At 53.8% G+C, this 57,671-nt stretch carries 40 protein-coding genes (2 of these 40 running past the window's edge); 32 read left to right on the forward strand and 8 right to left on the reverse strand.

What is annotated here, in order from left to right:
• Together NST26_RS11500 and NST26_RS11505 are read left to right on the forward strand one after the other, a co-directional pair.
• Positions 1-1,090: the 3' portion of a family 43 glycosylhydrolase gene (locus tag NST26_RS11500; protein WP_340979157.1), read on the forward strand. 728 nt of this gene lie to the left of the window's left edge; only the last 1,090 of its 1,818 coding nucleotides appear in the window; the start codon falls outside the window, past its left edge; the stop codon is at positions 1,088-1,090.
• A gap of 71 nt (positions 1,091-1,161) precedes the next feature.
• Positions 1,162-2,589 carry a family 43 glycosylhydrolase gene (locus NST26_RS11505; RefSeq protein WP_340979158.1) on the forward strand — a complete coding sequence of 476 codons (1,428 nt, stop codon included), beginning with the start codon at positions 1,162-1,164 and terminating at the stop codon, positions 2,587-2,589.
• A 108-nt stretch (positions 2,590-2,697) separates the two neighbouring features.
• Here NST26_RS11505 and NST26_RS11510 read toward each other — a convergent pair whose 3' ends face one another.
• Positions 2,698-3,591, reverse strand: coding sequence for a helix-turn-helix transcriptional regulator (locus NST26_RS11510; protein WP_340979159.1), 894 nt, complete (start codon positions 3,589-3,591; stop codon positions 2,698-2,700).
• Between the two features lie 119 nt (positions 3,592-3,710).
• Here NST26_RS11510 and NST26_RS11515 point away from each other — a divergent pair, with 119 nt between their 5' ends.
• Positions 3,711-6,137: a glycoside hydrolase family 31 protein gene (locus tag NST26_RS11515; protein ID WP_340979160.1), complete on the forward strand. Its 2,427-nt coding sequence runs from the start codon at positions 3,711-3,713 to the stop codon at positions 6,135-6,137.
• Between the two features lie 48 nt (positions 6,138-6,185).
• On the opposite strand, the gene NST26_RS11520 is transcribed toward NST26_RS11515, so the two are convergent.
• Positions 6,186-7,052, reverse strand: a complete 867-nt coding sequence (locus NST26_RS11520) for an AraC family transcriptional regulator (protein WP_340979161.1) — start codon at positions 7,050-7,052, stop codon at positions 6,186-6,188.
• A 131-nt stretch (positions 7,053-7,183) separates the two neighbouring features.
• On the opposite strand from NST26_RS11520, the gene NST26_RS11525 reads away from it, so the two are divergent.
• From NST26_RS11525 to NST26_RS11585, 13 genes are all read left to right on the forward strand, one after another.
• Positions 7,184-8,035: an amidohydrolase family protein gene (locus NST26_RS11525; RefSeq protein ID WP_340979162.1), complete on the forward strand. Its 852-nt coding sequence runs from the start codon at positions 7,184-7,186 to the stop codon at positions 8,033-8,035.
• Between the two features lie 5 nt (positions 8,036-8,040).
• Positions 8,041-9,000 carry an aldo/keto reductase gene (locus NST26_RS11530; protein ID WP_340979163.1) on the forward strand — a complete coding sequence of 320 codons (960 nt, stop codon included), beginning with the start codon at positions 8,041-8,043 and terminating at the stop codon, positions 8,998-9,000.
• The gene (locus NST26_RS11535) at positions 9,000-10,019 is read left to right on the forward strand and encodes a zinc-binding alcohol dehydrogenase family protein (RefSeq protein ID WP_340979164.1); all 1,020 of its coding nucleotides are present in this window, start codon (positions 9,000-9,002) and stop codon (positions 10,017-10,019) included. Before NST26_RS11530 ends, NST26_RS11535 begins: the two co-directional genes overlap by 1 nt.
• An 18-nt stretch (positions 10,020-10,037) precedes the next feature.
• Positions 10,038-12,287, forward strand: coding sequence for a glycoside hydrolase family 95 protein (locus NST26_RS11540; RefSeq protein WP_340979165.1), 2,250 nt, complete (start codon positions 10,038-10,040; stop codon positions 12,285-12,287).
• Between the two features lie 447 nt (positions 12,288-12,734).
• On the forward strand, positions 12,735-14,417 hold the full coding sequence (locus NST26_RS11545) for an extracellular solute-binding protein (protein ID WP_036724956.1): 1,683 nt from the start codon (positions 12,735-12,737) through the stop codon (positions 14,415-14,417).
• A 111-nt stretch (positions 14,418-14,528) separates the two neighbouring features.
• Positions 14,529-15,515 (forward strand): ABC transporter permease, encoded by a 987-nt coding sequence (locus NST26_RS11550; RefSeq protein ID WP_036693453.1) that lies wholly within the window; start codon positions 14,529-14,531, stop codon positions 15,513-15,515.
• Between the two features lie 14 nt (positions 15,516-15,529).
• A complete protein-coding gene (locus NST26_RS11555; protein WP_036724944.1) occupies positions 15,530-16,441 on the forward strand; it encodes a carbohydrate ABC transporter permease in 912 nt (303 codons plus the stop codon).
• 131 nt (positions 16,442-16,572) lie between these two features.
• Positions 16,573-18,105 carry a response regulator transcription factor gene (locus NST26_RS11560; RefSeq protein WP_340979166.1) on the forward strand — a complete coding sequence of 511 codons (1,533 nt, stop codon included), beginning with the start codon at positions 16,573-16,575 and terminating at the stop codon, positions 18,103-18,105.
• A gap of 24 nt (positions 18,106-18,129) precedes the next feature.
• A complete protein-coding gene (locus tag NST26_RS11565; RefSeq protein WP_340979167.1) occupies positions 18,130-19,938 on the forward strand; it encodes a sensor histidine kinase in 1,809 nt (602 codons plus the stop codon).
• Positions 19,931-21,454: a response regulator transcription factor gene (locus tag NST26_RS11570; RefSeq protein ID WP_340979168.1), complete on the forward strand. Its 1,524-nt coding sequence runs from the start codon at positions 19,931-19,933 to the stop codon at positions 21,452-21,454. The genes NST26_RS11565 and NST26_RS11570 overlap by 8 nt, the downstream gene beginning before the upstream one ends.
• Before the next feature lie 116 nt (positions 21,455-21,570).
• Positions 21,571-22,590, forward strand: a complete 1,020-nt coding sequence (locus NST26_RS11575) for an endo-1,4-beta-xylanase (protein ID WP_209880078.1) — start codon at positions 21,571-21,573, stop codon at positions 22,588-22,590.
• A 45-nt stretch (positions 22,591-22,635) separates the two neighbouring features.
• A complete protein-coding gene (locus NST26_RS11580; RefSeq protein WP_340979169.1) occupies positions 22,636-24,069 on the forward strand; it encodes a glycoside hydrolase family 43 protein in 1,434 nt (477 codons plus the stop codon).
• An 18-nt stretch (positions 24,070-24,087) separates the two neighbouring features.
• Complete coding sequence (locus tag NST26_RS11585; protein WP_340979170.1) at positions 24,088-25,602, forward strand: glycoside hydrolase family 43 protein; 1,515 nt, start codon at positions 24,088-24,090, stop codon at positions 25,600-25,602.
• Here NST26_RS11585 and NST26_RS11590 read toward each other — a convergent pair.
• Positions 25,599-26,489, reverse strand: a complete 891-nt coding sequence (locus NST26_RS11590; RefSeq protein ID WP_036724938.1) for a helix-turn-helix transcriptional regulator — start codon at positions 26,487-26,489, stop codon at positions 25,599-25,601. The genes NST26_RS11585 and NST26_RS11590 overlap by 4 nt on opposite strands.
• Positions 26,490-26,614: 125 nt before the next feature.
• Here NST26_RS11590 and NST26_RS11595 point away from each other — a divergent pair, with 125 nt between their 5' ends.
• Positions 26,615-28,597 carry a glycoside hydrolase family 31 protein gene (locus NST26_RS11595; protein WP_340979171.1) on the forward strand — a complete coding sequence of 661 codons (1,983 nt, stop codon included), beginning with the start codon at positions 26,615-26,617 and terminating at the stop codon, positions 28,595-28,597.
• Positions 28,598-29,195: 598 nt separating this feature from the next.
• Here the strand turns inward: NST26_RS11595 and NST26_RS11600 are convergent.
• Positions 29,196-29,969 (reverse strand): helix-turn-helix transcriptional regulator, encoded by a 774-nt coding sequence (locus NST26_RS11600; protein ID WP_340979172.1) that lies wholly within the window; start codon positions 29,967-29,969, stop codon positions 29,196-29,198.
• Positions 29,970-30,140: 171 nt separating this feature from the next.
• Here NST26_RS11600 and NST26_RS11605 point away from each other — a divergent pair, with 171 nt between their 5' ends.
• From NST26_RS11605 to NST26_RS11645, 9 genes are all read left to right on the forward strand, one after another.
• Entirely contained in the window at positions 30,141-31,955 is a 1,815-nt protein-coding gene (locus NST26_RS11605; protein WP_340979173.1) for a family 43 glycosylhydrolase, read from the forward strand.
• Between the two features lie 78 nt (positions 31,956-32,033).
• Entirely contained in the window at positions 32,034-33,635 is a 1,602-nt protein-coding gene (locus NST26_RS11610) for a response regulator (protein WP_155991399.1), read from the forward strand.
• Between the two features lie 19 nt (positions 33,636-33,654).
• Complete coding sequence (locus tag NST26_RS11615; RefSeq protein ID WP_036724933.1) at positions 33,655-35,397, forward strand: sensor histidine kinase; 1,743 nt, start codon at positions 33,655-33,657, stop codon at positions 35,395-35,397.
• Between the two features lie 102 nt (positions 35,398-35,499).
• On the forward strand, positions 35,500-37,212 hold the full coding sequence (locus tag NST26_RS11620; protein WP_036724932.1) for an ABC transporter substrate-binding protein: 1,713 nt from the start codon (positions 35,500-35,502) through the stop codon (positions 37,210-37,212).
• 158 nt (positions 37,213-37,370) lie between these two features.
• A complete protein-coding gene (locus NST26_RS11625; RefSeq protein WP_235191873.1) occupies positions 37,371-38,285 on the forward strand; it encodes an ABC transporter permease in 915 nt (304 codons plus the stop codon).
• 16 nt (positions 38,286-38,301) lie between these two features.
• Positions 38,302-39,243, forward strand: a complete 942-nt coding sequence (locus tag NST26_RS11630; RefSeq protein ID WP_340979174.1) for a carbohydrate ABC transporter permease — start codon at positions 38,302-38,304, stop codon at positions 39,241-39,243.
• Positions 39,244-39,332: 89 nt separating this feature from the next.
• Complete coding sequence (locus tag NST26_RS11635; RefSeq protein WP_340979175.1) at positions 39,333-41,357, forward strand: right-handed parallel beta-helix repeat-containing protein; 2,025 nt, start codon at positions 39,333-39,335, stop codon at positions 41,355-41,357.
• Between the two features lie 328 nt (positions 41,358-41,685).
• Positions 41,686-42,585 carry a GNAT family N-acetyltransferase gene (locus NST26_RS11640; protein ID WP_340979176.1) on the forward strand — a complete coding sequence of 300 codons (900 nt, stop codon included), beginning with the start codon at positions 41,686-41,688 and terminating at the stop codon, positions 42,583-42,585.
• Positions 42,586-42,749: 164 nt separating this feature from the next.
• Positions 42,750-43,526, forward strand: a complete 777-nt coding sequence (locus tag NST26_RS11645) for an alpha/beta hydrolase (protein WP_340979177.1) — start codon at positions 42,750-42,752, stop codon at positions 43,524-43,526.
• Between the two features lie 592 nt (positions 43,527-44,118).
• On the opposite strand, the gene NST26_RS11650 is transcribed toward NST26_RS11645, so the two are convergent.
• The 4 genes from NST26_RS11650 to NST26_RS11665 form a co-directional block, all read right to left on the reverse strand.
• Positions 44,119-45,915 carry a hypothetical protein gene (locus tag NST26_RS11650; protein ID WP_340979178.1) on the reverse strand — a complete coding sequence of 599 codons (1,797 nt, stop codon included), beginning with the start codon at positions 45,913-45,915 and terminating at the stop codon, positions 44,119-44,121.
• 45 nt (positions 45,916-45,960) lie between these two features.
• Positions 45,961-46,926 carry a carbohydrate ABC transporter permease gene (locus NST26_RS11655; RefSeq protein ID WP_083684293.1) on the reverse strand — a complete coding sequence of 322 codons (966 nt, stop codon included), beginning with the start codon at positions 46,924-46,926 and terminating at the stop codon, positions 45,961-45,963.
• A complete protein-coding gene (locus NST26_RS11660; protein WP_036724924.1) occupies positions 46,923-47,837 on the reverse strand; it encodes an ABC transporter permease subunit in 915 nt (304 codons plus the stop codon). Before NST26_RS11660 ends, NST26_RS11655 begins: the two co-directional genes overlap by 4 nt.
• A gap of 727 nt (positions 47,838-48,564) precedes the next feature.
• Positions 48,565-49,275, reverse strand: a complete 711-nt coding sequence (locus tag NST26_RS11665) for a helix-turn-helix transcriptional regulator (RefSeq protein WP_051477979.1) — start codon at positions 49,273-49,275, stop codon at positions 48,565-48,567.
• Between the two features lie 313 nt (positions 49,276-49,588).
• On the opposite strand from NST26_RS11665, the gene NST26_RS11670 reads away from it, so the two are divergent.
• The 6 genes from NST26_RS11670 to NST26_RS11695 all read left to right on the forward strand — a co-directional run.
• A complete protein-coding gene (locus NST26_RS11670) occupies positions 49,589-50,980 on the forward strand; it encodes an ABC transporter substrate-binding protein (protein WP_036724922.1) in 1,392 nt (463 codons plus the stop codon).
• A gap of 120 nt (positions 50,981-51,100) precedes the next feature.
• Positions 51,101-53,995 carry an extracellular solute-binding protein gene (locus NST26_RS11675; RefSeq protein WP_340979179.1) on the forward strand — a complete coding sequence of 965 codons (2,895 nt, stop codon included), beginning with the start codon at positions 51,101-51,103 and terminating at the stop codon, positions 53,993-53,995.
• Positions 53,996-54,013: 18 nt separating this feature from the next.
• Positions 54,014-54,979, forward strand: coding sequence for a carbohydrate ABC transporter permease (locus NST26_RS11680; protein ID WP_051477978.1), 966 nt, complete (start codon positions 54,014-54,016; stop codon positions 54,977-54,979).
• Positions 54,976-55,857, forward strand: coding sequence for a carbohydrate ABC transporter permease (locus tag NST26_RS11685; RefSeq protein ID WP_036724919.1), 882 nt, complete (start codon positions 54,976-54,978; stop codon positions 55,855-55,857). The genes NST26_RS11680 and NST26_RS11685 overlap by 4 nt, the downstream gene beginning before the upstream one ends.
• A gap of 18 nt (positions 55,858-55,875) precedes the next feature.
• Positions 55,876-57,336 (forward strand): hypothetical protein, encoded by a 1,461-nt coding sequence (locus NST26_RS11690; RefSeq protein ID WP_340979180.1) that lies wholly within the window; start codon positions 55,876-55,878, stop codon positions 57,334-57,336.
• On the forward strand, positions 57,333-57,671 hold the 5' portion of the coding sequence (locus NST26_RS11695) for a YIP1 family protein (protein WP_036724916.1). The gene runs 288 nt beyond the window's last position; 339 of the gene's 627 nt are visible here — the first part of the coding sequence; the start codon lies at positions 57,333-57,335; the stop codon falls past the right edge of the window. The genes NST26_RS11690 and NST26_RS11695 overlap by 4 nt, the downstream gene beginning before the upstream one ends.

A 57,671-nucleotide genomic window follows, 5' to 3' on the forward strand; every position in this document is an offset into this window, starting at 1 on the left:
TAAGCGGGTGGCCTGGGATACCGCAGAGATTGATTTCACCTTGCCGGGAACACATACCATACATGGTAAAGTAGTCACTTATGACTTGCCGTTCCCGTTAGCAAGCGGCTATGCAGACCCGGTGATTCTCCCCTGGAACGGCAGGTATTACTTCCTGGCTACCAATGACAATGTCAATAATATCGGCATCTATGTCCGCGTGGCAGATACTTTACAGGACTTATTCGCTCCGGGCTTCCAGGAAGCCGTTATACTGGACCTGAATGAGGAGCTGAACTTCATCCAGACCTTCTGGGCACCGGAATTCCATGTCATCTGCGGGGAGCTGTACATCCTGTTCGCTGTTGGCGGTAAGGTATGGGGACCGCAATGCCATCTGATGAAGCTGAACCCCGGCGGCGATATTATGAAGGCCGGGGATTGGAGTACGCCGGTCCGGGTGAAGCGGATGGACGGTACTCCATTGGCCGCAGACGGCATTACGCTGGATATGACTTATTTCAAGGCAGACGGCACCTCCTGTGTAGTCTGGTCTTACCGCAAAGGGATCGGAACGCCGCTGGATACCGGCTCCATGCTATACATCGCCACTGTAGATGAAGCGAACCCGGCGGTATTAACCAGTGAACCGGTGCTGCTGTCGCGTCCTCTGCTGGGCTGGGAGAATGTTCAGGGCACGATTAATAATGAAGGCCCGTATCCGCTCCTGACGGAAGATACCGTATATATTGCCTATTCCGGCGGGGCGGCAACAGGATACACCTATGCGGTAGGCTGGTTGAGCATTCCAAGGGGCGGCGATGTTCTGGATGCCGGTGCCTGGAGCAAGGCGGGCACGCCGGCACTTTCTTATTATTCGCTGGACGGGGTGTACGGTCCGGGGCATAATTCCTTTTTCCAGGATACAGATGGTACTACGCTAGTCCTCTACCACGGGGAAGAGCAGCTGGTGAAGCATGGAACGAGATGCTCGGCGATCCACAGAGTCCATTACAACAGTAAAGGAGTTCCACTGCTCGATGTGGCCGGGGAGAGAGATGTACATCCGGATTACGCCGAGTGCACGATTCAGGTGACTGTGCTTGCTTAGTCTGGAGTCACGGCCATCCCAGAATGAAAAATCAACAACGACAATCTATATAACAAATGGAGGATGTTAGAATGACACAACAACAAGGATTCAACCCCTATCTGCCTTCCTGGGAGTACGTGCCGGATGCGGAGCCTTATGTTTTTGAAGGAAGAGTATATGTCTATGGCTCGCATGACCGGTTCAACGGACACGCCTTCTGTCTGAACGACTATGTCTGTTGGTCAGCGCCGGAGGACAATCTGGGCGATTGGCAGTATGAAGGGGTGATCTACAAGACGACAGATGACCCGCTCAACCCGGAAGGCAGCATGTGTCTCTATGCACCGGATGTGACGCAGGGACCCGACGGGCGCTACTATCTCTACTATGTACTGGACAAGGTTTCTGTCGTATCGGTAGCGGTCTGCGATAAGCCGGGCGGCAAATATGAATTCTACGGTTATGTAACCTACGGGGACGGCACGCGTCTGGGTGAACGGGAAGGCGATGAGCCGCAGTTTGACCCGGGGGTATTGACCGAAGGAGACACCACTTACCTGTACACCGGCTTCTGCGGATACGGCGACAAGTCCAGACACGGCGCGATGGCTACCGTACTGGGTCCCGATATGCTTACGATTATTGAAGAGCCTGTGTTCGTTGCACCGAGCCAGCCTTACAGCCAGGGAACCGGCTTCGAGGGCTATGAGTTCTTCGAGGCCCCTTCCATCCGCAAAAGAGGAGATATCTATTACCTGATCTATTCCTCCATCTCGATGCATGAGCTGTGTTATGCCACCAGCAGTCATCCTACCCGGGATTTCGTGTATCAGGGAGTCATTGTGAGCAACTGTGATCTGCATATCGATACGTATAAGCCTGCGGACCGGACGATGTATTACGGCGGCAATAACCACGGCAGCATCGTGGAGGTTAATGGAGCGTGGTATATCTTCTATCACCGGCATACCAACGGGACCGCGTTCTCGCGCCAGGGCTGCATCGAGCCGATTACGTTCCGTGAAGACGGCACCATCCCGCAGGTGGAGATCACAACCTCCGGCCCGAACGGCGGCCCGCTGGAGGGACGCGGAGAATATCCGGCTTACCTGGCCTGTCATTTGTTCACGAAGGATCAGGAGATGTATACCGGAGGGTTTGGCAAGGTGGGTGCGTGGATGGACAGCCGGTTCCCGAAGATTACCCAGGACGGCAGAGACGGCGACGAAGAGGTTGGCTATATTGCCAATATGACGGAGTCGGCGACCGCCGGGTTCAAGTATTTTGACTGCAAGGGGGTTAGCCGGGTCTCCATCAAGGTGCGGGGATATTGCCATGGGGAGTTCCAGGTGAAGACGGCTTGGGACGGACCTGCGCTTGCTTCTATTCCGGTAGGCTTCACTAATGTCTGGAAAGAATATGCTGCGGAAGTGGAGATTCCGGACGGCGTGCAGGCCTTGTATTTCACATACACCGGAGGCGGCGGCGCTCAGTTTGCTTCATTTACACTGGAATAGACCGGAGGCATCAGACCAGGCATGACATAGACAGCAGGACCAGGGAGCGTGTTCCCGGTGCTGCTGTTTTGTCGTTCACATCGTAGAGCGTACGCTCTAAGCCTGCTGCTACACGCCGGAAGAATACCGGGCCTTGTAATCTGAGGGGGTCATGTTCATATAATGCTTGAACCATTTGGAGAAATAGCTGACATGCTGGTAGCCTGACTCCAGTGCAGCCTCCAGCACATTGTATGATCCGCTGCGGAGCAGACTGGCCGCCTGGCTGATGCGGATATAATTCAGATACTCCATCGGGCGCATCCCTGTCTGAGCTTTGAAAAACTTGCAGAAATGCGAGCGGCTCAGCGCTACCACGGCGGCAAGCTGATCCAGCTCCAGCCTGTCGCGGGAATGCGCCTCCATATAGCTCAGCACCTCCCGGATCTGCCGGTTATATTCCCGGCCGTGCCGGGTCTCCGCGGCCGGGTTCAGCGTGGTCAGCCCGTATTGATAGCTGTCTGCGATGAACAGCAGTAAGAGCGCCTTCAGGCTCATTTCGTATGCCCCGGGCTTACGCTCATAGCGGCTTAACAGCTCCCTGATCAGCTGAAGCAAGGGGGAGTGGGCGGCATCTGCAGCAGATAACAGAGCGGGAAGCCGGACCTTCCCTTGCAGGACGGGGTCCAGGAACAGCTCCTGGACCCGGTCGGGCTGCGGCGAAGACAGCCAGGAGCCTTTGAACACGATGGAATAATAACAGGTGCCGCCCATTGCGGTGTCCATGCCCGAATGAAGCTCACCGGGATGAACGATCAGGGCATCTCCTGCCTGGATGGCGAACTCGCGGCTCTCAATATAGAAGGTAGCGCGGCCTTCCGCCAGATAGATCATCTCCATTTCGTTATGCCAGTGCACGGGAAGAATGGAATGCACGCGGGCCTGATGCTCCACCCGGTAGATATGCAGCGGGAATTCTGGCTGGCCGTGCAGCTTGTTCTCCCGGTAACGGTGTTCGTACATGATGCCCTCCTCTGAATCGCTATATTGTGATGATATCGCGCAAATATATGGTAGATGAACCGCTATCAATAATAATATCATTATAACCAGAGGAAGTCATAAGGAAGGGTGGAACCATAATGAAACTGATAACTGTTCAATCCGGCGAGGCTGGCGTAAGGCTGGAGACTAGTGAGGGAATAATGCATATTGCCTGGTGTACGCCGGGGATTGCCAGAATCCGCTATACGCTGAATGCTGAGCTGAGCGGTAAAGAGAGTCTGATGGTGGTAAGCCGGCCAGAAGCCGAGACCGTACCTTACACTATCACAGAACTGCCCGGCCATCTGCAGATCTCAACGGCGCAGCTAATGATTGAAGTGGATAAAGAGAGCTGTGCCTTCAGCTACAGAGCTGCGGACGGCACGCTGCTGACACGGGAGCCGGCCAGAGGCGGCAAAACCCTGGAGCGCACAGAGGTCTATCATACGGTATTCGATGCTTCGGCAGACACGGTAGAGACCGGACAGGGTGCGGATGGTCTGCGGGCAAGAGCGGAGGGCGTCAACCGGAGGCTGGACCGGGAGGCTTTTCATACAAAGCTGGAATTCGAATGGCAGGAAGGGGAGGCCCTGTACGGACTCGGCTCCCATGAAGAGGGGATGATGAACCTCCGGGGACGGCAGCAATACTTGTACCAGCAGAATATGAAGGCGGTTGTACCGGTACTGGTGTCTACACGCGGCTACGGGATTCTGGTATATTCTGGGTCTTATATGACTTTTCATGACGATGCCTTTGGCTCGTACCTCTGGAGCGATGCGGATGAAGAGATGGATTACTATTTCATTTATGGTCCGGAACTCGATCAGATTACGGCGGGAATCCGCTACCTGACCGGAGAAGCACCAATGCTGCCGAAGTGGTCCTTCGGGTATGTGCAGTCGAAGGAAAGATACGTCTCCCAGGCGGAACTCCTTGCCACCGTGCAAGAGTATCGTGAACGTTCGCTTCCCCTCGACTGTATCGTACTTGACTGGCAGTCCTGGACGGGTAATCTGTGGGGACAAAAGACTTTCGATCCTGAGCGCTTCCCCGATCCCTCGCAGATGATGAACCGCCTGCAAGCCATGAACGCCAAGCTGATGGTATCGATCTGGCCGATTATGGGCGCGGGCGGGGAGAATCATGAAGAGATGAAGGCACGCGGTTTCCTGCTCGGCAATCAGGCGACTTATGATGCCTTCTCGGAGGAGGCTCGTGCGCTGTACTGGAAGCAGGCCAACGAAGGGCTGTTCGCCCACGGCATTGATGCCTGGTGGTGCGATTGCACCGAGCCGTTCGAAGCGGACTGGAAGGGTGCGGTGAAGCCGGAGCCGGAGCAGCGGCTGCTGATTAATACGGAAGAATCGAAGCGGTACCTCGATCCGGGCTTGATCAATGCTTATTCCATGCAGCACTCCAAAGGGATCTATGAAGGCCAGCGTGCAGCGACCTCTGCGAAACGGGTGATCAATCTGACACGCTCCGCGTTCGCAGGACAGCACCGCTACGGCACGATTACATGGTCAGGCGATATAGCCGCCAACTGGGAGACGCTGAGGAAGCAGATAGCAGACGGCCTTAACTTTTGCATGACCGGTTCGCCTTATTGGACTTTGGATATCGGGGCGTTCTTCGTGAAGAATCACAAGGAGCAATGGTTCTGTAGCGGGGATTATGACGAAGGTGTTGCGGATCTGGGCTACCGGGAGCTGTATGTCCGCTGGTTCCAGCTCGGAGCCTTTCTGCCGATGTTCCGTTCCCATGGCACGGATACGCCGAGGGAGATATGGCAGTTCGGCCAGGAGGGTGAGCTGATGTATGACACGCTGGTGAACTATCTGAAGCTCCGTTACAGGCTGATGCCATACATCTACTCCCTGGCCGGAGCTGTGGCACACCGCAGCTATACTATGTTCCGTGCGCTGGCTTTCGATTACCGGGAAGATGTGCAGGTCCATGCCATCGGCGACCAGTTCATGTTCGGTCCGGCCTTCATGGTGGCTCCTGTGACAGAGGCCATGTATTACGGTCCCGGCTCCCGCGAGCTTGAGGGGGTTCTTAAGCAGCGCCGGGTCTACCTCCCTGAAGGCGAATGGTATGATTATTGGAGCGATGAACGGCTGGAGGGCGGCGTGACGATTGAAGCCAAGGCGGATCTGGAGACGCTTCCCCTGTATGTCCGTGCCGGGTCCATTGTTCCGCTCGGCCCCGATGTTCAATATACGGATGAACAGCCGGAGGCGGTGACGAGACTCAAGGTATACGGCGGCAAGGATGCAGCCTTCACCCTGTATGAAGATGAAGGCGATAATTATAATTATGAGACCGGCGCCTATGCCATGATTGAGCTGAGCTGGTGTGAAGCGGACCGCAGCCTGACTATCGGGAAGCGGGCCGGAGACTATGCCGGAATGCAGGCGGTAAGGCAATTTGCCGTAGAGCTGGCCGGTTATGCGGGAAGCCGCATCGTCACTTATGAAGGGGAAGCTGTAATTGTCCGTGAAGCGGACCTGCAGAGCTGAGACTTCATTCGATGTGTGACTCATTGTACGCTTGATAGAGAAGCTCTACTAGGCTCTGTTACTCTTGCGGTAGGCGGCGGGTGTCATGCTGGTGATTCTTTTGAATGTACGGTAGAAATGGGGCAGGCTCTCGAAGCCGCAGGCCATGGCAATCTGCTCGATGGTATAGCTTGATTGCAGCAGGCTGTCCTTGGCGGCAAAAATCCGCTTCGTCGCAATATAATCCGTCACATTCATGCCCAGACGCTGCTTGAAGACCCGGCTGAAGTGGGCCGGTGAGATCGACGCCCGTGCAGCCAGAGAGCTTAGCTCCAGCGGCTGATCCAGATGATCGTTGATATAGCTGAGCGCCTCACGGAACCACTTCGGCAGCAAGGGACTTGAAGCGACAGGCTCAGTGGCTTGCGGCAGGCAGTAGCGGTTCAGATGCAGCAATGTAAGATGAAGCAGCAGCGTAAGCGCCTGCCCGCCGTCCGGCTGATTCTGCTCACGTTCCCGGTGGATCGCATCGATATCATTTTGCAGAATTTCAGCATGCTCTGGAGACAGGGTATACTTGTACTGCTTGTTTGTCTTGGCAGCGTCGAACAGCTTCAGATAGGGATAAGACTCACTGTAGGTATGGTTATGGATCAGAGCCGGGCTGAAAAAAAGGGCGGAGGAGGTCACCGGCTCCTCATTATCGGGAAATCCCCGGTGTACCGTGTTTCCGGGAACGACAATAATGTCACCCGGATGCATCTCATAAAAGGTCTGATCGATGAAAAAGCTTCCTTTGCCGCCGTATACGTAAATGAATTCGTACCAGTCATGCTGGTGGTCGGGCAGCTCGCGCTGCGGACTTTTCGTTTCCTTATAGTCCAGCAGCAGCGTAACCGGCAATTGATGGTCAAAATGCCTGCGGATCGGTTCCATGAAGTCGCCCCCTGAGTTAAATCTCTGCATTCTTACCCACATCATATCAAAATAAGGTATAGATTTGTTTGTTTAAGCTATTTTTATTCCTTTATCGGATGTTTACAATAAGGTGGAATGGAGGCGTTATCATGTATATTGATGCTCACCAGCATTATTGGAAGATAGACAGGGATGATTATGGATGGATTACGCCGGAGATTCCGGTGCTGTTCCGGGATTATCTGCCCACTGATCTGGAGCCGGAGCTAATGAAGCACGGGATCAGCCGTACGATTGTCGTACAGGCTGCACCTACGGTGGAGGAGACGGAATATATTCTGGAACTCAGCGGGCAGGCGGAGTCTGTCGCGGGCGTGATTGGCTGGCTGGATCTGGCGAGCCCTTCCTTCCAGGCCGAATTCGAGCGTCTCAGCAGACATCCGAAGTTCACCGGGCTGCGGGTGATGATTCAGGAGATGGCGGACCCCGGTGTGCTTTTGACCCGGCCTTATATAGAAGCGCTCTCATACCTTGCGGAGCGGGATGTGCCGGTGGACCTGCTGGTGCTGGCCGATCAGCTTCCGCAGCTCATTGAGATGCTGGAACAGGTTCCGGGACTGCGGGGAGTCATTGATCACCTGGCCAAGCCTCCGATTGCATCGGGAAGCCTGGAGCCGTGGAGAAGCCAAATGGCAGAGGTTGCCAAGCATCCGGGAATATACTGCAAGCTGTCCGGGATGGTCACTGAAGCAGATCCCCAGGGCTGGACGCAGGAGGATTTCACGGATTACGTACATGCTGTGCTGGAGCTGTTCGGACCCGGGCGGGTGATGTTCGGCAGCGACTGGCCTGTGTGCCTGATGGCGGCAACCTATGAGGAGGTTGTGGGGATTCTGCGCACAGCACTGCAAGGACGATTGTCTGCGGAAGAGATGGAGCCGGTATTTGGAGCGAATGCTGCTAGATTTTATAAGCTGGATTCACTAATTATAGGAGGTTGAGCGATATGAAATACAGAAAGCTGGGCAATACGGGACTGGAGGTCTCCGCATTAAGCTTCGGGGCTTCTTCGCTGGGCAGCGTGTTCCGGGAGGTTCCGAAGGATGAGGCTATCCTCACGGTTCATACGGCGATTGATCTGGGGATTAACCTCATTGACGTCTCCCCTTACTACGGCCTGATGAAGGCGGAGACAGTGCTGGGTGAGGCACTCCAGACGGTACCGCGCGACAAGTATATCCTGAGCACGAAGGCCGGACGTTACGGCGAGGGGGAATTCGATTTCTCCAGAGAGCGGATCATCCGCAGCGCGGAAGAGAGCATGGCCCGCCTGGGCACAGATTACCTGGATATTCTGCTGCTGCATGATGTTGAATTCGGCTCGCTTACGCAGGTGATGGAGGAGGGGATTCCGGCGCTGGAAGAGCTGAAGCAGGCGGGCAAAATCCGTTACTTCGGCGTCAGCGGCCTGCCGCTGAGTGTGTTCGATAAGGTGCTGCCGCAGACCAAGCTGGATGTCATTCTGTCCTATTGCCATTATTCGCTCAACGATACCACACTGCTCCGGCTCCTTCCGCTGCTGGAGGAGAGCGGAACGGGGCTGATGAATGCGTCTCCCATCTCGATGGGGCTGCTCAGCAACCGTAAGGTGCCGGATTGGCATCCGGCAGGAGCGGAGATTCAGGCCGCATGTCAGCGCGCCGCTGAGTATTGCAGGGACAAGGGAGAAGACATCGCCAAGCTGGCAGTTCAGTTCTCCACCGCGAACGAGCAGATTCCTACGACCTTGGTCAGCACGGCGACACCAGCCAATATCCGCAACAATATCAAGTGGACCGAAGAGCCGATGGACGAACAATTACTGGCAGAAGTGCGCGATATTCTGAAGCCAATTGATGGGGCTACTTGGCCGAGCGGCCGGGCAGAATGGAACGAAGCACCAGGCCGGAACGGGGAGCGCTTATAATGAAGGGAATTATTTGTGAGGAGATCGGAAAGTTCGTATTCAGGGAAGATCTGCCGGAGCCGGAGCTGGTGGACGGGGAAGCGGTTGTAAGCATCCGCCGGATCGGCATCTGCGGGACAGATCTGCACGCTTACCGGGGCAACCAGCCTTATTTCACTTATCCGCGTGTGCTGGGGCATGAGCTGTCCGGGATTATTGAGCGCATTGGCGACAACCCGCAAGGGCTTCGCGCTGGGGACCAGGTCAGTGTAATTCCGTATCTGCATTGCGGAGAGTGCCGGGCCTGTCTGAGCGGTAAAACGAATTGCTGCCAGAAAATGAGAGTGTTCGGTGTTCACCTGGATGGCGGAATGCGGGAACGGGTGAGTCTGCCTGTCGGCAATCTGCTGAAGACAGACGGGCTGACGCTGGATCAGGCGGCCATGCTGGAGCCGCTGGCGATCGGTGCCCATGCGGTGCGGCGCTCGGGTGTCGGTGCGGGGGAGCAGGTGCTGGTGATCGGGGCCGGACCGATCGGACTGGGCGTGATGGCCATGGCCCGGTACGCTGGGGCGCAGGTCATTGCCATGGATGTCAACGATGAACGTCTGGCCTTCTGCAAGGGCTGGGCGCAGGCAGAGCATACGGTAAGCGCCTTGAAGGAGCCGAAGGAACAGCTATCGGCGCTTACAGACGGCAATTTCCTGCCGCATGTCATAGATTCCACCGGCAACATCTCTTCTATGGAAGGGGCTTTCGGATTGGTCGGGCATGGCGGTACGTTGACTTATGTCGGCTTGGTTAAAGGGAATATTACCTTCAGTGACCCTGATTTCCATGCCCGTGAGATGACGGTGCAGGGCAGCAGAAATGCGACCCGCGAGGACTTCGAACGGGTGATTAGTGCCATTAGGGATGGTTATATTGATGTGGACCGCTATATTTCCCACCGCTGCTCCTTCGGGGAGATGATAGGGCAGTTCGAGAGCTGGCTGAATCCTGAAACCAAGGTGATCAAGGCGCTGGTGGAACTGAATTAACTGCGAAGGAGCGAAGCAATGATGACAACCAAGGAACACAGCCAGCGGTTATGGTATAGTGAACCGGCACAGAATTGGAATGAGGCGCTGCCGATCGGCAACGGCCGGCTCGGGGCGATGATCTTTGGCGGGGTGGCTGAGGAGAAGCTGCAGCTTAATGAGGATTCCGTATGGTACGGAGGTCCGCGTGACCGCAACAATGAAGATGCGCTGCCCCACTTACCGAAGCTCCGCCAGCTGATTCTGGAAGGCAAGCTGAGGGAGGCGGAGGAGCTGGCGGCCATGACGATGATGGGGCTGCCGGAAGCGCAGCGCCATTATCTGCCGCTTGGCGACCTGCTACTGTCGTTCGGCGGACATGAGCAGCCTGCTCAGGACTATCAGCGGGAGCTTAATCTCGAATCCGGTGTATCCCAGGTGAGTTATTCCACCGGCGGAGTGCGGTATACCCGTGAGCTGTTCGCCAGCTTCCCGGATCAAGCCATCGTGGTGCGGATTACCGCTGACCGGAAGAACGCAATCTCCCTGAAGGCCAGATTCAACCGCCAGAACTGGAGGATGCTGGAGAAAACCGAGAAATGGAATGACAGCGGGCTGGTGATGGGCGGAGAATGCGGCGGGCGCGGGGGCAGCTCCTTCGCTGCCGTACTCAAGGCCGTCACAGAAGACGGAACCTGCCGCAACATCGGCGAATATGTGCTGGTGGAGGGGGCGAGCTCGGTTACGCTGCTGCTTGCCGCAGGAACCACGTTCCGCCATCCTGATCCGGCGCTGCATGCCAAGCTGCAGCTTGAAGAGCTAAGCAGCGTTCCTTATGACAAGCTGCTTGCCCGCCATGTCGGGGACTATCGCAGCCTATATGGCCGGACCTCACTGACGCTCCCGGAGAACCCGGAGCTGAGCGGACTGCCGACCAGTGAACGGCTGAATCGGTTCCGGCAGGGGGGAGAGGATCACGGGCTAATTACAACCTACTTCCAGTATGGCCGTTATCTGCTGATCGCCTCCAGCCGTCCCGGCTCTCTGCCTGCGAATCTGCAGGGCATTTGGAATGACAGCTTCACCCCGGCTTGGGACAGCAAATTCACGATTAACATCAACGCGCAAATGAATTACTGGCCGGCTGAACTCTGCAATCTGGCGGAATGCCATGAGCCGCTGTTCGATCTGATCGAACGGATGCGTGAGCCGGGACGGGTGACCGCGAAGGTGATGTACGGCTGCGGCGGCTTCACGGCACACCACAATACAGACATCTGGGCAGATACTGCTCCTCAGGATACGTATATGTCAGCCTCGTTCTGGCCGCTGGGAGCAGCTTGGCTGTGTCTGCATATGTGGGAACATTACCGGTTCAGCCAGGACCGCCAGTATCTGGCGAATGCCTACGATACGATGAAGGAATCTGCACAGTTCCTGTTGGATTACCTGATAGAGGATGAATCGGGCCGGCTGATTACCTGCCCGTCCGTCTCGCCGGAGAACACGTACCAGCTTCCCGGCGGGGAATCGGGCGTGCTGTGTGCCGGAGCCTCCATGGACTTCCAGATTATTGAGGCGCTGTTCAAGGCCTGCATTCAGAGCGCGGAAATCATCGGACGGGATGAGGCATTCCGCGAAGAGCTCCGCTCAGCGCTGAACCGCTTGCCGGGGCCGCAGATCGGTAAATACGGCCAGATTCAGGAATGGATGGAGGATTATGAAGAGGTAGAGCCTGGGCACCGTCATATCTCGCATCTGTTTGCGCTATATCCGGGGGATGCCTTCACAGTGGAGCATACACCGGAGCTGGCGGCAGCTGCCCGTACGACGCTGGAACGCAGACTTGCCAGCGGCGGAGGACATACCGGCTGGAGCCGGGCGTGGATCATTAATTTCTGGGCGCGGCTCCAGGATGAAGGCAAGGCTTATACGAATGTACGGGCGCTGCTGGAGCATTCCACCTTGCCGAATCTATTCGATAACCATCCACCGTTCCAGATTGACGGGAACTTCGGAGGAACAGCGGGCATCGCGGAGATGCTGCTGCAGAGTCATACAGATAGAATCAGACTGCTGCCTGCATTGCCTGCGGACTGGAACGAGGGCAGTGTCAAGGGACTGCGGGCAAGAGGCGGCTATACGCTGGACTTCTCGTGGGCGGACGGACATGTTACTGAAGTGATTGTTACCTGTACGGTATCCGGCACATGCCGCCTGGAAGGCCCGGGACTGGCTCCGGTATCGTTCGCTGGAGAAGCGGGTAGTTCGTATACCTTCACCGGGTAGATTAATATTAGGCTGGCTAGTTGACGAATAGGATAGTATAGTAATGTGGGATTGGCGTATTTGCGCCAGTCCTTTTTGCGTGCGTGGTTGGCTAGAACGTCGAGCGGGCCGGATGTAATCGAAAAACCGATCACAATGGAACCGGGAGCGGCGCGTGGACCAATGAAGAGCATTAATGCCTTTGATTTCGCCGGAATCCGCCGGATTCCGCCAAAATCCGGCAACCCTAGCAGGCCGTAAGCAGGCTCATCCCCAAGCGCAGCCAGCTCTGAAAGAACGGCAATTCCGCTGCCACGCTGCAAGCAAGCGTTTTCTTTTTATGAATTTTCAGGGGGGAAGACCTATATTCTATGAATTGTAAGCGCATTCTGAAAACGTATAATTAAAGTTGTCACCAGGAGAAATTAGAAGCATAAGCGATTAGCCAAAAAGGGGAGGCATAACAACATGCACAAAACGGCAAAACGTTCAGCAGCAGCCGCTGCGGCCGGTGTATTAGCACTCACACTGGCATTGACAGGCTGTGGATCAAGCAATAACACCAGCAACACCGGCACCAAGGATACCGCCACTGGAGGAAACGCCAGCCCGGCAGCAGCCGGAGACGACACGGCTCCGGTAACGTTCTCGGTATTCATGAACGGTCCCGGACAACAGCCAACGCCTGACAATAAGATTCTGAAGCTGATCAAAGACGAGACCGGAATCACCTTCAACCAGGAATTCCTGGTCGGCGACCTGCAGCAGAAGCTCGGGGTCATGATAGCCGGGGGAGATTATCCGGACATCCTGTCGGGTGACGACAAATTAATCAATGCCAAGGCTTACATTCCGCTGGAGGATCTGATTGAGAAGTACGCTCCCAACCTGAAGAAGCATTACGGTGCGGTCTGGAACCAGATCAAGGATGAGAGTGACGGCCACATCTATGTACTGCCAAGCTATGGCGTCTATCAAGGTAAAATTACCGAGCCTACTTATCAGGGACCAGGCTTCTGGCTGCAAAAAGGCGTGCTTGAGGAAATGGGCTACCCTACTCCCAAGACCCTGGATGAGTATTTCGACATCATTGCCAAATATAAAGAAAAACACCCGGATATGATCGGGTTCGAATCACTCAACTTCGACTGGCGCGTGTTCCCGCTGCAGAATCCCCCAGAGCATCTGTCGGGGCATCCGAATGACGGGGCCGTTATTGTAGATAACAATGTAGCACAGATTTTTGCCGACAAGGATATCTCCAAGACCTACTACAAGAAGCTTAATGATATCAACGCTCAAGGCTTGATGGATAAAGAAGCGTTCGTACAGAACTATGACCAGTATCTGGCCAAGGTTGCAAGCGGCAAGGTCATCGGGATGTTCGACCAGCACTGGAACTTCCAGGACGGCGAGAAATCCCTGATCTCCCAAGGCAAGCTGGAAAATACGTATATCGGCTTCCCTCTGCTCTATCCGGGCGCAGAAGAATGGTATCGTGACCGCGGAGCAGTCGGTACTAACCGCGGATTCGGAATTTCGATCAATGCCAAGGACCCTGTCCGCATTATCAAATTCTGGGATAAGATGATTACCGAGGATTGGCAGAAGACGCTTCAATGGGGCGTGAAAGGCGAAGATTATGAAGTGAATGCAGACGGCTCCTTCTACCGTACACCTGAGCAACGGGCCAATGCGGATCAGACCAGCTGGCAGGTTGCTAACAAAATCTCAGGGATGTTCGGTTACATGCCTAAGATTCAAGGTACGTACAGCGACGGCAACGCAGCAGATGCCGGTACACAGCCTCAGGAATTCTTCGACAGCCTGAAGCCTTACGACCAGAAGATTCTGAAGGCGTACAACAAGAAATCATGGTCCGAATTCTTCAAGGAACCAAAAGAGAACAATATCTACTTCCCTGCGTATTCCATCGTGCTTAAGGATGGTTCACCTGCACAGCTCGCACAGTCCAAACTGAATGACCTCATGATTAAGTATTTGCCGAAAGCCATTATGGCCAGCCCTGCTGAGTTCGACGGCGTGTGGCAGGATTATGTGGACAGAATCCACAAGCTGGACATCAAGGCCTATGAGGACCGGATGAATGAAGGCATTCAGCAGCGTATCGAAAAATGGAGCGTTAAATAAACCATTCAATACAGAAATAGGAGCGGGAAATGCTGTTTCCCGCTCTTCCTAAATAGGAATGCGTGAATAGGACAACGTGGAGAGAATGATTTTTACAGGAGGGAATACAACATGTCTGATGCCGTACTGGACAAACAGGTCAAAAAACAGAAGACCCGAAAAAGCAAAATCGATCCGGAAATCGGTGTGGAACTCAGCTGGAAAACACTGAAAACGCAGAAACAGCTTATTTTTATGTCCGTGCCCATTGCACTCTATCTGATTATCTTCAACTATGTTCCCATTTGGGGCTGGCTCATGGCCTTTCAGAATTACCGCCCGGCGGTGTCCTTCGGCCAGCAGGAATGGGTAGGCTTGCAGCAATTCAAGTTTTTATTCTCTGATGATACCTTTATGCTGGTGCTTCGCAATACCATTGCGATGAGTTTCATTAACCTTGTACTGGGTACGGTTACGGCTATCGGTCTGGCTCTGCTGCTGAATGAGATCAAGCTCAAGTTCTTCAAACGCGCGGTTCAGTCGATTTCGTATTTGCCGCACTTTCTGTCCATGGTTATCGCTGCGGGGATTGTATCCACTTCACTCTCCATCGATGGCGGGATTGTGAATGTCGTTCTAATGAAACTTCACCTGATTAAAGATCCGATTATGTGGCTTAGTGAAGGGAAATACTTCTGGGGCATTATCGGGGCATCGAACGTGTGGAAAGAGGTGGGCTGGGGGACAATTATCTATCTGGCTGCTATTACCTCCATCGATCCTTCCCTGTACGAGGCAGCTTCCATTGACGGCGCGAAACGGTTTCAAAAGATGCGTTATATCACGCTTCCGGGAATCAAGGCTACATTCGTTATTTTGCTGATTATGAACATTGGACATATTCTGGATGCCGGCTTCGAGCTTCAATATCTGCTGGGCAACGGACTTACTGTGGACTATTCGCAAACCATTGATATCTTTGTAGTGAAGTATGGTCTGGCTATGGGTAACTACTCGCTGGCTACGGCGGCAGGGATCTTCAAAACGATTGTCAGTGTCATTCTCGTATTCATCGCAAACAATGTCGCAAAACGCCTCGGCGAAGAGCGATTACTATAGAGGAGGAAGCCCATATGAAAGCCGGGACCAAAGGTTCAAGCCGGATTGAGCCGGTTGTATTTCATACATTCAACACGATATTTATGCTCTTTGTGGTTACTGTCACGCTCTATCCGTTCCTCCAGACGCTGGCGGTATCCTTCAATGACGGCAGTGACACGCTTACCGGGGGAATCTACCTCTGGCCCCGTGTATGGACGCTGGAGAATTACCGGGCGGTCTTTATATCAGGAACGATCTATCATGCCGCATTTATCTCGGTATCCCGTACGATTATCTCAACGGTGCTTGGTGTTTTCCTTACTACGATGCTGGCGTATGCACTGGCGCAGCCGCAATATATTTTCCGCAAAAAGATCGGCCTGCTGTTCATTCTGACCATGTATTTCAATGCCGGACTGATTCCGAACTACTTTCTGATCAAGAATATGGGCCTGCTGCATAACTTCATGGTCTATATCCTGCCGAGTCTGGTCAGCGCGTTCAACCTGATTATCATGCGGACGTATATCCGCGGGCTTCCGTTCAGCCTTACCGAATCTGCGAAGATTGACGGGGCGGGAGAATTCAGGATTTTCTGGAAAATCATCTTCCCGCTCTGTACGCCTGTACTGGCAACCGTCGCACTGTTCATCGCGGTAGGCTCATGGAATTCCTGGTTTGACACATTCCTCTATGCCTCCTCGGATATCAAGCTCAGCACGCTGCAATACGAAATGATGAAGATGCTCGGCTCGATTATGAGTGCGAACAATGATCCGTCGATGCTTGCGGGAGGCCAGAACAATCAGGTCCAGTCGCTGGTTACGCCAGCCTCCATGCGTTCAGCCATTACGATCGTTACAGCAGTTCCGATTCTGTTCGTCTACCCTTTCTTGCAGAAGTATTTCGTGGTAGGATTGAACCTGGGTAGCGTAAAAGAGTAATTGTCAATACGTATTATAGTAAGAAAAATATGTATACTATAACCGTTTCGGGTGCAGCCGAAGCGGTTTCTCCTGTTCAACAGTGGTGAGCCAGCAGATCATAAAAAAACTAGAACAAAGATGGTGATTCCATGCTTAAGGTACTGTTTGCCGACGATGAGCCGATTATGCTGGAGGGGCTGCGCTTTCTGGTGGACTGGAAGGCACTCAACTATGAAGTATGCGGCGAGGCGCTGGACGGGGAGGATGCGCTGCAGCTAATTCACAGCACCCGTCCTGATCTGGTCATCACCGATGTGCGCATGCCGGTCATCGATGGCCTTGAGCTCATTCGAAGAGCCTCAGAAGGCGATTGCCGCCCGAAGTTTATTATTTTTAGCGGCTATGCTGACTTTGAGTATGCCAAGCGGGCTCTGAAATACGGAGTCTCCAACTATTTGACCAAGCCACTGGATGAAAAGGAGCTGACGGAGGCGCTGCATACAGTAACCGAACAGATTCTTAAAGAACACAAGGCATCCTCACGGCGTGACGCGCTCTCGGCTCTGATGCAGGAGGATACGGTATCCCGGCTCCTGATGCGGGAGAATTCGGAGGAGGAGCGGGAGAAGGGGCTGAATATGCTGGGGATCGGCCCTGCCTCGCGGCTATGCTGTGTCCTGGTCCATGGAGCCGCGCCGGACAGCCTGCAAATGCGCAAGCAGGTCGCCGCCATGAGCGGCAAGGAGCCGCTGCGCAGCATTTCAGTCTATCCGTTCACCGCAGGCAGCGGGAAGCACGGGTATCTGCTGGTGTCACCGCAGGAAGGGCCGGCGCTCGACCGGACACTGCTTACCCGGTGGATGGAGGAGATGCGGCCGCTGTACACCACGCCGGTCTTTTTCGCGGCAAGTCTCCAGCATCAGGGCAAGGAGGCCTTGAATACGGCATACCGTGAGGCGCTGGCTGCTGAGCTGTGCAGGCACGATACCACGGGGGGCGAGGCCGCCGGCTTCTTCGAGAAGCAGGAGAAGTCGCAGATGGCCATGCTTCCGGCAGAGCTGAGACGATCGCTGCTGCAATCCGTCACCGAAGGGAAGGGCCAGCATCTCACGGATCAGCTTGGCGAGGTTTTCAAGATTTTCTCGGCGGAGGTGGCGTCCAGCTCCTGGATCGACGCTTTTCTGGCCAATGTCAAAGCTGAGCTGCTACGTGAAATTACCGCCAGAGGGGGAGACTATGCGCAGTGGGTGCAGAAATGGTTCCCGTCACGGCATACAGCCAATTGCCTGCCGCTGCTTGAGCGTCAGATAGAGGAGGAGCTGTGTGAGGCTGCAGAGTGGTTCGCAGCGGCTGCGGACGGCAGGGCGGAGGATCAGATCGTGGCCGCAGCGATCGAGTATGTCCGCGGGCATTATCAGGAGAAGCTGAAGCTGCAGGATATTGCGGGACACCTGCATGTGAACTCGGCCTACCTGGGACAACGGTTCAAGAAATATTACGGCAGCTCCTTTAACGATTATCTCCATGAATTCCGCATTGAAGAGGCGAAGAAGCTGCTGCGCCGGACCGATATGGGAATTTCCGATATCTCAAGCAGAGTGGGCTACTCAGACGCCGATGTGTTCGCCGCCAAGTTCAAGGCGCTTAACGGAGTTACACCTTCCGTGTACAAGAAGAGTTAATTCATGAGGAAGGAGGGGGCGTGCATGAAGAATAACCGGAAGCCATCTGCCTTCATCAATGATATTCCGCTTAAATACAAGTTTTTGTTTATCTACTTACTCTGTGTGCTCGTCCCCATACTTAGCATCAATGCCCTCTTTTATGTGCAGATCAGCCGTAATGTGGAGGCACGGGAGAGGGAGAATCTGGAGATTTCGGTAGACCGGGTAGCCTATGACCTGATGCAGATCGTGAATGAATGCGTGGCGATCAGCAACACGGTGGCTGCGGACCGGCCCTATATGGAGATGATGGATTACGCCTACCCGGATAATGAGGCTTATTATGATGCCTATAATGATTCTCTGAAGGATAAGCTGCGGCAGTACAGCACGCTCCACTCCTATATTTCGTGGATGGGCATATACACCTCTAATCCGACCATCCAGAACGGCAACAGCTATTTCATTCTTTCGTACGCGGATAAGCAGAGTGAATGGTACCGCAAAATCTCAAGCAGCACAGGTAAGGTGCTGCTCACTTCTTATCAGGGAACCGACCCGCTGAATCCGCCGCAGCAGGAGGTGCTGGTCAGCCTGATCCGCAAGCTGGATAACTTCACGGGCCAGCCCTACACGAAATATCTGAGGATTGATCTGCGGCTGAACAATGTACAGGAGCTGTTCCAGAAGGAACGTGACTATCTGGATTTCAAGCTGCTGGACGAGAAGAACCGGGTTGTGCTGGACTCGAACCGTTCCTTCTCCTCGCTGGATGCGAGTGCCTTGCTGAATGTGGACACCAGCCTTGACCAGCCGACCAAGCAGATTGTCCGGGCGCTGAGCAGTGCGGCCTACACCAAGGGATGGCGGCTGGTCGGAACTCCGGAAGGGCGTAAGATCAGCCATGAGATGGAACGCGCGCTCAGGAACTCGCTGATTCTGGTTCTGCTGACGATCATCCTTCCCACTCTGCTCATGATCGTGATTATACGCTCCTACAATCTGCGGGTACGGCTGCTCTACAAGCATATGAAGCTGGTCAAATATGAACAATTCGAGAGCATTGATATGTATGAGGGGAAGGATGAGATCGGCGGTCTGATCCGCAGCTTCAATCTGATGACCGGCAAAATCCGCAATCTGATCAATGATGTCTACAAGCTGGAGATCCAGAAGAAGGATCTGGAGCTGGAACGGGTACGGGCGGAGCTGAAATATCTGGAGAGTCAGGTAGACCCTCATTTCCTTTTTAATACGCTGAATGCGATCCTGGTCATCTGTAAGAAGTATAAATATGAACAGGTTACCGATGTCATTAGGAATCTGGCCCTGATTATGCGCAGGCTGCTGAGCTGGAAGGATGATCTGATTACGGTGGAGGAGGAGGTATCCTTCATCGAGATGTATCTGCAGATTGAGAAGTTCCGCTTCCAGAACCGGTTCTCTTATGTGCTGGATATTGCGCCTGAGGTGCTGAACTGCCGCATTCCCAAGATGAGTATACAGGCTCTGGTGGAGAATTCCTGCAAGCATGGCCTGCAATCGGTCAAATGGGCAAGGGAAATTCACGTGTCCGCTTCGCGGAATGAGACAGGTCTGCTGATTGTGGTGACTGATAATGGCAAAGGAATCGAGAAGGAGAAGCTGGAATGGATCAAGTCCCATCTGGAGACAGAAGAGGATACGGGACAGAATGTTGGCCTCCGCAATGTGTATAAACGCCTCATGCTGTACTATAACGGCAGAGCCGAATTCAGTATTGAGAGCACCGAATACGAACGTACGGTCATTACTATCCAGATTCCCGAGGATTTGAGTCTGGTTCCGATGGGGGAGGGAGCTCATGTATAAAGTAGTGCTCGCAGATGATGAGACCATTGCCTTAGAGGGGCTGCGGACGCTGACCGACTGGGAGGAGCTGGGCTTCGAGGTATGCGGCGCCTGTGAGAACGGAGAGGAAGCATTGGCTGCCGTTATCCGCAGCTCGCCGGATCTTGTGATTACGGATATCCGCATGCCCGAGATTGACGGGCTTGAGCTGATCCGGCGCGTACGCAGCCTTGATATGGAGCAGCCGGTCTTCATTGTGCTCAGCGGCTACGGCGAATTTGAATATGCCAGAACAGCCATCCGTTACGGGGTAAGGCATTACCTGCTGAAGCCGGTTATGGATGCGGAATGGGATAAGGTGCTTACGGACATTACGGATGAGCTGGAGCTGCGCCTTAAGCAGACCATGCAGCAGAGTATGCTGTCCAGCCGTCTGCTGCCGCTTGCCATTGCGCGCATGCTTGAGGGGCACTGGGCGGAGCCGGATGAGGAAGCTGCTGAGCAGATGGACCGCCTGGATGAGGCGGCCACTGGGTGGACGTATGTGCATGTGGAGGGCAATAGCAGCCGGATTACGGAGCTGTGCCGGGAGCTTGCCGGACCAGCCGGTGCGATGCTCATTGATCTGCCCGGGGATCAGGCCGGGCTGGTCGTGGAGAGCTCGGGGGGGGCGGCGGCAGGGCTGGCGGAGCAGCTATACGCCGGGCTGACCCGCAGCGGAGTAAAGGGCTCGGTCAGCATCGGGCCAAGTGTGCGGTCCCTCCGCGAGCTGCCGGTCTCCTACCGCGAAGCGGCAGACGCTGCGGCCCGCCGCTACTTCTATTCGGACGGGTGCGGTCCGGTGGATTCGGCCAGTGAAGCCGAGGGCCAGGTTAATTACACGCTGCCTTCCGCAGAGCTGATTGAAGAGATCATCAGCGCAGTGGAGCGGCTGCAGGAGCAGAAGGCCGCAGAGAAGTTGGGCGAATTGTTCAGTGTGTTCAAGGAGAACCGGACAGATCCGGGAGTCGTCCAGATGACGGGCATGGATATCATGCTGCGGAGCATGGAGCTGCTGAAGGAATTCGGCGGCGCGGACGATCAGTGGATCGGCACGCTTGATTTTTTCAGAACGGAGCCGAGGTCCCTGGAAGACTTGCAGGTCACCCTGGAGACAGCGCTCTCCACCAGTATGAACTATATCCGCCAGCACAAGGAGCGTAACTCCGAGCACCCGCTGACCCGCGTGGAATGCTTCCTGCGGGATCATTATCCGGAGCATCTGACGGTAAAAGAGATTGCAGAGCATTTCTATATCAATCCGGTGTATCTGGGCCAGGCCTTCATCAAAAAGCACGGCATCAGCATTCTGGAATACATTCATAATTTACGGATCGAAGCGGCCAAGCAGCGGCTCGTCGACACTCAGGACACGGTCAAAAGCATTGTGGAGAGTGTCGGTTACGTACACTATCACCATTTCTTAAGAGAGTTCGAGAAACGGACGGCGCTGAAGCCCGTTCAGTTCCGGGCACAGGCCCAATCTGAACAAGGCTAGGGTATCCATTTATTTATTAGGGTCCAAGTCTTTACTATGGTGATGGTAAACGCATTCAAATGCGTTATGATAGAGATAGCTGTCCAAAAATTGCTATTCAATGGAGGTTAGAAAAGATGAAGCAAGCCAGCAGCGAAATTCCTGCATTACATGAGATGTTCCGGGAGGCCTTTAAAATAGGGGCTGCCGTCAGTACTGGCATTATAGCTGCCCAGGGTTCTTTTATTGCCAAGCATTACAACAGCATTACAGCCGAGAATGAAATGAAGCCGGTAGAGGTTCAGCCGGAGGAAGGGAGCTATTCCTTCGAGGCTGCGGACGGTATCTTCGAATTCGCAGAGTCGCGCGGGATCGGTGTCCGGGGGCATACGCTTCTGTGGCATAACCAGACCGGAGACTGGATGTTCAAGGATGCGGAAGGCGGAGCCTGCAGCAGAGAGCAGCTGCTTGCCCGCCTGCAGACCCACATTAACACGGTAGTGGGCCGTTACCGGGGACGGGCCTATGCCTGGGATGTAGTGAATGAAGCGATTGAGGATAAAACAGACCAGTATCTGCGGGATACGCGGTGGCTTGAGATCATCGGCGAGGATTATCTCCGTCAGGCCTTTGAAATGGCACATCAGGCAGATCCTGATGCGCTGTTGTTCTACAACGACTATAATGAGACCGATCCTGTCAAAAGCGGCAAAATCTACAAGCTCGTGCGCAGCCTGCTGGATCAGAATACGCCGATCCACGGGATCGGAATGCAGGGACATTGGAATATCTACGGCCCTTCCATTGAGGAAATCCGCAGTGCACTTAAGCTCTACGCGTCGCTGGGGCTTAAGATCCATATTACCGAGCTGGACCTCTCCGTGTTCCGTCATGACGACAAGCGCACGGATTTGAAAGCGCCAACAGCTGAAATGCTGAAGCTTCAGGAGGAGCGTTATGCCGAGATCTTCGCTCTTCTGCTGGAATTCAGAGACTCCATTGACTCGGTGACCTTCTGGGGCGTGGCCGATGACTACACCTGGCTGGACGGCTTCCCCGTCCGGGGACGCAAGAACTGGCCGTTCCTGTTCGATGAGCAGAAGCAGCCGAAGGCTTCATTCGCCCGGCTGGCCGAGCTGGCGGCTTCGCAATCTTAATATTCGTCCCAAGCTGGACACCATATTATTTCTGGAGGGAATCCAATGACAACTCAATTGAAGCAGGCTGCCGGCAAGGTACAGCCAAATGGCAATCCGCTGGTGGCACACAGATACGGAGCCGATCCTTATGCCCTGGTATTCGGGGACAGAGTCTATCTGTACATGACCAATGATGCGCTGGAGTATGATGAGAACGGTGTGGTGAAGGAGAACTCCTACAGCAGCATTAATACGATTACCGTAATCTCGTCCGCTGACCTGGTGAACTGGACCGATCATGGTCCGATAGCTGTAGCCGGCCCGGAGGGTGCAGCGAAGTGGGCAACCCAGTCCTGGGCACCGGCAGCACTTCATACCGTAATTGACGGTAAGGACAAGTTCTTCCTCTACTTCGCCAATAATGCCAGCGGCATCGGCGTTCTGTCGAGTGACAGTCCGGTGGGTCCATGGGTGGACCCGATCGGGGAGGCACTGATTCTGCGCTCCACGCCTGGGGTAGAGGATGTGACCTGGCTGTTCGACCCGGCAGTGCTGTTGGACGACGACGGCAAGGGGTATATCTACTTCGGAGGCGGCGTTCCGGAAGGACAGTTCGCCGAGCCGGGCACAGCACGGGTAATGCCGCTGGGTGAGGACATGACCAGTGTGTTGGGTACAGCGGCAGTGATTCCGGCCCCGTTCATGTTCGAGGATGCCGGAATCCATAAGTGGAACGGAGTCTACTATTATACCTACTGCTCGAACTTTTATGACGGGCAGCGGCCGGAAGGCAGCCCTCCTGCGGGAGAGATCGCGTATATGACGAGCAGCAGCCCAATGGGTCCATGGACTTATCAGGGGACGATCCTGAAGAATCCGGGACATTTCTTCGGCGTATCCGGGAATAACCATCATGCGGTCTTCCAGTTCCATGACAGCTGGTATATAGCTTATCACGCCCAGACCTTGTCCAAGGCCCAAGGGATTGCGAACGGCTACCGCTCCACCCATCTTAACCGCCTGACTCATCATGAGGACGGGTCCATTCCGGAGATTCATGCGGATTACGAAGGTGTGCAGCAGCTTGCAACGTTGAACCCGTATGAACGGATTCCGGGGGCAACGATGGGCTGGAGCGCAGGGGTGAAGACAGAATACCTGGCCGAGGGCGGAGTTCAGGCGGTCACGGATGTGGAGCAGGGCGGCTGGATCGGACTTTCCGGGGTAGACTTCGGCAGCGGAGCTGAGTCGTTCCAAGTCTCGGTCCTGAGCCTGGAAGCGGGCGGCGTGCTGGAGCTGCATTTGGATGAGCCAGCGGGTCCGGTTATCGGCAGACTGACGGTTCCGGCGGCGGACGGCTCGCAGGAATGGGTTGAATTGAAGACAGAGGTCCAGGGAGCAGAGGGAGTTCACAACCTCTATCTGGTGTTCACAGGAGAGAGCAATAAGAGCCTGTTCAAGCTGGCCGCTTGGCAGTTCACTGCGCAAGGACACTAACTTCAAGGGGGCAGAACATTGAATACAGCCAGAATTACCAATCCAGTGATATGGGCAGATGTCCCGGATGTGGATGTCATCCGGGTCGGCCCTGTGTTCTATATGGTCAGCACCAGCATGCACTCTATGCCGGGCTGCCCGATTATGAGATCGGTGAATCTTAAGGACTGGGAGATTGTCAGTTACGTCTTTGATACCTTCGAGGACACTCCGGCCTTCCGGCTGGAGGACGGCGAAGGCATTTACGGCGGCGGTTCCTGGGCTGCCTCGCTGCGGTGCAAGAACGGAATCTATTACGTATGCTTCTCCTCCAATGACACGGACCGGTTCTATATCTACCAGACCCGTGATATTGAGCACGGACCGTGGGAGCGTTCGGTCATCCCGGACCTGCACCATGACCCGGCGCTGCTGCTGGATGATGACGGGCGCAACTATGTAATCTACGGGAACGGGGACATCCGCATCAAGGAGTTGACGGAGGATCTGAGTGCGCTGAAGCCCGGCGGAGCCGATCAGCTGCTGCTGGAGGGCGAGCGGGAAGACATCGGTCTGCGGATTGAAGGCTGTCATGCGCATAAGCGGAACGGTTATTATTATCTGTTCTTCATCGAATGGCCGAGAACCGGCAATCAGCGCAGACGCCAGCTATGCTACCGTTCCCGTGAACTGCTCGGTCCTTACGAGTGGAAGGTTGTGCTGGATGACGATCTGGGGTATTTCAACAACGGGATCGCGCAAGGCGGCATTGTCGATACGCCGGATGGCGACTGGTACGCGGTGCTGTTCCAGGATCATGGGGCTGTCGGACGGATTCCCTGCGTTCTTCCCGTAAGCTGGGAGCAGGATTGGCCGGTAATCGGGGAGAATGGTGCAGCACCTAAAATGTTCCAGACGAAGCTTCCTGCGGGTGAGCCGAAGCCGCTGGTGATCAGCGATGAGTTCGATTATACCAGCGACCGGCTGGCGCTGAACTGGCAGTGGAACCATAATCCTGACAACGGTCTATGGTCGCTCACCGAGCGGCCGGGTTATCTGCGGCTGCGCGCCGGACGTACAGCAGACAGCATCCTGCGGGCGCGCAATACGCTGACCCAGCGGACGGAGGGTCCGGCGTGCAGCGCGGAGACCCTGCTGGATCTCTCAGGGATGCAGACCGGCGACAGGGCAGGGATGGTTGCCCTGCAGAACGGGTATGGGACGGTTGAGGCTGCCGCTTTGGAACAGGGCGGGTTCAACCTGAGTATGTGTGTCAACAGCGGTGACGGCTGCCCGCAGGAGGTGGAAAGTATTCCCTTCACCGGCAGCAGGCTATATCTCAGAATCGACTTCAATTTCGAGGACAGCGTGGACCAGGCCCATTTCTTCTATTCGGCAGATGGGGCGGCCTGGAAGCCTATTGGCGGGACTCTGCATATGAAATATTCGCTGGATCATTTCATGGGCTACCGGATCGGCTTGTTCAATTATGCGACCCGGCAGACCGGCGGCTATGCCGATTTCGATTATTTCCGTTATCACAGAGAGGATTAAGCCCGGGTCTGGAAATGGGAAGCATATTCGCTGGGTGTCATCGATGTATGCTGTTTGAATATTCTTCCGAAATACGTCAGGCCCGTGAATCCGACCCGGAAGGCCACCTCCTGAATCGAATGCCGGCGAAGCTGGAGCAAGCGGCTGGCCTCATGCACCCGCAGCATGTTCACATATTCGATTAAGGTCTTACCGGTATTCTTTTTGAACAGATGGCAAAAGTAGTTGGGGGTCACACAGCAGATCCGTGCGGCCTCCTCCACAGTCAGCGGTTCATGGAAATGGTTGCTAAGGTGAATCAGCAGGGGCTGGATGCCCGTCTCCTGCCGGTCTCTTTTGGAAGGCGGTGCTGTGAACTCTGCCAGGGGATAAGCTAGACCCAGGGAAGAGAACAGGCCGCCTTTGATACATAATTCATACCCGGGGCTCTTGCTCTGGTAGCTGTAAATAATCTGTTCAATGCATCCTCTGATCTGGCGGGTAACCGGCTGGTCCGCCCCATAGAAGGCGGGCAGCCGGATCTCACCGGAGAGGAGCGGCCGGATATGCTGAAGCTCAGTCAGGTCCCGTATACCGTTCAGCAGCGCTTCGTTGTAGACAACCGCATACAGCTCACTGCCATCCTCTGTCGGGTAGGCCGCATGAATCTGCGGACGGCTGACGAAGGCAAGCTCACCCTGCACCAGCTCTCTGGAGTGGGGGCCGACCTGGACGCGGAAGCGGCCCTTGGTCACGAGAATCCATTCGAGATGGTCATGCCAGTGAGGCGGAATAATACTGCGGTCCGGAAAGCAGATATGAAATACATTGATGGGAAACAGGCCCTCGGGAATTTCAGTGTGCTCTTTTTTCCATGGATACGGCTTGTCCTCGAACGCTCCACTCATCTTATTCCCTCCACACAATCGTAATATCGTATGATAGATGCGTACTTTTATGTATAGTATAGCGGCTTTGCACTCTTTATAATGTGGTTGCAACCTTATTATAGAACTGTTGGAGGGATCGCGCTATGTTTCGTGAAGAGAATGGCAGACTAATCAGAGAATATGACCATGAGAGAGTCTGGATAGAGCCTTGGGGAGAGCATTCGCTGCGTATCCGGGCTTCGTATGCGGAGATTACCGATGAGCAGTGGGCACTTCTGCCTGCTGTGCAGACGCTGAGTCATATATCGATTACCCCAGAACGTGCGACGATTGTGAACGGGAATATCCGGGCGGAAATAACAGATAAGGGACAGATCTTCTTCTATAACCAGCATGGCAAGCTGCTTCTTAACGAGACGGAGGATACCTATCAGTTAAAATACGGGGGCAGAGAGCTAAGCGCCATCCCCGGCAGCAGTGACTTCTCCGTGAAGCTCCGGCTGGAGGCGGACCCGCTAGAGAAGCTGTATGGCATGGGGCAGTATCAGCACTCCTTCCTGAACCTGAAGGGCTGCTCGCTGGAGCTGACCCACCGCAACAGCCAGATTAGCATTCCATTCGTGCTGTCCAGCGCCGGTTACGGGTTCCTGTGGCATAATCCGGCGATCGGACAGGCGCATTTCAGCCTGAATGTGACCGAATGGACAGCCCCGTCCACCAAGCAGCTGGATTATTGGATCACTGCCGGTGACTCGCCTGCCGAGATCGAGGAGGCATATGCCAAGGCTACGGGAACCGTGCCGATGATGCCGGAGTATGGCATGGGGTTCTGGCAATGCAAGCTCCGCTACCGTACGCAGGAGGAATTGCTGGAGGTGGCGAGGGAGCATAAACGGCGGGGTCTGCCGATCGACGTCATCGTCATTGATTTCTTCCACTGGACGAATCAGGGGGACTGGCGGTTTGACCCGGAATATTGGCCCGATCCTGAGGCGATGGTGCAGGAGCTGCAGGAGCTGGGCATTGAGCTGATGGTCTCGGTCTGGCCGACGGTCCAGACGGAGAGCGAGAATTATAAGGAGATGCTGGAGAAAGGGTACCTGTTGCGCTCGGACCGCGGGGTGCGGACGCAATTCCAGTTCCTCGGCCAGAATGCGATCTTCGATGCGACGAATCCGGAGGCCCGCAAGTTCCTGTGGGGACTGATTAAGCAGAATTATTATGATAAAGGGATCAAGGTCTTCTGGCTCGATGAGGCGGAGCCGGAGCTGACGGTCTATGACCATGATATCTACCGTTATCATATCGGCTCGAGCAAGCAGATCGGCAATATTTACCCCATGAAATACAGCCAGACCTTCTATGACGGCATGGCGGCTGAAGGCCAGGAGAATATCATCAATCTGGTCCGTACCGCCTGGGCGGGCAGCCAGCGCTACGGGGCGCTCGTATGGTCCGGAGATATTCACTCCAGCTTCAAGGTGCTCAGCATTCAGGTGCGGGCCGGACTGAATATGGCCGTGGCCGGGATTCCATGGTGGACCACCGACATCGGCGGCTTCCATGGGGGCAATCCGGCAGATGCCTCCTTCCGGGAGCTGATGGTCCGCTGGTTCCAGTACGGCGCATTCTCTCCGGTATTCAGGCTGCACGGGGACCGTTCCCCTTTTGTTCAGCCCACCGGAACGCGGGGCGGGGGCGTATGCGGAAGCGGCTCGGATAATGAAGTGTGGAGCTACGGGGATGAGGCGTATGTCATCTTCAAGGAGTTCATGCAGATGCGGGAGCGGCTGAAGCCGTATATCCGCGGGCTGATGCAGGCGGCACATGAGAAGGGCACGCCGCCTATGCGTCCATTGTTCTATGATTTCCCTCAGGACCCGGCGGCCTGGGATATCGAAGACCAGTATATGTTCGGTCCCGATCTGCTGGTCGCCCCGGTGCTGGGCGAGGGTGAACGGGCGCGTAAGGTGTACCTGCCGTCCGGCTCAGAGTGGACTCATGTCTATACCGGCACTGCCTATGCTGGCGGACAGGCTATTATGGTCGATGCGCCGCTTACGCAGATTCCGCTGTTTGTGCGGGACGGTGCCGAGTTGCCTGTGCTTGGCGGGACTGAGGAGTAAGGTAGAAAATAGTTAAATAGAGCAGCGATTCTCCTGATAGTGGAGGGTCGCTGCTCTGTTATGTGGGCCGAATGTAAGCAAAAAACCGAACACAATGGGCGTGGGCGAAGGTAGATAGCGAAAAGTAAAGCATTATTGGGGGGTATACAAGCTAGAAACAGCCTTGGCAAGGGTTTTGCCATGCCTCTAACTAGGATTAGTTGGAAATTATCCACGTGTTAAGGAACGGAGGAGCGCTAGCCAGAGAGCAGATGGAAAAACAGCACTTAATCTGAAGCGGAACATTCAAAGTGGAGGGAATCCTTGAATTTAAATGACGTTTATCCAACTATTTCCTTCAGATGCTGCGAATGATCACAATTAAGATACTTTTTTCCAACTATATAGATTGAACTAAAAACTTAAGTTAAGGGAAAAGTGGCGGAGGGGAATTTTGGAACTGGAGGAGCGGTAGCGACCGCCTTTGTATTTGGATTTCTACCGCTAAGAGCGGTTTTATTCAGGAAATTCAAATACAACAGCGGCCGGAAGTCCAAAACTTCTCTGGAGTCACGGCAATCCCAAAACATAAAAACCATTAGTTCAATTTATATAATTATTAATGTTGCTTGGAAGCCAACCGCTCCCGGTAGGCGCGGGGGGAGAAGCCGGTCAGTTGGCGGAACTGGCGGCAGAAATGCTCGACATTGGCGTAGCCGCAGAGGGCGGCGATCTCGGCGATTTTATGCTGGCCGAAGCCCAGCTTCTCCTTGGCCAGCCGAATCCGGCATTGGATGACATCCTCCATGCAGGAGATGCCGAAGGCGGATTTGTAGATGGTCTGGAGGTAGCCGGTGCTGATGTGCAGATACCCGGCCATCGAGGATACAGTCCAAGGGTGGCCCGGATTGCTGTATAGCGTCTTGCGCAGCTCCAGCAGATTATAATACTGCGGCGTCAGCTTGTCCTGGGACGCTTCGGACAGCTTGTTGAACAAGAGACGGAACAGGTAGTCAATGGACAGCTCCCGGTAATCGTTCTGGAACGAGTTCTCCAGCGTCAGCAGCTGGAACAGCTGATGGCAATACCCCGGGTCGGGCAGGGAGAATGGGCTGCCCAGCGGCAGGACGCTTTCGGTGATATACGATTCATCCGCATCGAAGCGCACCCAGTCGTTGACATACCTCCGGGAGCAGGCGCGGTAATAGATGTTGCGCCCTGGAGGATACAAAGCGACAGAGTGAGCGGGAAATTCCTTCAATTCACCGTCCACTTCAAACACCGCCGGGGTCTGGGTCAGGACAAGAAGCCAGGCGTCCAGTCCTTCGGGGATACTGTAGACAAAATTAGCCGGATGTGCGGCATCGTATTCCACGTAATGAATTGTGGGCATGGGCTTCTCCTTTCTGCGGATAGATCAATTAATGGTCAGTAAATATCATTGTTAGAATTTCGGTGAATCTCTATAATTTATAGTGGATATAGGAGTGAATTCTAAGGTTAACCGAACAGTGCGTGATTATTATTATTAGTAATTATCAATATGAAGGAAGGTTATGAATTCATGATACCACAACAAAACGAAGATCGGAAAGATATCCTTTGCTATACAAGACTGCCGCAGGAGGATATCGTGTATGCATCGAAGCTGGCTTATAGTATGCACCTGGCTTACAAGACGGAGAGGGGCCAGTATCAGGCATTGAATCATAACTCGGGTGTCCTGTTCGCCAAGGCGACGGAGAATGAGGATGGGACGCTCCGGGCCAAAAGCCTGAAGCAGCCGTATCTCTTCTACTTGGCAGACGGGAATTTCGGCGTCCTTGCCGTGCGTACCGAGGCTGACGGGGAAGCAGATGAACAAAGCAAGGGCAAGGTATTGCTGTTCACCTCTCCCGATCTGCTGCAATACTGTGAGATTGGACTGCTGGAGCTTAAGGCAGACACTCATGTAAGCGATGTCTCCTGCACCTACGACCCGGAGCGGAACGGTTACCTGATCCAATGGATAGACGGGCAGGGTCAGGGCTACGAGAATTTCACTGCCGACATCATGAGCCTTACGAATGTCTCAGCACCGGTGGAGGCGGAGCCGTTCACGCTGGAAGCAGTGCAGACTGATATCGAGGGAATCCAGCCGCGTAATAGGATCGCTGTCTCCCCTGAGATAGCCCGTAGACTCTTCTGTAAGCTTACGGCACCGGAGAACATTGCTGTCGTAGTACCGGACCGTGTGAATGCGGCATCGGTGGAGGATGTGAAGGGGGTCCGGGCAACGGCCCTATATAGTGATGGAACGCAGGCTGCCAAAAAAGTCCATTGGAACACGGATGCCATCAACTGGGACAAGGCCGGAACCTATAGCATCACCGGTGAGATCCATCAGGATCACTTTCCATTCCCGGTTGCACTTAACCGTGCAGACCCTTGCATTGCAGAGTGGAGGGGGAAATATTATTTCATTGCGACTAATGATGCGGATAAGGAACATACGTTGTATATGAGAGAAGCCGATACGATTCCCGGGCTGGTGACTGCCGAGGAAGCCCTGATCCTCGATTCCTCCACGTATGAAGAGATTGGCGGCCTGCTGTGGGCACCGGAACTCCATATCATTGAAGACGAGCTGTATATTTTCCATGCCGCAACGCCAGGGGAATTCTTCCACGAAGAGTCGCATGTGATGAAGCTGAGCCCCGGCGGAAATCCCATGAATGCTGCGGATTGGTCCAGGCCCCGCCGGGTAGTGAAGAAGGACGGCAGCTATCTGTGCGAAGCAGGCAAAACAATCTCACTGGATATGACCGTCATCCGCTGGAACGGCCAGCTCTATGCCGCATGGTCGGAGCGCCAATTCCTCCCTGTGGATCTTGGAGCCTGGGTCTATATCGCCACGATTGACCCGCAGGAGCCGTGGAGGCTGACGAGTGATCCGGTGCTGTTGACCCGGCCGGATTACGGCTGGGCCAATAACCATACGTTCGTGGATGAAGGTCCGTTTGCTCTGTATACCGATGATAAGCTGTACGTGACTTTTGCCAGTGCAGCGGTGGATGCTACTTATGTTGTCGGTCTGCTGACCGCAGACAAGGGGGTAGATTTGCTGGATATCCAGAGCTGGACCAAGGGCAATTATCCGCTGCTGACCTCCAGAAGCGTACCGGGAGAATACGGGCCGGGCCATAATTCCTATGTGACGGACGAGGACGGGGTCATCTGGAACGCCTACCACGCCAGACCGGGAATCGAGGGACCGCGCAGCTCCGGCCTGCGCCGTGTGCATTTTGACATTGATGGTGCTCCAGTTCTGGATCTTACCGAGGAGAAGGACCTGAATCCGGGCCTGAAGCAGGTATCCATGGAAGTCATCGTAGGCTAGACTACGGGCCCGCCTAACTCTATAATATTCCTTATCATCGGGGAATCCTTGACCGTTTACTTAGGCCGGGGATTCCCTTTGTTTCACGATCTTACCGGAGGAGTGGATGCTGAAGTGTACGGGATCATTATTGTCGATGATGAGCTGTTTGTCCGCAAGGGCCTGATCGGAATGATTGACTGGGAGGGCAGTGGATTCCGGATAGTGGATGAGGCGGACAACGGGGAAGATGCGCTGGAGCTGATCCGGGTCAAGCGGCCGCAGCTCGTAATCACCGATATCCGCATGCCGGTCCTGGATGGCATCGGGCTGATTGAGGCGGTGACCGCAGAGCAGCTTGGAACGGAATTTATCATTATCAGCGGATATAACGATTTCCGGTATGCCCAGCAGGCGGTCCGGTATGGCGTGCTGGACTATGTGCTGAAGCCGATTAATGAGCACGAAATTGTGAAAGCGCTTCATAAGTTCCGCGATTTATTCACTGCGCGCAAGCAGCTCCAGGACCGGCTGAGCATTCATGAGGGAGTGAAGCGGGTGGAGGCGCTGATCCGGGGGGAAGCGGCGGATGAAGTGCTTGACGCCTGGGAGCAGCAGTGGATAGAGGCGGGGTCCCGCCAGTTCACCTATGTGCTGCTGGAGGTGAACAATGTGTTCCCCTGGAGCGGGCAGTCCATGCCCGGGAAGGCGGAGCTGAAGGAGGCGATCCGGCAGGCGGTGCAGCAGTTCACAGCAGAGACGCCTATTATCTATGAGCACCGGAGGTTCTTCGGCTTCATTGTGCCGGAACATTATCTGGCGAACCATGAAGGGGAGCTGCGCAGCTTCCTGGAGGATTGTCTGAGCAAGCTCTATCAGCGTTATCCCTTGCAGGTTCAAGCGTATGCGGGCAGGCCGGTGAGCACGCTTCAGGAGCTGAAGCATTCGTATACCTCGGCCAAGCAGACTGTGGAGTACAAATATGTCCGGCCTGCCCAGCCGATTCTGCTGTCCTCTGATATTGCCGGTCTGTCCCTGAACTACATCCATGCCAGTAGTAGGGTGTTTCAGGCGCTGATTGAAGCGATTGAGGAGGGTAAGCACACGGAGATCATGGGCGGGATCGGTAAGCTGTTCGCAGAATTTCAGGAGAAGCTGGTCTCCCGGGAAGCGATGAAGGCCGTAGCCATTCAATGCGTCCATAGTGTGCTGCATACTATACGGAGCATGGAAGGGGATGAGAAGCAGCTGGCGAGCCTTGTCCCGATGATGAACTGGCCGGATCATAACATCACCCTTGCGGAGCTGAGGTCCTTGTTCGAAGCCTTTGCGCTGGAAGCGGCGGAGCGGATTCAAGAGCTGTACCAGAGCTACGGCAGCAGCGGGCTGTACCGGATCAAGTGCTATGTGGACCGGAACTTCCATGAGAACCTGAACCTCAAGCAGATCGCAGGCCAGTTCTTTATGAACTCAGCCTATCTTGGCCAGGTGTTCAAGAAGAATTACGGCATGTACTTCAATGACTATCTGCTCCAGCTGCGTATCACCGAGGCCAAGAAGCTGCTGCGGCAGACCGATCTGCGGATCTATGAAATCGCCGAGCAGGTCGGATTCAAGAATGCCGATTATTTCGTAACCCAGTTCGAGAAGCTGGAGCAGAGAACGCCTACAGAATATAGAAACCGGACGGGCAACCGTTAATGCCAGGAGGAGGCGCTGCATGAAGCTGCTGAATAATATCCGGCTCAGGAATAAAATGTTCCTCGTCTATTTCCTCGGGGTCATCGCTCCGATTATTCTCACGAATGTGATCTTCTACAACACGATTACCGGAAATGTGAAGGCGCAGCGGATCAAGGACATCGATCTGGCGGTGGAACAGATTAAGAATGAGTTCCGGCTGATGGTGGATCAGGCCGTGGGCTTGTCCTCTTTTTTCTATGCGGATTACAAGACCAATGAGGTGCTGGACCGTAACTTCACACAGACCGAAGACTATGTCGAGGCTTACGACCTCTATCTCAGGTCCACCCTGAACAACTATTCCCCGTTCTCTTCCTCGCTGCAAAACAAGACCATCTATGTGGATAACCCCACGCTGCTGAATTCTGGGAATATCGGGATTCTGTCCGCGGAGGTCCGGGAGAGTGTCTGGTATAAAGAGTGGATGCAGGAGGCCTCTTCCCAGCCGATGTTCGTCCGCACCCAGGATGCAGGCGGCCGGTTCCAGTCGTTCTCGCTGCTGCGGCGGATGGATTATTTCGCGGACCGGATGGTCAAGGAGAAGCTGGTGAAGATTGATTTTAAGACGATTGATCTGATGGAGGTCTTCGCCAATCTGAACGTGCAGGGGGATGTGTATCTGCTGGGGCCGGAGGGCCGGATTGAATATACGACGAACCGGGCCATAGACTGGCAGGGGAAGGACCGGCAGCTGTATGCCTCCCTGAAGCAGGAGCAACTCATTGATTTCGAGAAGGAATACGGCAGTATCAGCTATCTGTCCGGCTGGCGGATTGTCGGCACAGTGAATGAGAAGGAGATCATCAAGGAGGTGCTGAAATCCCGTTATTTCATCCTCTGGTCGGCCTGCCTGATGATGATTGTCCCCACCGTTATTATTCTGATCATTACCCGTTCGATCAACCTCCGGATTATTGAGATCCTGAAGCATATGAAAAAGGTGAAGACGCAGCAGTTCCAGATGATCATGCACGGGGAATCGCGCGATGAGATCGGCCAGCTGACCCTGGAGTTCAACAGTATGATTATGCAGATTAAGGCTCTGATTAACGATGTGTATCTTACAGAGATTCAGAAGAAGTCGCTGGAGCTGGAGCGGCGGAAGGCGCAGCTGAATGCTCTGCAGAGCCAGATTAACCCGCACTTCCTGTTCAATGCGTTGGAGACGATTCGGATGCGGAGCCTGCTGAAGCAGGAGAACGAGACGGCCAAAATCATCCAGAGCATGGCGATGATCCTGCGCAGCTCGCTGACCTGGAATAAGGAGTGGGTGAGCGTGGAGGAGGAGCTGGGCTTCATTCTTTGTTTTCTGGATATCCAGAAATACCGGTTCGAGGATAAGCTGAGCTATCATATCGATGTGCAGCCTGAGGCCTACGCCTGCGTTGTCCCCAAAATGGTGTTCCTGCCCTTCGTGGAGAACGCCAGTATTCATGGCATCGAGCCGCTCAAAAAAGGCGGAAGCATTAAGATCCGCATCAGCGTGGAGGGGGATGAGATGGTCTTCCAAGTGGCGGACAACGGGATTGGCATGAGCAGTGAGCAGGTTGACACTCTGTACGGATACCTCGACATGGAAGGGATTATCGGCGAGCGTATTGGAATACAGAATGTTATCTACAGAGTAACGATGCTGTATGGCAGGCGCGCAATCTTCCAGGTGGACAGCAGACCGGGTGAAGGGACACGGATTGAGCTTAGAATTCCAGTTAATCCATAGTTTTCAAAGGAGAAGCCATAATTTCACGGGTAACGGAGGAATGAAAACGCTTTTATACTAAAGAAGCACTAAACCATGAATATACAAGGGGGAGTACAGGCAATGGGTAAAAGCAAGAGAATATGGCTTCTCGCTCTGACGGCAGTCGTCTCATTATCCGTGGTGACGGCTTGCTCGGGGCCTAATAATGCCAAGAAGAATACGGGGACGACGGAGCCGACAAGCGCTGCCGCCACCACAGAGACCGAACCCAAGCAGGATAAGGTAACGTTCAAAATCTTCAACGGGGTGGCCGGCTCGAAGGACGGAAATACCAATGAGACGACCATCGGCAAGCTGCTGGAGGATCAGACCGGTGTCAATTTCAAGCTGGAATTCGTGGTGGGTGACCTCAATACCAAGATCGGAACCATGATTGCGGCCAACGATTACCCGGATGTGCTGATTCCCGATGCCGCTATAGAGGAAGTGCTGAATGCCGGTGCATTCATCCCGCTCGATGAGCTGATTGAGAAGTACGGTCCGAACATCCAGCGTGTGTATGGCAAGTCTCTGAATCAGATGCGCTCCAAGGACGGTAAAATCTATTTCCTGCCGATTGCCGCCCAGGTGAACGATTTCATTCCTGAGCCGGAAGCCGGTGCGGGGTTCTGGGTTCAGCGCCGCGTGCTGGAGGAAGCGGGTTATCCGAAGATCAAGACGCTGGATCAATATATAGAGCTGATTAAGAATTACCGCGACAAGCACAAGGATGAGAATCTGACGGGCATGGTCTCCCTTACACATGACTGGAGATTCTTCGCCACCTCCAACCCGCCGATGCATCTGATGGGCTATCCGAATGACGGTAACGTTACAGTGGATACGAACACCTGGGAAGCCAAGACCTATGCCGGTGCCGAGTCCACCAAAAAGTGGCTGAAGGCGCTGAATGACCTCAATGCTGCCGGTCTGTTCGATAAAGCCTCCTTCGTCGATAACTATGACCAGTATATCGCCAAATTAACCTCCCACAAGGTGCTCGGCTTCTTCGACTACCGCTGGCAGGTGGATAATGCGCTGAATGTGCTGAAGGACGCCGCCCGTAAAGATCCTTCCCTGGATGGCTTCAAGTACTTCCCGCTGCCGGTAACCTTCGAGGAAGGCACGCCGGATGCTTATCTTGATCCGCCTGGGGGCCTGGTAACAAACCGCGGAATCGGGATTACCGTCAGTGCCAAAGACCCGGTCCGCATCATCCAGTTCTTCGACAACATGCTGACCGAAGAGAACCAGACCCTGATGTCCTGGGGCATCAAAGGCGAGACGTATGAAGTGAATGAGAAGGGCCGCTACTACCGTACGCAGGAGCAGATCGACAAGATTGACGAGCCGTTCAGAGAGAGCTTCGGCTTCAAGTACTTCAGCTGGAACTGGCCGATGTACAACACCACCTCTACCCTGGCTGACGGGAATGCCAAGAATGTTGCCAGCCAGCCGGAGGTCTTCCAGATGACGCTGACCGACAAGGATAAGGCGATCTTAGAGAAATACGGCGTACAGACCTACAGCCAGCTGTTCGCTGAACCGGTTCCGCGTCCATACTTCCCGGCGTGGGGCTTCGCGAAGGAGCAGAATTCCCCGGAACAGCTCTGGGAAGCCAGCAAGGATGAAATGACGAAGAAATATTTCCCTAAGCTGGTGCTGACGACTCCCGATAAGTTCGAAGCAGTCTGGGAGGAATACATGAAGGAATTCGGCAAGCTCGATACTGCGGGTTATGAGAAATGGACCACTGAGCAAGTCAAAGCGAAGGTCGAACTGGCGAACCAATAGCCGCCGGAATCGGCGGGAAAGACCAGGGCTGTACCGAGATGCTGGTCTTTCCTGCTTGCCGCTTAGACACCCCGGTGCGCTGAAGGAGAGAGATACGGATGGATAAAAATACGGTACCCGCGTTATTCCGGCCAGCGGCGGATAAAGAGCCGGGCCGGATGAGGCAGTTTTTCAAAAAGCTGGGCCAGCAGCGGGCATTGGCAGTGATGTCAGTCCCTTTTCTAATCTGGCTGTTTGTATTCAAATACTTGCCGCTGTGGGGCTGGAGCATTGCCTTCCAGGATTATAAGCCGGCCAGGAAGTTCATGGAGCAGACCTGGATTGGCTTCGAGCATTTCAAATTTCTGTTCGGGGATGACCGCTTCCTCCGGGTGCTCCGCAATACGCTGGCGATGAGCTCGATCAACCTGTTCTTCGGCTTCGTCACCGCGATCACCCTGGCCTTGCTGCTTAATGAAATACGCAATATTGCCTTCAAGCGTGTAGTGCAGACTGTCAGTTATTTGCCGCATTTTATCTCTTGGGTCGTGGCGGCGAGCATCATTCAGACGACGCTGTCCCCGGATGGTACGATTAACCAGCTGCTGGTGGGTCTGGGCTTCCTTGACCGCGGCAATGAAATTCTGTTCCTGGGAATCCCGGAATACTTCTGGACCATCTTCGGAGCCAGCTCCGTCTGGAAGGATATCGGCTGGAACACCATCGTCTACCTGGCCGCTATGACCACAATTGATCCCACGCAGTATGAAGCAGCGGAGATTGACGGCGCGAACCGGTTCAAGAAAATGATCTATGTCACGCTTCCGGGCATCAAGTCTGTTGTGATTGTCCTGCTCATTATGAATATCGGCTATCTGCTGGAATCGGGATTCGAGCCGCAGTACCTGCTGGGCAACGGCATGAATGTGGATTATTCCGAGAACATTGATATATTCGTACTGAAATACGGAATTGCCCAGAGTAATTTCTCCCTGTCCATCGCAGCGGGAATGTTCAAGACGGTCGTCAGCTTCATCCTGTTGTTCATGGCGAATAATGCCGCGAAGCGCATGGGCGAAGCCAGGCTGTATTAATAAAGGAGGCGCAGGCATGGAGACCGCAGCTGTCCATAAGAAAAAACGCAAGCCCCCCATAAGCTCTTCCACCGGCGACCGCTTGTTTGTCATTTGCAACTACTGCTTCATGATCGCACTAATGATTGTTACCCTGTATCCGTTCGTGAATGTTCTTGCCGTATCGCTTAACAATGCGCAAGATTCCATTAAAGGCGGGATCTACCTTCTCCCCAGAGAATGGACGCTGGCGAATTACAATTATATTCTGAGAGAGGCCACGATTTTTCATGCGACCTTCATCTCGGTGCTGCGCACCGTGATCGGAACGGTAGTCACGGTCTTCTGCTCGGCCATGCTGGCCTACACGCTTAGCAGACAGGATTATGTGCTGCGCAAATTCATCACCGTAGCTTTTATCATGACGATGTACTTCAACGGCGGCCTGATTCCCAATTACCTGCTGATACGGGATATGGGACTGGTCGGCAGCTTCTGGGTCTACATTCTCCCGGGAATCATCGGGGTGTTCAACCTGATTATTATCCGTTCCTTCATTGAAAATCTGCCGGAGAGCATTATTGAATCGGCGAAGATTGACGGGGCGGGGGATTACCGGACCTTCTTCAGCCTCATCCTGCCGCTTACGGTGCCCGTGCTGGCTACGGTGGCGTTGTTCTCGGGAGTGTTCCAGTGGAATTCGTGGTTCGATGTGTTCCTCTACAACTCTTCGGATGAGAAGCTGAGTACCCTGCAATATGAGCTGCAGAAGATTCTGCAGAACTCCAATACTACTACCGGCACCTCATCGCTGGACGGGATGATCCAGGGGGCAACAGGAGGCCAGCAGAATGCGGTCACTCCGATGTCCGTGCGGGCAACGATGACGATAGTAGCGTCCGTGCCGATTATTATGGTGTATCCGTTCCTGCAGAAGTATTTTGTCAAAGGCATGATGGTCGGCGGGGTCAAAGGTTAGGTTGTCTAATTGTATACATGGTTATAGCAATATACAGAATATTCATTTAAAATGTCCATATGACATACAAGAAAGAGGAGGATGCTCATATGGAATATCATGTTGCATTGCGAGGGAGCGATCAGGCTCCCGGTACAGCGCAGAGGCCCTTTCGCTCCATCTCCCGCGCTGCGGCGCTGGCGGAGCCTGGAGATACGGTTACCGTTCAGGCGGGTACATACAGGGAATGGGTGAGCCCGGCTAACGGAGGAACAGAGGAACAGCGGATTGTTTATCAGGCTGCCGGGGATGGGGAGGTCATCATCACAGGTGCTGAGCCCGTGGCAGACTGGCAGGATGAAGGGGATGGTGTCTGGAGTACAGAGGTGCCGAACAGCCTGTTTGCTGTGCGCAATCCTTTTGCGGAGAAATTATACGGCGACTGGCTGTTCGAAGGGGCGTTTGAACCGCATCTGGGGGAGGTCTACCTGGACGGCAAATCGTTGTATGAATGTGACAGCGTTACCAAGCTGCGCGATCCCCAGGTATGGCCGCAGGCCAAGTACCCGGCGGACTCTCTGCTCCAGTGGTATGCAGAAGTAGGCTCGGCTTCCACCAGGATCTGGGCGACCTTTGGGGGCAAGGACCCCCGCCGCGAGAATGTAGAGATCAGTGTTCGTCCTTATTGCTTCTGGCCGGAGCAGACGGGACGGGGCTACATTACGGTCAGAGGCTTCACGCTCCGGCAGGCCTCTCCGCAGTGGGCTCCGCCAACGGCGCTGCAGGAAGGACTGATCGGACCTCACTGGAGCAAGGGCTGGATCATTGAGGACAACCACATCTGCGAGTCCAAATGCACGGGGGTGAGCCTGGGCAAAGAAATCTCAACCGGGCATAACGAGTGGTCAAATGGCCGGATGAAGGGAGGGACGCAGCGGGAGCAGGAGGTTATTTTCCGCGCACTCCGCCAGGATTGGCATAAGGATAACATCGGAAGTCATATCGTCCGCAATAATGTAATTCATGATTGTGAGCAGGCCGGAGTTGTCGGCCATTTGGGCGGGGCCTTCAGCCAGATTGTCCAGAACCGCATTTATAATATTCATCATAAACGGATTTTCCACGGGGCAGAGGTAGGCGGAATCAAGCTCCATGCTTCACTGGATACCCAGATTTGCGAAAATGTCATTTACAGCTCCTACCGGGCGTTATGGCTGGACTGGCAGGCACAGGGCACCCGGATCAGCCGGAATGTGTTCTACGACAACCTGTCCGAGGATTTCTTCATGGAGGTGTGCCACGGCCCTTATATGGTGGATCACAACCTGTTCCTGTCGCCGATGAACTTCCGCAATATGGCCCAGGGCGGCGCGTTCGTCCATAACCTGTTCGCCGGAAGATTCGTGGTGCGTTCCGAGCTTACCCGATATACACCGTACCATATGCCGCATGAGACAGCGGTTGCGGGCTACAGCAATATCGCGGGCGGGGATGACCGCTATTATAACAATATCTTCCTGCGCGATGAGGATACGGGCAATGAGGTAGTGCCGATGACCTTCTTCGAGCATCTGCCGCTTACCCCGAGAGAGCAGCTTAATGATAACGGTGAACGGGTGATGGACGGTATCCCGGATAATTCCCGCTGTTATCTGCATCCAGTTGGACTGGGCGGCTATGACGAGCACCCGAATGCGCTGCATAAGCAGTGGTGGGAATTGACCAAGGAAGAGATCAAGGCGCTGATCGATTCCGGCAAGCCGTTCCATCCCGAACAGATGGCCCTGCCCGTTGCAATTCAGGGCAACCTGTATCTGAAAGACGCGATGCCGGGTACGCATGAGCCGAACGCGAAGGTCTATGCTGACAAAGGCATTGAGATTGAGGTTGATCCGGCTTCCGGCAAGGTGCAGGTGCATATTGTGAACCCTGAGCTGCTGCGTGCTGCCGCGCCGACCGTGGTCACCACGAATCTGCTGGGCCAAAGCTATCACGCCGAGATGCGTTACGAGGAGCCGGACGGCTCGGCGTACCGGTTCGACCGCGACTTCTTCGGTAAGCAGCGCCCGGACTCGAATGTGACGCCTGGACCGTTTGAATTATCCGATAATAGTCCGGTGAAGATTGTGCTGTAAGTTAGAATAGTTGAAAGCCTGTCCGTGAGGACAGGCTTTTGTGTTCCTTTAGAAAGGTAGGCGATAAAGCGAACACAATCGACGCGTCGAGGGTGCGTGGGGCCAAATGTGGTCGGAAAACCGAACACATTGAACACGGCGGGGGTGCGTGGGCCACAAAGAAGGCTAATTATGAGGCATCAGCATCCTTCACCCGCAAGGTGAATTTGTTCTATACAGAGCAATGCAATAAATGATCCTAACAGATCTCTGCCTATAAAGAAAAAGTGGCCCTACGTATAATAGAAGAAGCGTGAATGATTAGAGTCGAAAGAATGGAGATGCGAAGATGACGGCGTTCAATGAAAAGTACATAGACACCCCGGAGAACTTCAACAACGTCCATACCTTTTTGAGAAAAATGGTAACCTTGACAGGGCAGCTTCAAACCTGGGAATTTGTCAGATTCGAGTTCTGGAACCGGTACGAAGCGCCCAAAAGTGCAGACCCTAATTTCATGGAGAATAATGCACACCTATGGAAGAATGAAGCAGGTGAGATAACAGGCCTGTTCATTTCCGAATCTGGAGGCGGTTTCTTCAGCTTAATTGTTCATCCGGATTACCCGTATCTGGCGGACGAGATGGTCACATGGACCCGGAATGTATGGGGCGAGGGGAAAAAGAAGCTCAACACCGATTGCTATCCCTACGGTCTGGAGGTTCAGGCATTATTAGACCATGGTTTTGTGCAGGATTCCCATATTGGGAATACAAGAAGATACGATCTTGTGCACACGGAGTACACTTTGAACCTGGAAGAAGGCTTTTACATCCGGTGCATGGCGGAAGGGGCAGACGAAGAATCGAAGGGCGAGTTGATTGAACAGATCTTCTCTCCGTCTGATTCCGGCCCAGTCAAGGTAGAGTATTGGAGAAAAACTCTGCCGTCCTATCTAGCGGAGCTTGATTTCTCTGTGGTTGATGATAAGGGCCGGCATATTGCCTTCTGTTTCGGGTTCGTGGATCAGGATAACGGGATTGCGGTCATAGAGACGATCGGGACCCACCCCGACTACCGGCAACGCGGATTCGGCAAGGCGGTTGTTACTGCCTGCTTCTTGCGGCTGAAGGAGCAAGGTGTGACAACTGCTTATATAACGGGTTTTTCTGCTGAGGCTAATGCTCTATATCAATCCCTGCAGCCGGTGGAGATTACTCCGATGCATTCGTATGTATACGAAGGTTAAATACAATCGGGACTGTCCAATGTAGGAGAAAGCAGAAGACCTTCTATCCTACATATATTTTTTTCTGCAACAGGTTCCTCAGCAGGATTCTACACTTAGTTTATTGAATAAACTAAGTGTAGAGGAATACATATAATCCAAGAGAGGAATGAGCAGCTTTGGACATGAACCATCAGAAGTATACAACACAAGCAGCGGGATATGATCAGGAGAGAGAAGGGATCGAGCGTGGTAAGATCACAATGATCCAATACCCCTCTGCCACAGTAGGCAACACCCGGAAGGCCAGAGTCTATACGCCGCCTGGATACTCTAGCACAGAGAAATATAGTGTCTTGTATCTGCTGCACGGCATTGGCGGAGATGAAGACGAATGGTACACTCACGGCACGCCGCAGATTATTCTGGACAACCTTTATGCTGATCACAAGCTGAAGCCCATGATTGTTGTATTGCCGAACGGGCGGGCGATGTTGAATGACCGGGCGGAGGGTGACGTCTTCGCTCCTGACAAGTTGGAAGCCTTTGCAACCTTTGAGTCTGATCTGCTGAACGATCTGATCCCTTATATTGAAGCGAATTATTCCGTATTGACGGACCGGGAGCACCGCGCACTGGCCGGGTTGTCCATGGGTGGAGGGCAATCGCTCAACATGGGTCTGAACAACCTGGACCGCTTCGCCTGGGTGGGAGCCTTCTCTGCGGCACCTAACACGAAGGAGCCGGAACTGCTGGTACCGGAACCGCAGAAGGTAGCGGACGCGCTTAACATGCTCTGGTTATCCTGCGGAGATCTCGACAGTCTCAAGTATGTCAGCGACCGCACCCATGCTTATTTCTCAGAGCATAACGTACCGCACATCTGGGTAGAAGAGCAGGGCGACCATGACTGGCCGGTCTGGAAGAACGGCTTGTATCAGTTCGCGCAGCTTATTTTCTAAATGGTTAGGGGGCGTTCGAAATGGGCGTCTCGTATGCCGCTTACCGTCAATCGCCTATTAGTCACCCACCCAACGTCCGCCGATCGCCAACTAATCACTCACTAATCACTTACTAATTAATCACCTATCGTCCGCCGATTGCACAAGACTGCACTGCACGCGACCATGAGCACGTTATGAGGAAATAGTTGGATTTTCTCCACTTGCTGGTGAACAAATCTGCCTTCCGGGAACAGTAGTTGGACAAACAACACTTAATCCATCACAATTCAACCAAAGTGGGTAAAAAAACAATATTAGATGCTGTTTTTCCACTTGCTTATCTGTAAACGCCGGAATCCGCTAAATTAAGATACCTTTTTCCATCTGCTTGCCGATGAGGGGGCTTGATTGGCTGGATAGGAGTAGGCGGGTTGGTGATGAGGGAGCGATTGGTTGGATATGGGTAGGCAGATTGCCGACGAGGGGCTTCATTAGCCGGAGAAGTTGCTCTACATACTTAAGCGCAAAAAAGGCAGCCCCAAGCCATTTCCATGGCTCCGGGGCTGCCTCTTCTTTTACTTTTACAGCTTACGCAGTAACGCTCATTTGCTTACTTATTGGCAACCGCATCAGCGCGCATTTTAACGATTTTCTCTGCTCTTTCCTTGTCTACGGCGAACACATCGTTCCAGCCGAGCCCTTCGACATCGCTCTTCAGCTTGGTCCAGAGCTGGTCGAATTCGGCCTGGTCCTTGGCGAAGATCATTTTCCAGGAGGTGTTCTTGACATAATCCGAGATCTGGCTGCGTTTGTTCTTGACGTCAGAAGAATCGGAGCCAAGACTGGTATTGATATTCGGCACGATATCGATCATGTTGTTCTTCGTATAGTACTCGGTCGGAGTAGTGGCGTCATAGGTCTTCTGCCAATCTGTAGTCAGCGCAGTCTTGTTCGCTTCAATGGTGGAAGCCCAGTAGGTGCTGTTGTAGAATTCTTTGGTTTCCGGGTCGGTCACGAAATCACTCATAATCATCGAGTTGACCTTGCTCTGGCCGTCCTGGTAACCGCCGCCGCCGTATTCAGCAGGGACAGGGGTATTTTCCTGGAATGCGGTCTGGCCGACTTCGGTAAGCTTGAATTTGCCGTCCGCTGTCTTTTCATAGTTGAAGCCTTCGAAGCCGTTGGTGTAGTAACGCAGGCCTTCCGGTGAAGACATCCAGTCCATCAGTTCCATAATTCTTTCCGGCTCTTTCGCTTTGGAGCCGATGGCGAACACTCTGCCGTTCCCGAAGTAAGCATCACTGTTCTGGATCAGGTGGGTATCGCCGATCGGAACGGCTACGTTGCCGTCACCCTGGTTGCCTCGTTCAATCGTATTGTAGAACCCTCTCTGCCAGGAGTACCACAGGAGCAGCACCTGCTTGTTAGTCAGCTTCTCAGATACCTTGTTCCAGTCCTGGGAAGGGGAGTCGGGGTCAACGAGACCCATTTTGTTAGCGTCATAATAGAACTGCAGAATCTTCTTGTACATACTGTTGTCGTCCACGATCGGCACGATGTCGCCCTTCGCATTCAGTTGAATGGTGGTCGTGCCGTTCGGCTGCTCATAGCCATACCAGTTGCTCAGCCAGCGGACATTCTCCATGCTTCCGCCATCCCAGTCCTTCCAGAGGGTGATCGGAACAATCGGCTTACCGTCCGGAGTCTTCGGATATTTAGCCTGCATATCCTTCAGAGCGGTCATAAGGTCGTTCAGATTATTCAGCTTCGGCGCGCCGATTCCCTTGTAATAATCCCAAGGCATAATCGGGCTGGAGTAAGGCAGCTCTTCTGAGAAAGTCGTTGGCGAAGTATCGGCGGTGAAGGCCGGGAGAGCATAGATTTTACCGTCCGGATTCTGCTTCTCGAAGGCCACATTGAACGGCTTAAAGTGATTGTCTACATATTGGGACAGATGCTCCGTGTTCTTAATCATGTCGGTTAGATCCATAATCATGCCTGCCGGAATCAGTTCCTCGAGCTGGCTGTTCTCAATAATCAGGAGGTCGCCGAGGTCGCCGGATGCCGAGCGGGTCTTGTACAGCTGGTCGCCCGCTACCTGCGGAGCCAGAATGTTCAGCGTGATATTGAATTTGTCTTTCAGCAGCTTGCCGTACCATCCCGTCTGCTCGCCTTGATAGTTAGCTGCGTTGTCGAAAACCGTAATGGTTAGAGGTTTGCTGTGATCGATGCCTGTGCTTGTGCCCGGATCGGATGACTCAGTAGGTGTTCCGGGTTCGGCCGTCCCCGCAGCAGTTCCTCCATTGTTGGAATTACCGCTGCAACCACTTAACGCCGTTGTTACCAGCAGGATGGTCGTTCCTAGTAACAGCGCGGACTTTCTGCCCAGCTTAATGTGTGTTTTCATGTGTAGCCCCCCGAATGATTAATGTATCATAATGGCGCAGGTCCGTTAGCCTTTCACGGCGCCAATTATAATTCCTTTGACAAAAAATCTCTGGAAGATCGGATATACCAGCAGGATTGGTGCGACTACGATAATGGTTACAGTCATGCGGATGGAGGTAGAGGTCTGCTTGGTCGCCAGGGTTGCCATCGCCGTCGATCCGGCATTCTGCAGGTTGACCATGGTGGATAAGGAGCTCGCCTGGTTGATGTAGTTATACAGAATGAATTGGAGGCTGTAGAGCTTGCTGTCCGTCACCAGCAGGAGCGTATCCTGGAAGGAGTTCCACTGGTTGACTGCCGAGAAAATGGCAACGGTTGCAAGGATCGGTTTGCTGATCGGCAGAATGACTTTGTAGAAAATCGTGAAGATTCCTGCACCGTCAATGCTGGCCGCCTGCTGAAGCTCCTTCGGTGTTGCCTCCACGAAGGTTTTGACCAGGATAATGAAGAAAGGAGCAACAACGGACGGAAGAATATAAGCCAGGAAGTTGTCCGTCAGATGCAGCGATCTCATGGTCAGATACCAAGGGATAATCCCGGCGTTGAAGAACATTGTGATGATGGTGAAGCGGTACCAGAATTTCTTGCCCCACATGTCCTCCTGGGCAAACATGAATCCGAGGAAGGCCGAAGCGCCGACTGTTAGCAGTGTACCGATCACAGTTCTGCCGAGGGAGATCATGAACGCATTGCCCAGACCCGGGATTTTGAATACATCGACATAGTTCTGGAAATGAATCCCCTTGGGCCAGAAAATAATTTCGCCCTTGGCGCTTAGGTCGTTCGCGCTGATCGTGTTGATAATGATCGAGTAGAACGGATAAACGCAGATGAAGGCGAACAGTGAGAACAGGATATAAATAATAGTAGAGATGATTTTATCGGTAGCGCTGACCTGCATTTTGACCGTTTTTTTGGTGATGTCGATCTCCCGGGTGTTTGGCGTAAGACTGGTCTGGTTGTCACTCATACAATGCCCTCTCCTCTCAGCATTTTGGACAGCCCGTTCACCGAAAAGAGAAGCACCACGCTGATTACACTCTTCAGCATACTGATCGCAACGGAGACGGAATAGCTGCCGCCGCCCATGGCGAGGTTATACACATATAGATCAAGAACCTGAATAGTGTCCTTGTTAAACGCATTTTGGAAGACGAAATACTGCTCCAATCCGTTGTTCAGGAAGCTGGCAATCTGGAGCATCAGCAGGACGAAGTAGGTTGGCATCATGCTTGGCAGTACGACATGGCGGATAACCTGCATCCGGGTAGCCCCGTCCACATAAGCCGCTTCATACAGCGATTCGTCGATGCCCATGATGGCTGCGATGTACAGAATGGCGGACCAGCCGAGTGTCTTCCAGGTAGCCCAGGCCCACATGGTCCACCAGACATGCTCTGAGCTCTGCAGGAACATTGTAGGTGAATCGGTCAGCCCAGTCATATGCAGGAAGCCGTTGACCATCCCCTCACTGGAGAACATGGAGAAGGCGAGGGAGTACACAAGCACCCAACTGATAAAGTTCGGCAGCGTGGTGACCGTCTGGATGAATTTGCGGAAACGTACCGCCTTGATCTCGGTCAGGAAGATGGCGAAGATCATCGGGAGCCAGGAGAAGAGGATGCCCAGTCCGCTGATGCCGAAGGTATTCCAGATGACCTGCATTAACTGGTCAATCTTGACCTGATTCTCGACCAGGGAATGGAACCATTTGAAGCCGACGAACTCAGATTGGGATAACGGGATAGGCGGGGTGTAGTCAAAAAATGCATATACCCATCCATAGAGCGGATAGTACGCAAAGACAGCGAGTAAAAGCATAAAGGGAGAGATGTAAAGGAATTTCCGGAACGAATTGCTTCTCATGCTCTGGCTGCGCATTGTTTCACTCCTCATCATATTCTCTTTGTATGATTGCTTCCTGAAGCTAAGCCGGGGCAAGCAATCCCGAGTAACTTGTCTGGCTGTCATCCCCCTTCATAATAAAAGCAGTGAAAAGCAATTTCGGAGCAATTGATAACGCTTTCATGTATGAAACTATAATAAGTTATCGTCTATCTTCCTACAATGACCGATCCTCACCAATTATTGATCTATTGTCAGGTGAAGGAAACGCGGACGAGAAGGGAAAGTGCATGGGAGGGGGAGCGAGAGAAGCAAGGGGCGCAGACAAAACGGGACTTTATAGGAGTGGGAAGAAAGGAATACGGGAGGCTAAACGGAAACCCAGAGAGTGATGAGGGGTATTAGTGCACCATAATTCGAAAAAAGAGGGCAGATGAGCCGAATGAGGGGCATTAGTGCACCTGAATTTATCAAAAGTGGGCAGATGAGCCGAATGAAGGGTATTAATACACCTGATTTTATCAAAAGCGGGCGGACGAGCCGAATGAAGGGTATTAATACACCTGATTTTATCAAAAGCGGGCGGATGAGCCGAATGAAGGGTATTAATACACCTGATTTCATCAAAAGCGGGCAGATGAGCTGAATGAGGGGCATTAGTGCACCTGATTTCGGAAGAAGTGGGCAGATGAGCGGGCAGGTGCGAACTGGAACGCAACATTATACATAACGCACAGGCCGCTCCCTCCACCCCCCCTCTGTCTCAGGCAATGACGAAGCATTGCTTGCGGTATTCATTGGCGCTGGTTCCCGTGTATTCTCTGAATTTCTTGTAGAACCAGTCGATTTCCGAATATCCGACAGCGTCTGCAATCTCATAGATCTTCATGTCGGTCGTTTCCAGCAGCAGCTTGGCCTTCTCCATCCGCTGGCGGAGAAGGTATTCGTTGAAGGACATCTTCTCCTGCTGCTTGAATTTTTGTCCGAGATAGGCGCAATTGAAGTTCAGGGTGTCGGAGATCTGCTTGAGTGTAATATTATGATGGAGCTGCTCATCCACGCATTGCTTGATCGTACTGACGATCGGACACGGGGAGGACGGCTCTTTTTGAATGGTGAACTGAGCATAATCCCGCTCTACAGCAGCGGGTCTGCCAGCCTGAGCCAGCACCCGACTAACCGCCTCCAGACTTCCGCCCAGCTCAGCCGGGTCCACCGGGTCTGTTAAGTAATCGCTTACATTATAGAGTAAGGCTTGGCGCGCCAGCCCGAAATCTCCGCTGCCCCCGAGCAGAATAATCGGAACGGAGCTTCCCTGCCTGATCTGCTCACAGACTCTCATGCCCGGCGTATGAGCATCCCTGATATTCAGAAGAACCAGTGATATCCCCTCGCTGCGGATCAGCCGCAGAATATCGGATGAATAATCAGCATGCGCATGAATGATGAAATTCTTAAGTCTGCTCCCTGCCATATAAGAAGCGATCTCCCGCACTTGGGCGTTTCGCTCTACACATAAGATTCTGTACAACATGAAGACCCCGCTTTCAGAGAGAAGTTAAGCTTCCTTCATTCATTATGTGCAACAGAGCCGGGCGCTACAATGTGCAATTCTTGCACCAGGCTCCATTTGTTTACCTGATCGAAATCCGGTTGCCCGGTGGATAAGGACTTGCGGGCCGGACCTATAATTTGACAGGTGAACACCTGAAATTAGACGGGTTGCTGCATGAAAATGTAAGCGCTAAACTTTCGAGGTAAGTCATTCATACTTGGGGGGACAGATCATGCGGGCAAAAAAAGTAATGTCAGTATTCATTAGTATGTTGTTATTAGCTGCAACGACGGCTTGCGGTGGCGGAGCAGGGAACGGCGGAAACGCCGGCGGGGGAGCGTCAGCCCAGCCGGCGGCGGCTACGGAGGCTCCGGCAGCTGAAGCCACTGCAGAAGCTACACCGACTGCAGAGCCGAGCAATGCTACACCGGAAAAAGATTTCGATATGGGCGGCAGAACGATCAAGATCGTGTCCTGGTGGGATATGACGATTCCCGAGGACAATCCTGATAATATCCAGCGCTCGAAGAATCTGAAGGAATTGATGGCCAAGCATAATTTCAAGGTTGAATATGTCGCGCTGGACTTCGGTGAATACCAGAAGAAGGTTGTGGCTTCACTGGTCGCCGGTGAACCGCTTGGCGATATTGTCAGAATGGGCAAGGGCTATATGATTCCGGTGCTGACGAAGCAGGATATGTTCTGGCCGGTTGACGAGTACACCAAGAATGAGAATGCCTTCAATCAGCGTATGACTACAGAATTCTCGCAATATGAGGGCCGGGGCTATGGCTTCTCGGAGAATGCGGGCAACCTGATCAGCGGAGTATTCTATAACCGCACCCTGATGAAGAAGCTGGGCATGAAGCCGCTCCAGGAATATGTGAACGAGGATAACTGGAACTGGGAGACCTTCACCCAAGTCGCCAAAGAAGCGAACAAGGATACAGATAACAACGGGAAACTTGATGTTTGGGGCTTGGCCTCAGGCGGGTTCCTGGAAATGGCGCTGGCCTCCAACGAGACCGATCTGACCGTTGACGATAAACAGAATCTCGATGATCCCAAGCTGCTGGAGGTCTTCAAGTTCATCGCCAAGCTGGGTGCCGAGAAGGTAGCGCGGCCGACAGAAGGCGGGGACTGGCAGGAACCGGCGCAGTTCTTCCGTCAGGGGAACACGCTGATGTATGCAGGAGCAGATTATGAGGCGAACGGCTTCAAGACGGATATGAAGGATTATGATATCGGCTTTGTTCCTTTTCCAAAAGGACCTAATGCTACCGAATACCACAGTGTGGAATCCAATGTCCAGTTCCTGACCATCCCGAAGAAGGCCGAGAATCCGGATCAGCTGCTGTATATCTGGGAGAAGATCAACGATATCGAGTCCATCTACGATTATCCGAAGCAGGCTTCCCTGGAGAGCACGTATGACAACGAGGATGATATCAACAATGCCAAGCTGGTCGAAGGTGGCATGCTGCTCACGAACCATAATACCTTCTCAACCATGCCTTACTACGAGATGATTGACGAACTCAAGAAGGGAACCTCGGCATCTACTGTCATTCAGAAGTACAAGGCGAAGGTTCAGGCTTCTGTAGACGCAGTCTACAAAAAATAAACGGATATCCGCATGGAACAACAGTCCCCCGCGGACTGTTGTTCCCATTCTTGCGGCAATTATAGAGCTGGAACTTGAAATATATGAACTTATGATCCATCGCTTAAAGGGAGGAGTACGTTGAATATTCGAATCAGGAACATAGCGATTATATTGGTTGTTGTCCTGCTGGCCGGGACGATCTGGATATTTAATTCCTCGGGGCAGCCTGTGCATTCCGACTCTCCCGCAGTAGGCAAGTTCACGGCAGCCGCGCAGGATGCTGAAGAAGGCAGCTATGAAGCCTATCTGAAGCAACACGGGGATGCCCCGCGCCCTGACCGGGAGATCCGCATCGAAGGGGAGAGCTATTCCCCCGGCAGCGGAGATGTCTTTGAGGTGAAGCAGCAATTCGAGGGGCTTGACGGAGCAGCAGTCATTACCCAGGAATCGGGAACCATCTCCTGGGAGGTGCCGGTTCCGGAATCCGGGCTGTACAACATCCGGGTTCATTATTATCCGGTGGAAGGCAAAAGCTCGTCCATTGAACGTTCCTTATCCATCAACCGGGAGGTGCCGTTCAAGGGAGCGGATACCTTGCTCTTCGACCGGGTCTGGGGGAACCGTGAGGAGGTCATTAAGCAGGATGACCGAGGCAACGATCTGCGCCCCAGACAGGTGGAGCAGCCGGTGTGGCAGTCCACGGTCATTGCGGACAGTGAAGGCTTCTATGAGGAGCCGTATGCCTTCTATCTGGAGCAGGGAAACCAGACCCTGTCGCTGACCGCACTCCGTGAGCCGATGGCCATTGATTATATTGAGCTGTTCCAGGACCGGACAGTGCGCTCCTATGCAGAGGCTAAGCAGGAGTATGAGACTAAGGGCCTTCAGCCGGTACAAGAGCCTTATATCGAGGTCCAGGCCGAAGCGGCATCCGCCAAATCCTCGCCTACCTTATACCCGTTATCCGACCGCTCCAGCCCGGCAGTGGTTCCTTATGCCGTCTCAAATTTAAGGATTAACACCATCGGCGGGGTCAACTGGAAGCTTCCGGGGCAATGGATCGAATGGGAGATTGATGTCCCTGAAGAAGGTCTGTACCGGATAGCGCTCAAGGAGAAGCAGAATCAGCTCCGGGGCGTCTATGCCAACCGCAGCCTGACTATTGATGGTGAATATCCGTTCACCGAGATGAAGCAGATCCGCTTCAATTACTCTCCCGGCTGGCAGATGAATGTACTCGGCGGGGAAGAGCCTTATCTGTTCCATCTTACACAAGGGACGCACAAGCTGAGACTGACCGTGACCCTGGGCGATATCGCGCCGCTGGTCCGTACCGTCCAGTCCAGTGTCCTGACCTTGAATGAAATGTACCGCAATATTCTGGCGATTACCTCCAACAACCCGGATAAGTTCCGCGACTATCAGCTGGAGAAGCGGATACCGGAGATGACCAAGGTATTCCGGGAGCAGGCGGAGATTATCCGCGGTGTCGGCGAATACCTGGAGCAGGCCACCGGGGAACGCAGCGACAAGGTATCCGTGCTGTACTCGATGGTTACCCAGCTGGAGGATATGGCTAAGCATCCGGACACGGTAGCCAAACGGCTGGTCTCCTTCAAGACGAATGTCGGCGGACTGGGGACCTGGATTCTTAGCGTGCGGGAACAGCCGCTGACACTGGATTCACTGGTGGTCTCGGCGCCGGATAAGCCGCTTCCGTCTGCGCAGGCGACCTTCTTCCAGAAGCTGAAACATGAGCTGAGAGCGTATGGCGCCTCGTATACCGAAGACTATGACAGTATCGGTAACGTGACGAAGAACCAGAAGGCGATTACGGTCTGGATTTCGACCGGCCGGGATCAGGCTCAAGTGATGAAGAGCATGATTGACGATACCTTCACGCCGGATTCGGGCAACTCCGTGGCACTGAGGCTGGTGCCTCCGAACATTCTGCTGCCGGCAACCCTGGCGGGCGAAGGGCCGGACGTAGCCATGCAGATCGGCGAGGATCTTCCAGTGAACTATGCGATGCGCAAAGCATCGGCCGATCTGTCCCAGTTCGCCGATTTCAAAGAAGTGGCTGACCGCTTCCGCGACAGCGCCCTTACGCCTTATAAGTACAATGGAAGCGTCTACGGGCTGCCTGAGCAGCAGATCTTCCCGATGCTCTTTTACCGGAAGGATATTCTGCAGGAGCTTGGCCTGGAGCCCCCTACTACGTGGGAGGAAGTCTACAATGTCGTCTCTGTGCTGCAGAGACATAATCTGGAGTTCTATCTTCCCCTGGAGGATACACTGAACAACGCGACGCTGGTGCCCAATGCGGCCTTCACCATGCTGCTCTACCAGAACGGCGGGCAGCTCTACACGGACGACCAGAAGCGAAGCGCGCTGAACTCGGAGACCTCCATGAGTGAATTTAACAAGTGGACCCAGTTCTATACCAATTACAAGTTCCCGGTGAAGGTGGACTTTCCGAACCGTTTCCGTACAGGCGAGATCCCGATCGGGATTGCCGATTATACGATCTATAACAGCCTGACAGTAATGGCGCCGGAAATCCGCAATTTGTGGGAATTCACGGTGGTGCCGGGAACGAAGCAGGCGGACGGCACGGTGGACCATAGCGTGGCCAGCCATACAACCGGTGTCATGCTGCTGGAGAATGCCAAGGACAAGGAGTCGTCCTGGGAATTCATGAAGTGGTGGACAGACAAGGACACCCAGGTCCAGTACGGCCGGGAAATGGAAGGACTGATGGGAGCGGCGGCACGTTATCCGACCGCGAACATTGAAGCGCTGGAGGAGCTGCCGTGGCCGGTGAAGGATTACAAGGAACTGGAGAGCCAGTGGCAATGGGTGAAGGGTAACCCTCAGGTTCCGGGCGGCTACTTCACAGGCCGGCATCTGGACAATGCGTTCCGCAAGGTGGTCAACGGGAATGTGAATCCGCGTGAAGCCCTGTCGGATTATCTGATCTACATTAACGATGAAATTCAGATCAAACGGAAGGAATTCAAACTTCCGTATTAGGTTGGAGGCTGTAAGCTGATGGTACAAATACACAATACCACTGAACCAGCCTTGCCAGGGCTGGCTGGCGGTCCGGTCAAGGAATCCCGCCTGGCGCAATTATGGAGAGATATCAAGAAGAGCAAGCATTATTATTTCATGATGAGTCCCTATATGATCATCTTCTTCCTGTTCACGGTGATCCCGGTGGTCGTCTCCTTCGGGCTGAGCTTCTTCTACTTCAATATGCTGGAGACGCCGAGATTCATCGGCTGGGAGAACTATTCCAGGCTGCTGCTGGGCGATGATGTGTTCATGATCGCGCTGAAGAACACCTTTCTGTTCGCTGTGATCACAGGCCCGTTAAGCTATATCGCATGCTTCCTGTTCGCCTGGCTGATTAATGAGCTGTCGCCCTTTGTCCGGTCGCTGATGACGCTGGTCTTCTATGCGCCTTCGATCTCGGGCAATGTGTTCTTCATCTGGCTGATTGTCTTCTCGGGGGACAGCTATGGTTATCTTAACGGCTTCCTGATGAAGATCGGGGTGCTGCTGGAGCCGATTATATGGCTGCAGAATGAGAAGTACATTCTCCCCATTATCATCATTGTGCAGCTCTGGCTGAGTCTCGGCACAAGCTTCCTGGCGTTCATCGCCGGACTTCAGACCGTGGACCAGACGCTGTTCGAGGCGGGGGCGATGGATGGGATCAGGAACCGCTGGCAGGAGCTGTGGTTCATTACCCTGCCGTCCATGCGCCCGCAGCTGATGTTCGGCGCGGTCATGCAGATTACCGCCTCCTTCGCGGTGGCCGAAGTCTCTATTGCGCTGGCGGGCTTCCCGAGTGTTAACTATGCGGGACATACGGTGGTCACGCATCTGATGGATTACGGGACACTGCGCTTTGAGATGGGCTATGCCTCTGCGATTGCCACTATTCTCTTTGCAATTATGCTCGGAACCAACATGATGACCCAGAAGCTGCTTCGAAAGGTGGGTGAATGACCCTGTATTCAAGAGTGATAGGGGCCCTTCGCCCTCAAAAAAGACTGAACCGTTCCTTTGCTGTCAGCTTTATGCTCTTCGGCCTGCTGCTGGGCTTCGGCGCGTTCATGGTTCTTCCGCTGATCTACACGGTGAACAATGCCTTCAAGCCGCTGGATGAGCTGTTCATCTTCCCGCCGAGATTCCTGGTGCGGAACCCGACGCTGGAGAACTTTACCGATCTGATGGTGATCATGGGCAATTCCTGGGTGCCGTTCACCAGATACATTGCGAATACTCTGCTGATCACCCTGGTAGGGACCGCAGGACATATCCTGCTGGCGTCGGCAGCGGCGTATCCGCTGGCCAAGTTCAAATTCCCGGGCTCCAGCATTCTGTTCAAGATTGTAGTGCTGTCCCTGATGTTCTCGCCGCATGTTACGGCAATACCGAACTATCTGGTCATGTCGCAGCTGGGGTGGATCAATACCCAGGCGGCGATTATCGTACCGTCACTGGCCTTTTCACTAGGTTTGTTCCTGATGAAGCAGTTCATGGAGCAGATCCCGGATGCACTGATTGAGGCAGCCAAAATCGACGGTGCGAACGAGTACCGCGTGTTCTGGCAAATCGTAATGCCGAATGTGAAGCCGGCCTGGCTGACGCTGATGATCCTGCAATTTCCGGCGCTGTGGGGCACAGATGGAGGAAGCTTCATCTACAGTGAGAACCTGAAGACACTTCACTACGCGCTCAGCCAGGTCATCCAGGGCGGGATTGCGCGTGCCGGGGTCGGAGCGGCCGTCGCTCTGCTGCTGATGACCGTGCCGATTCTGTTGTTCATTATTTCACAGAGCAGTGTCATCCAGACGATGGCCACATCCGGTATGAAAGAGTAGAGAGGAGGAACGGTGACAATGGTCGCAAGGATAAAGAAACTGAGAACCGGTCTGCTGGCCTTGTGCTGCCTGGTCAGTCTGGGGCTTGGCGGAGAGCTGGCCCTGGCAGAGAGCGCAGCCCCTTCCTACAATTATTCATACTGGGGGAATGCGGTGGCGGCTCCGTCCGCCTACGAGGCTACTACGCTCATCACGGGTGCCAGCTCCGGTGCGGGCCCATTCAACAATCCGCAGGATATCCAGGTTACGGCGGATAAGCAGATCTATGTTCTGGATAGCGGCAATAACCGGTTTGTGATTCTGGATCAGGATTACAAATCCGTCAAGACGGTAGACGCGTTCCAGTTCAAGGGGAAGGCGGAGAAGTTCAACAATCCGCAGGGCATCTATGTGACGCAGCAGAAGGAGATTTATGTTGCGGATACGGGCAATAAGCGTATCGTCCATCTCGACAGCGACTTCAAGGCCGTGGGGATCATTGAAGCCCCGAAGTCCGAGCTATTGCAGGCGAACTTTGAATTTCAGCCTGTCCGTGTAGCCGTAGACAAAGCGGACCGCATCTATGTGATGTCGGCCGGCGTCTTCGACGGATTCATGGAATTCGGGGCGGATGGTGTGTTCAAATCGTTCATTGGCGCGAACCGGGTGCATGTCGATGCGGTGGAGTATTTCTGGAAATCGATCTCCACCAAGGCGCAGCGTGAGCAGATGGTGATGTATACGCCTACCGAATTCACCAATCTGGATATTAATGATGAAGGCTTTCTGTACGCTACCAACGGTGACGATTACGGGGACCCGATCAAGAAGCTGAACGCGCAGGGGGCGGATATTCTGCGGAGAGAGGGCTATTACAAGCCCAGCGGTGATCTGCTCTACTCCACGCGCTCAGGGGGTGCCCCGCGGCTCGTGGATATTGATGTGAGCGACAGTGAAATATACGCGGTGCTGGATGCCAGCCGGGGCCGGGTGTTCACGTACAACGGGGACGGCTATCTGCTGTACATTTTCGGCGGAATTGGTAACCGTCTGGGTGAATTCAACACCCCGGTTGCCATTGAGCACAGCGGTGACGATATTCTGGTGCTGGATCAGGCGCTGGGTGAAATCACGGTATTCCAGACCACAGAGTATGGAAGAACGCTGAACAGTGCTGTGCGCAGCTACTATAACGGTGATGAGGAGATGGCTTCCCAGGAGTTCAGCAAGGTCGTCAACTTGAATGCGAATATGGAGTATGCCTATGCGGGTATAGGCAAGGCGTATCTGCGGCAAGGCGAGTACAAGGAGTCGGCGGAGTATTTCGAGCGCAGCATGGACCGGACCAACTATTCCAAAGCGTTCCTGCTCTACCGTAAGGAAGTGCTTCGCGGACATTTCTCCACCATTATGACGGCTCTGATCGCGCTGGTAGCCCTATGGCTGGGCCTGAGAATGTACCGGAAAATGAAGGCCAGAAAGAAGGTGGAGCTCCATTGAACAGAGAAGCGCTGCAACATCCGCTGTATGTGATGGTTCATCCGTTCAACGGATACTGGGACCTCAAATATGAACGCAGTCAAAAAACCAGTCTGATCATCTCCTTCGGCATTCTGTTTATGCTGATTCTGACGAATGTTCTGGGCAATCAATACAGCGGGTTCCTGGTCAATATGAATAATCCCCGGTATCTGAACAGCCTGCTGGAAGCGGTCTATGTACTGGTTCCTGTTCTGTTCTGGTGTGTGGCGAACTGGTCGCTGACTACGCTGATGGACGGGGAGGGGAAGTTCACGGAGATTTTTATTACCACCTGCTTCGCCCTGGTTCCGATT

Source organism: Paenibacillus sp. FSL R7-0128 (assembly GCF_038002245.1).
Lineage (GTDB): Bacteria > Bacillota > Bacilli > Paenibacillales > Paenibacillaceae > Paenibacillus_AQ > Paenibacillus_AQ silagei.

What these genes read in the sequence shown, in the direction of transcription:
- NST26_RS11505 (WP_340979158.1), top strand. Translation starts at nt 1,162, where the DNA reads ATGACACAACAACAAGGATTCAACCCCTATCTGCCTTCCTGGGAGTAC.
- NST26_RS11510 (WP_340979159.1), bottom strand. Translation starts at nt 3,591, where the DNA reads ATGTACGAACACCGTTACCGGGAGAACAAGCTGCACGGCCAGCCAGAA.
- NST26_RS11515 (WP_340979160.1), top strand. Translation starts at nt 3,711, where the DNA reads ATGAAACTGATAACTGTTCAATCCGGCGAGGCTGGCGTAAGGCTGGAG.
- NST26_RS11520 (WP_340979161.1), bottom strand. Translation starts at nt 7,052, where the DNA reads ATGGAACCGATCCGCAGGCATTTTGACCATCAATTGCCGGTTACGCTG.
- NST26_RS11525 (WP_340979162.1), top strand. Translation starts at nt 7,184, where the DNA reads ATGTATATTGATGCTCACCAGCATTATTGGAAGATAGACAGGGATGAT.
- NST26_RS11530 (WP_340979163.1), top strand. Translation starts at nt 8,041, where the DNA reads ATGAAATACAGAAAGCTGGGCAATACGGGACTGGAGGTCTCCGCATTA.
- NST26_RS11535 (WP_340979164.1), top strand. Translation starts at nt 9,000, where the DNA reads ATGAAGGGAATTATTTGTGAGGAGATCGGAAAGTTCGTATTCAGGGAA.
- NST26_RS11540 (WP_340979165.1), top strand. Translation starts at nt 10,038, where the DNA reads ATGATGACAACCAAGGAACACAGCCAGCGGTTATGGTATAGTGAACCG.
- NST26_RS11545 (WP_036724956.1), top strand. Translation starts at nt 12,735, where the DNA reads ATGCACAAAACGGCAAAACGTTCAGCAGCAGCCGCTGCGGCCGGTGTA.
- NST26_RS11550 (WP_036693453.1), top strand. Translation starts at nt 14,529, where the DNA reads ATGTCTGATGCCGTACTGGACAAACAGGTCAAAAAACAGAAGACCCGA.
- NST26_RS11555 (WP_036724944.1), top strand. Translation starts at nt 15,530, where the DNA reads ATGAAAGCCGGGACCAAAGGTTCAAGCCGGATTGAGCCGGTTGTATTT.
- NST26_RS11560 (WP_340979166.1), top strand. Translation starts at nt 16,573, where the DNA reads ATGCTTAAGGTACTGTTTGCCGACGATGAGCCGATTATGCTGGAGGGG.
- NST26_RS11565 (WP_340979167.1), top strand. Translation starts at nt 18,130, where the DNA reads ATGAAGAATAACCGGAAGCCATCTGCCTTCATCAATGATATTCCGCTT.
- NST26_RS11570 (WP_340979168.1), top strand. Translation starts at nt 19,931, where the DNA reads ATGTATAAAGTAGTGCTCGCAGATGATGAGACCATTGCCTTAGAGGGG.
- NST26_RS11575 (WP_209880078.1), top strand. Translation starts at nt 21,571, where the DNA reads ATGAAGCAAGCCAGCAGCGAAATTCCTGCATTACATGAGATGTTCCGG.
- NST26_RS11580 (WP_340979169.1), top strand. Translation starts at nt 22,636, where the DNA reads ATGACAACTCAATTGAAGCAGGCTGCCGGCAAGGTACAGCCAAATGGC.
- NST26_RS11590 (WP_036724938.1), bottom strand. Translation starts at nt 26,489, where the DNA reads ATGAGTGGAGCGTTCGAGGACAAGCCGTATCCATGGAAAAAAGAGCAC.
- NST26_RS11595 (WP_340979171.1), top strand. Translation starts at nt 26,615, where the DNA reads ATGTTTCGTGAAGAGAATGGCAGACTAATCAGAGAATATGACCATGAG.
- NST26_RS11600 (WP_340979172.1), bottom strand. Translation starts at nt 29,969, where the DNA reads ATGCCCACAATTCATTACGTGGAATACGATGCCGCACATCCGGCTAAT.
- NST26_RS11605 (WP_340979173.1), top strand. Translation starts at nt 30,141, where the DNA reads ATGATACCACAACAAAACGAAGATCGGAAAGATATCCTTTGCTATACA.
- NST26_RS11615 (WP_036724933.1), top strand. Translation starts at nt 33,655, where the DNA reads ATGAAGCTGCTGAATAATATCCGGCTCAGGAATAAAATGTTCCTCGTC.
- NST26_RS11620 (WP_036724932.1), top strand. Translation starts at nt 35,500, where the DNA reads ATGGGTAAAAGCAAGAGAATATGGCTTCTCGCTCTGACGGCAGTCGTC.
- NST26_RS11625 (WP_235191873.1), top strand. Translation starts at nt 37,371, where the DNA reads ATGAGGCAGTTTTTCAAAAAGCTGGGCCAGCAGCGGGCATTGGCAGTG.
- NST26_RS11630 (WP_340979174.1), top strand. Translation starts at nt 38,302, where the DNA reads ATGGAGACCGCAGCTGTCCATAAGAAAAAACGCAAGCCCCCCATAAGC.
- NST26_RS11635 (WP_340979175.1), top strand. Translation starts at nt 39,333, where the DNA reads ATGGAATATCATGTTGCATTGCGAGGGAGCGATCAGGCTCCCGGTACA.
- NST26_RS11640 (WP_340979176.1), top strand. Translation starts at nt 41,686, where the DNA reads ATGACGGCGTTCAATGAAAAGTACATAGACACCCCGGAGAACTTCAAC.
- NST26_RS11645 (WP_340979177.1), top strand. Translation starts at nt 42,750, where the DNA reads ATGAACCATCAGAAGTATACAACACAAGCAGCGGGATATGATCAGGAG.
- NST26_RS11650 (WP_340979178.1), bottom strand. Translation starts at nt 45,915, where the DNA reads ATGAAAACACACATTAAGCTGGGCAGAAAGTCCGCGCTGTTACTAGGA.
- NST26_RS11655 (WP_083684293.1), bottom strand. Translation starts at nt 46,926, where the DNA reads ATGAGTGACAACCAGACCAGTCTTACGCCAAACACCCGGGAGATCGAC.
- NST26_RS11660 (WP_036724924.1), bottom strand. Translation starts at nt 47,837, where the DNA reads ATGCGCAGCCAGAGCATGAGAAGCAATTCGTTCCGGAAATTCCTTTAC.
- NST26_RS11665 (WP_051477979.1), bottom strand. Translation starts at nt 49,275, where the DNA reads ATGGCAGGGAGCAGACTTAAGAATTTCATCATTCATGCGCATGCTGAT.
- NST26_RS11670 (WP_036724922.1), top strand. Translation starts at nt 49,589, where the DNA reads ATGCGGGCAAAAAAAGTAATGTCAGTATTCATTAGTATGTTGTTATTA.
- NST26_RS11680 (WP_051477978.1), top strand. Translation starts at nt 54,014, where the DNA reads ATGGTACAAATACACAATACCACTGAACCAGCCTTGCCAGGGCTGGCT.
- NST26_RS11685 (WP_036724919.1), top strand. Translation starts at nt 54,976, where the DNA reads ATGACCCTGTATTCAAGAGTGATAGGGGCCCTTCGCCCTCAAAAAAGA.
- NST26_RS11690 (WP_340979180.1), top strand. Translation starts at nt 55,876, where the DNA reads ATGGTCGCAAGGATAAAGAAACTGAGAACCGGTCTGCTGGCCTTGTGC.